The following is a 54,532-nucleotide window of genomic DNA, read 5'->3' as shown; positions in this document are numbered from 1 at the left end:
TGTTACCAGGATGAAAACCTGGCGTCCTAACCCCTAGACGAACGGACCATTTTTTTGTTTCAATGCGGATGCAAAAATACAACTATTTTTGAATGCCGCAAGAGTTCCACAAAAAAATTTTAAAAATTAATATGCCTTCGCAAAAAGCACTCTTTGCTCTGACGGTTTCCCTGTAAGCACACAGCTTCCCGACTCTTTTTCGGAATTAAATGGTATACAGCGAATTGTGGCTTTGGTAAGCCCTTTTATCTTGTTTTCTGTCTCTGCAGTTCCATCCCAATGGGCAGAAACAAACCCTCCTTTTTCTTTTAAAACTTTTTTAAATTCATCAAAAGAATCCACCTCGGTGATATGTTCATTTCTAAAATTGAAAGCTTTTTCAAATAAAGTATCCTGCATTTCAACCATAAGGTGCTTTACCTTCTCCACTACTTCTGTTTGGTTTACAAACTCTTTAGTGAGGGTATCTCTTCTTGCAAGTTCAACACTTCCCTTTTCCAAATCTTTAGGACCAATAGCCAATCTCACCGGCACGCCCTGTAACTCGTACTGCGCAAACTTCCAGCCAGGTTTTTGAGTATCTCTATCATCGTATTTAACCGAAATGCCGGCTTCTTTAAGATCGTCTGCCAGTTTATTGGCTACTTTAGAAATTTCTTCCAGCTGTTCTTCTCCTTTATATATAGGAACAATTACTACCTGGATAGGCGCTAAATTTGGCGGAAGCACCAAACCGTTATCGTCGCTATGCGTCATAATAAGCGCTCCCATTAAACGCGTGGAAACGCCCCAGGAAGTTGCCCAAACATTTTCTAATTTTCCTTCTTTAGAAGTAAAATTAACATCAAAAGCTTTTGCAAAGTTTTGACCTAAAAAGTGAGAAGTTCCTGCTTGTAGCGCTTTTCCGTCCTGCATCATTGCTTCAATACAATATGTTTCTACAGCGCCGGCAAAGCGCTCACTTTCGGTTTTGCTTCCTTTTATTACCGGCATTGCCATAAATTTTTCAGCAAATTCGGCATAAATATTATTCATTAATTCGGTTTCCTCCAATGCTTCCTGTTTGGTGGCGTGAGCGGTATGCCCTTCCTGCCAGAGAAATTCTGAAGTTCTCAAAAACAAACGGGTTCGCATTTCCCAACGCACCACATTGGCCCATTGGTTAATTTTTATAGGAAGGTCTCTGTAAGATTGAATCCAGTTTTTATAAGTATTCCAGATAATAGCTTCAGAAGTTGGTCTCACTACAAGTTCTTCTTCCAGTTTAGCTTCAGGATCTACTATTAATTTAGATTTATCGTTAGGATCTGTCTTAAGCCGGTAATGAGTAACTACAGCACATTCTTTCGCAAATCCTTCGGCATTTTTTTCTTCAGCTTCAAAAAGATGCTTGGGAACAAAAAGCGGAAAATAAGCATTTTGGTGGCCGGTATCCTTGAACATTTTATCAAGCTGGGCCTGCATTTTTTCCCAAATGGCAAATCCGTAGGGTTTTATAACCATACAACCCCGTACTGCGGAATTTTCAGCTAAATCGGCTTTTACCACCAATTCATTATACCATTTTGAATAATCTTCGCTTCTTTTGGTTAACTTTTTACTCATTCTCTGTATTTGGCATAAATCTTGTATTTTATTAAACACAAGCTAAATGCAGTTTTAGTTAGCGCAAAACTAACTATTTTTGTAATGTTCAACAATAAAATACCAAGCTAATGATACGCAATTACAACTTACACAAAAAAGCAATTCTATTTGTTGCTCCTATGTTCTTGCTATTGTTAGCATCTTGCGGTTCTTACCAGTATTCTGGTTATGAGGATGGGATCTACGGTGATTCTAACCAACAGCAATCAACTTCTGAAGAGCCATCCCAATATGCTAATAATAATCAGGATCAGGGAAATTCATATTATAAAAACCTTTTTTCAGAAAAATCAGAATTTTATGGCCAAATGGCCGATGAAATCGTTTTTACCGATGTAGAATCTTATTCTTCTGCTGATGGTAATGGAGACGAAATATATTACGAAGACCAACAATCTTACAATAGTGGTCGCGCTCCCTGGGGTGAAGATCCAGATCAATACACCATAAACATTTACAATACCGGTTTCCACGGTGGATTTTACAATCCCTGGAGATGGAATCGTTTTGGATATGGTTACGGTTTTGGAGGTTACTGGAATGATCCGTTTTTCTGGGATCCATTTTATGGCCCAGGTTATTGGGGTGCCGGTTTTGGTCCCTGGGGCGGAGGATTTGGCCCATGGGGTGGCGGTTTTGCATACGGCTCACGATGGGGCTGGGGTAACCACTTTGGCTTCGGATTTGGATATGGAGGCTTTGGAGGATTTTATAACCCATATATGGGAAGAGGATATTTAAACAACCCATATTATGGCTATCGTAACAATTACAGAGACGTAGCTTATAATAGCGGAAGAAGAGCCAGCTATTCAGATTATGGTACAAATTCAAGAGATAATGTTTCCCGTATTAGAACTAACGAATCTTCTTATTCCAGAAGCATTCGAAATATAAGAAGCAATGATAATGCTTCAAGAAGCAGAAGTTATACCAGAAGCAATTCAGACAATTCTAACGTTTATTCCCGATCTAGCAGAAGAAGCGAACCATCTAGAATCAACACTTCTTCTTCAAGAACAAATTCGGCTATAAACAGGTCTAATAGAAGTTCAAGATCTAACTCTACTTATAATAGATCTTCTAACAGTTCTTCAAGAAGTAGCGGGACTGTTCGTAGTAGCTCTAGTAGTTCCAGAAGTTCTGGAACAAGAAGTTCAGGCGGAAGTAGTCGTTCTTCTTCATCCAGAGGTGGCGGCAGAGGATAATCAACTTCTGGCGTGAAAGTATTTTAAAAAATTTGAATCAACCTTACAGTTTCCCGCTGTAAGGTTTTTTCTGAAATCAATAAACATTCTCCGGTCTAAAACCCGGTAAACGTAAAAGGAATTAAAAATAGTTTATGAAAAAGATATTTATAATATTGGGCATTCTTTTAGCAGGAAGCGTCCAGGCTCAAAACATTACCGATGCTTATAGATACAGTTCTGAAGAACTGAATGGAACCGCCAGGTTCCAGGCCCTTAGTGGTGCTTTTGGAGCACTTGGGGGAGACTTATCTGCCATTACAGTAAACCCGGCCAGTTCTGCCGTTTTCCTTAATTCTTTTGGAACTATGACTTTGTCTCACCGTTCTACCAATAAAAATGTAGATTATTTTGGATCCGGTACTACAAATGAAAATTCAGATTTTAACTTTAATCAGGCCGGTGGTGTACTTGTTTTTGATACAAGAAGTGATAGTCCCTGGAGAAAATTTAGCTTAGGTTTAAATTATAGCCAGACCAATAATTTTGACGATGCTTTTTTGGCTACCGGAACAAGCCAGACTTCTATAGACCAGTATTTTCTAAATTATGCTAACGGCATACCATTAGATTTACTACAAACCCGCGAAGACGAAAGTATCTCTGATCTTTATTCCTATTTAGGAGAAAACGAAGGTTATGCTGCACAGCAGGCATTTTTAGGCTACCAGGGCTACGTTATAGACCAGGCAGAAGATTCCCCAGATAATACCGAGTATAATTCCTTTATAAGCCCCGGGAATTTTAACCAGGAATATCGTTCTGTGGCTACAGGTTTAAACGGAAAATTTTCTTTTAACTTCGGGACACAGTTTAGAGATTTCTTATACTTGGGTGCTAACCTAAATACCCATTTTTTAAACTACGACCGTACTACAAGATTTAGAGAAAACAACAGTAATTCAGGTAGTGCTACCAATCAGGTGATTTTTAATAACAACTTAAGCACAACCGGGGACGGATTTTCTTTTCAGTTAGGTGCGATTGCCAAAGTAAGTGATAGATTTAGGGTTGGCGCATCATACCACTCTCCTACCTGGTTTAATATCGTGGAAGAGGCTACCCAGTATCTTGAAACAAATAACGAAGCGAATGAGCGTGTGGTGGTAGACCCCAACGTTTTAAACCTCTACCCTGATTACAATCTTAAAACTCCCGGTAAAATTACCGGTAGCCTTGCTGTATTATTCGGTACCAAAGGATTAATTAGTTTTGATTATTCCTACAAAGATTATTCAGCCACTGAATTTAGACCTACAGATGATCCCGAATTCGATTTTCAGAATGGGCTTATTTCAGAAGAACTTCAGGCGGCTTCTACTTTTAGATTGGGTGGAGAATATAGAATCAATAACTGGAGCTTAAGAGGTGGTTATCGTTTTGAGCAAAGTCCCTACGCTAACGAATCTACTGTAGGCGATTTAACCGGCTACTCAGGTGGTATAGGTTACGATTTTGGAAGTATGAAATTAGACCTTGCCTACACCAACGCAAATTACGAGGAAAATGCAAGACTTTATGAAACCGGTTTAACCAATACGGCAAATATAGACAGAGACCTCTCCAAAGTGATTTTATCGCTTAGCTTCGGCTTATAGGAAAACGATCTTTTGTTTTTAACTTAAAACGCCCTTTTTGGGCGTTTTTTAATTTAAATTCTACACTAAATCCCCTTATATCACTATTTTTCAGTAACTTATACAACCTATTTATTGAAGCCTCATCTATCATAGCTGCATTACTAACATTTAAATACACAGTTATGAAATCAATTTTTTACTGGATGATGCTAATTCCTTTTTTGGTATTCTCCCAAAATCAGTCAGATAATAATGAGGAATACCTCATTGTTGGATCCACTATTTTTTCAGCAAAAAGCGATAAAATAAAAGAGTTTTCTGAAGGTATGAAAAATCACAATGAGCAGTTTCATGCAGAAGGAGCTATGGGAGTACGAATTTTTACAATCATGAATGGCCAAAATGCGTATGATTATATGGCGGTAATTGGGCCAATGCCGTGGAGTGCTTTTGATGAAGCCAGCCCTACCCAGGAAGCACATGATGAAGACTGGACCAATAATGTGATCCCTTATTTAGAGAGCGAAGAGGAAGTGACTTTTTGGAGATTCCATAATAATTTATCTCATTTTCCTTCTAATTTTGAAATGAGCAAACTTAGAGTAAGCGTTTGGGACATAGCAAGAGGAAAATATGAAGATATGATTTCTAAGCTAGAAATGGTAACAGGAGTTTTAAAGGAAAAATCACCTGAAACGCCTTTCGCAATTTACACCAATGAATTTTCGTCTACCAACTCTGGCCAGGATCTTTCTGTAGTATATTTCTTCGATGATTTTGCTTGGCTGGGAAAAGATCAAAAGCTTAAAGAGAAATTTGAGGAGGTTCACGGGGCAGGTTCTTTTAATTCTTTTACACAAGAATGGATGAATATTACCAATGGCGCTTCTCAGGAACTTTGGGTTTATAACCAAAACCTAAGTGGGATTGGCTCGCAGGTAACCACTTCTACTGAAGATTAAAATTTAAAAAATGAGTTATAAAAAAGTCAGCATAGGAAAATTTTCTATGCCGACTTTAATTTGCATAAACTTCCTCTTCAGTATGCATCTATTGAAAATTTAATTTAATTCCTTAAAAACTCAAAATTTCATATCTTGTAAAAAATTAACAGTTTATCATGTTTGAGTTTGACCAGGAAACCTGGATTTACTTCGCGCTTATTGCGGCTTTTCTCGTTTATTTTATTTGGAATTCCCGTAGAGCAAAAAAGAACCGAAAGGCTCGTAAGAACAGAAATTTTAGAAGGCGCTATATGGAACGCCGAAGAGAGGAAAAATCTGAAACTAATATATAACTTCTTAGCCTCATTAATTGCCGCCTTAATTCTTCATTTTGTACTTTTGAAAAGTAAATTCCTTTACCAGGGAAGGCAAAGTCTTAAGTAAAATAATTTAGGCCCGAGACTAAAAATTTAAATTAAAGAGCCTGGAATTCAAGTAAGAATTTTTGAGTATTTTAATTTCAATTATCCATTAAGAAACAAAACATTTATATGAAGATTTATACAAAAACCGGTGATAAAGGTACTACTGCCCTTTTTGGAGGCACCAGGGTTCCTAAACACCATATTCGCATAGAAAGTTACGGCACTGTAGACGAACTTAACTCTCATATTGGACTTGTTCGCGACCAGGATACCGGCGAACACACCAAACAGGTTTTAAGCAGAATTCAGGACAGGCTTTTTACTATTGGCTCAACGCTAGCTACAGATCCTGAAAAACAAAAATTAAAAAACGGAAAAGAGCGATTAAATATTCCTAAAATTTCGGCAGAAGATATTGAAATGCTTGAAAAAGAAATGGATAAAATGAATGAGGAACTTCCTCCTATGACTCATTTTGTGCTTCCGGGAGGCCACCAAAGCGTGTCATTCTGTCACATAGCGCGGTGTGTATGCCGGCGTGCAGAGCGACTTGCCACCGCTTTACACGAAATTGCAGCTTTTGACGATAAGGTTTTACAATATCTAAATAGACTATCTGACTATCTATTTGTACTGGCACGGATGTTGTCTAAAAAATTAGAAGCCGAAGAGGTAAAATGGATTCCCGAAAAATCTTAGTTCTTATTTTAAGGCTTCAGCAAGAATTATTCAGTAAAATCTATAATTTTAGCGTATGTTCTTAACGGTATTGATTAAATAATAGATTTTTTTCTTGGCTATTACCACAAAAAATTTATTTTTGCAAAAATAATAAACCTGAGCAACCCATGTATTGGACTTTAGAATTAGCATCTTATTTAAGTGATGCACCCTGGCCTGCAACTAAAGACGAATTAATTGATTACGCCATTAGAACAGGTGCTCCACTAGAAGTAGTAGAAAACCTACAGGCGATTGAAGATGAAGGAGATTCGTATGATTCTATTGAGGAAATTTGGCCCGATTATCCCACTGATGAAGATTATCTTTGGAATGAGGATGAATATTAAATAATAACACGCAAAAAATAGAAAAAAGTCTCCAAAGTGAGGCTTTTTTTTTGCGTACATTTGAACCCCGTATTAAACAAAAACTATTATGAGTTTTTTAAATTCTGTATTAAAAGTATTTGTTGGCGATAAATCTAAAAAAGACGTCAAAGAAATACAACCTATAGTCAATAAGATAAAGGCGCTGGAAGGTGAGTTTGAAGCCCTTTCTATAGACGAACTTAGGGCTAAAACAGCAAGCTTTAAGGCGAAGATCGCTGAAGCTCTAAAAGATATAAATAAACAAATTGAAGAGCTGGAAGCCGAGGCCGATGCTAGTGACGATATTACCCGAAAGGAAGATATTTATGCTGAAATTGATGCGCTGAAAGCTAAATCTTATGAGATCTCTGAAGGAGTTCTTAACGATATTCTACCCGAAGCCTTTGCAACGGTAAAAGAAACCGCAAAACGCTTTTTTCATAACGAACAACTTAAAGTTACCGCCTCAGAATTTGATCGTGAGATTTCTGCCGAAAAAGACTATGTAAATCTTGAAGGCGATCACGCAATCTGGAACAATTCCTGGGATGCTGCCGGAAAACCGGTAACCTGGGATATGATTCATTACGATGTACAGCTAATAGGTGGTGTGGCCATGCACCAGGGGAAAATTGCCGAGATGCAAACCGGTGAAGGTAAAACCCTTGTGGCAACCTTACCAATGTATCTTAACGCTCTTACTGGAAACGGAGTGCACCTTGTAACGGTAAACGACTACCTGGCAAAAAGGGATAGTGCCTGGATGGCGCCACTTTTTGAATTTCACGGTTTAAGTGTAGATTGTATAGATTACCACAGGCCAAATTCAGCCTCCAGAAGAAAAGCTTATAATGCCGATATTACTTACGGAACCAACAATGAATTTGGTTTCGATTATTTGCGTGATAATATGTCTCACGCTCCAAACGATCTCGTACAACGGCCGCATAACTTTGCCATTGTAGATGAGGTAGATTCGGTTTTAATTGATGATGCGCGTACGCCGCTTATTATTTCCGGGCCAATCCCAAAAGGTGATGTTCACGAGTTTAACGAACTCAAACCTGCAATTTCTAATATTGTAGAACTTCAGCGTAAACACCTTACTAAGGTTCTTGCTGAAGCTAAAAAACTTATCAAAGAAGGAAACACCAAAGACGGTGCATTCTTGTTATTAAGAGTTTATAGAGGCCTACCCAAGAATAAAGCACTTATTAAATTCCTTAGTGAAGAAGGTATAAAACAGTTGTTGCAGAAGACCGAAAATCATTACATGCAGGACAACAACCGTGAAATGCCAAAGGTAGATGCAGACCTTTATTTCACTATTGAAGAAAAAAGCAACCAGATAGACCTTACCGATAAAGGTATTGAGTTTCTTTCTGCCGATGGAGATTCCGATTTCTTTGTTATGCCCGAAATGGGAATGGAAATCGCCAAGATTGAAAAAGAAGGACTTTCTAAAGAAGAAGAAGCCGAGAAAAAAGAAGAACTTTTTAGAGATTACAGCGTAAAAAGTGAACGTATTCACACCTTACGACAACTGCTAAAAGCCTATACCCTATTTGAAAAAGATGACGAATATGTGGTAATAGACAACAAAGTGAAAATCGTAGACGAGCAAACCGGGCGTATCATGGATGGGCGCCGCTATAGCGATGGTTTACACCAGGCAATTGAGGCCAAGGAAAATGTGAAAATTGAAGATGCCACCCAAACTTTTGCTACGGTAACGCTTCAGAATTACTTTAGAATGTACAGCAAGTTATCTGGTATGACAGGTACAGCTGTAACAGAAGCTGGAGAATTCTGGGAGATCTATAAATTAGATGTGGTAGAAATTCCTACCAACCGTCCTATTGCCAGAAAGGATAAGGACGATATGGTTTACAAAACCAAAAGAGAGAAATATAACGCGGTAATAGACGATGTTACCCAGCTTTCTAATGCAGGAAGACCCGTTCTTATTGGTACAACTTCTGTAGAAATTTCAGAATTACTTTCAAGAATGCTGAAATTGAGAAATGTTCCGCACAACGTGCTTAACGCAAAACTGCATAAACGAGAAGCCGATATTGTTGCTGAAGCAGGTAAATCTGGTATTGTAACTATCGCCACTAACATGGCAGGTCGTGGTACCGATATTAAACTTAGTAAAGAAGTTAAAGAAGCCGGTGGTTTAGCCATTGTAGGTACAGAGCGCCACGATTCACGGCGTGTAGACCGCCAGTTAAGAGGTCGTGCCGGCCGTCAGGGAGATCCGGGAAGTTCACAGTTCTATGTTTCTCTGGAAGATAATCTAATGCGTCTATTTGGTTCTGAAAGGATCGCGAAATTAATGGATAAAATGGGTCTGGAAGAAGGTGAAGTAATTCAGCATTCCATGATCTCAAAATCTATTGAGCGTGCGCAGAAAAAAGTAGAGGAAAATAACTTCGGAATTAGAAAGCGTTTACTTGAGTATGATGACGTAATGAATGCTCAGCGGGAAGTTATCTATAAACGTCGTTACCATGCTTTATTTGGAGATCGTCTGCGAGTAGATATCGCGAATATGATTTTTGATACTTCTGAAGCGATTACCGAAAATAATAAAGTTGCCCAGGATTATAAGAATTTTGAATTTGAACTGATTAGGTATTTCTCTATGAGTGCCCCGGTTTCAGAAGAAGAATTCGAGAAAATGGGCGTACAAAAAATTGCCGGAATTGTCTATAAAGAAGCCTACCAGCATTACCAGGAAAAGATGAAGCACAGCGCTTCCAGGGCTTTCCCGGTAATTAAGCAGGTTTACGAAGACGAAAGCAACAATTTTGAAAGAATTTCTGTGCCATTTTCAGACGGGCAAAAAACGCTTCAGGTAGTTACTAATCTTGAGAAAGCTTACGAAACCGAAGGTGTTCAGTTAGTTAAAGATTTTGAGAAAAATATAAGTCTTGCTATAATTGATGATGCCTGGAAAACCCACCTTCGCAAGATGGATGAGTTAAAACAGAGCGTTCAATTAGCGGTTCACGAGCAAAAAGATCCTTTATTGATCTATAAATTTGAAGCTTTTGAATTGTTTAAATCTATGCTGGATCACGTAAATCGGGATGTAATTTCTTTCCTTTTCAAGGGTGAAATTCCAGAAGGAAATGTTTCAAATATCCAGGAAGCAAGACAACGCAAAAAAGAAAAAGTAGAAACTCAAAAGGATGAAATTCCTAATATAGACGAAAGAGCTGCTCAAAGTCGCGCCGCTGGAAACACCCAACAGCAACGCCGCCCACAGGTGACCGAAACCATTACCAGAGACCAACCAAAGATTGGCCGTAATGATAAAGTGACTATAAAAAATGTAATGAGTGGTGAGAATAAAACTCTTAAATACAAACAGGCTATTCCGCTTATTGAAAAAGGAGATTGGGTTGTTGTGAATCAGTAATTTAATTTCAAATTATACAAAAGGGCTGTTTAAACCTCCTAAATAGAGGAACTTTTAAACAGCCCTTTCTTTTTTTGAGTACATTAGCTTTTCATTCAACCAATCATCAAAAAAATGAAAAACTACCAAATAGAAATAAAGTGGGGCGTAATTTTCTTCGCTGCATCTTTACTTTGGATGTATTTTGAGAAACTCATGGGCTGGCACGATGTGCTAATTGCCAAACACGCTATTTACACCAACTTTTTTGGCTTAATTGCAATAGCAATTTACTTCTTTGCCATTCACCATAAAAGAAAGAATTTTTTCCGCGGAAAAATGAGCTGGAGACAGGGATTCGTTTCGGGAGTAATTTTAAGTATTGTTATTGCCTTACTCTCTCCTATTGGCCAACTAATTACACACTATCTTATTTCTCCCGAATACTTTGAAAACGCTATAGAAAGCAGCGTAGAAAGAAATGCTATGAAGCAGGAAGATGCTGAAGCTTATTTTAACTTAAGCTCATATATAGTCCAATCTATAGCCGGTGCATTAATGATGGGTGTAGTAACCTCAGCTATTGTTGCATTGGTTTTAAGAAAAAAATAATCAGGAGTTTTTCAATTTCAGCAAATAATTGGGATCTGGGCAGTTTTGCAGATAAAAATCTAATTCCCGGCGGGAAGTAACCCCGGGGAAATCACCAATTTTTTCAACTAAATCTTCAATTATCTGAAAATGTAAATGTGGTGCGTAATCGCCATTTTCTTCGGGTGTTCCCAATTCAGCAATTTTTTCGCCTTTTTTCACAAAACTCCCCGGAACAAGACCGTTTAATGAACATTTACTTAAATGACCATACAGAGAATAGAACTTCTTTTCTTCAAATTTGTGTTCTAAAATTATGGTTGGGCCGTAATCTCCGAAACTGGAATTATCGTTAAAACTATGAATTCTTCCATCTAAAACCGCTAAAACATCGGTATATGCATCAGCCCAAAAATCAAGGCCTAAGTGTATATTCCTGTTAGAATCTTCATCTTCAGAAGTGGTAAAAAGTTCACTTCTCTTATAAAGTTTTCGTACTTCAGAATAGCCTCCAAAAGCCACTTTTTTTCCGAAGGCATTTAAATATTCGGCTATATAATTAGAAAAAGCCCGGGAAGAAGAAATATCTACTTTCCCGAGCTCTACATTGTTTTCAGATAAATCTATAATTATATAATCTTCTTCTTTTAAATTCACATCCAGAACCTGGGTAAACCCCGGTGTTAACTGCGAAAGAAATTCAGAAAAATTTGTGGTTCCCATAAGCGATCTTTAAAACGATTTGCCGTTTAAGAATCGCTAAAATTACACCTTGAAATTTAATTTAACAAGACATCGCTAAAATTAGCTTTAATGCTAATATTCCCTCCAGAATCTTTAGTTTTATGAAATCCCGTGAGTTTTTTATTATCGTAAGATTCGCTACTTGTTACCTTTAAAGAACCAGGATGTTTAATATCGCTCTGGGTGCCACTATATATAAAATTAAAAGCTGATGAAGGCAAGCCAAGTTCCAGATCACTATTCTCTAAATTAATATCTAGATTTTTAAAATTAGCTCCTACTCTTGCGATATTCAACTCCCCAAAATTTCCAGATAAAATGCCGGTATCTTCCAGCTCCTCAATATTTACATTACTGGAATTGGAACTTAATTTGATGCTTTTCACCTTCTTAATTTTAAAGTTTTTTACATACCTGGCATCCATTATTCCATAAGTCCAATAGTTGATGTTCACCGGCGTGTAAGCTGCCTCTACATTGGTATTTTTACCACTTATCCTATCGGCGGTTAGTTTACTGTGAGAAAGATCGGCGTGAAGATTATTTGTTGTTCCCGAAAGGTTCACATCCCCGTGGCGTACCTCAAGATTAAGCTTTGCATTTTTAGGCATTTTTACCTTAATGGTCTTTTTGGCCTTAGAATTACTTAAACCTATCACTTTTGGTTTTCCATTTTCTGCCTCACCAAAACGGGCTTCCATTTGCGCTCCAAAAGATTCGCCCCAGGCTTCCATATCTTTACCAAAACTTTCGGCCCATTTTTCCATAGACTTTTCAAGCTCTTCACTGTTTATTTCCATCTTCATTTCAAAATTCTTCTCCCATTTCTCGGCATTTTTTTCAAACTGAGAAGCCCATTTTTCCATATCTTTTTCAAAATCTTCTCCAAAATTCGCTTCTATTTGTTTTTCAAATTTTGCAATGTATTTGTCACCGTCTTTTTTATAAGCTTCATAGTCAAATTTGATATTGCCCATTTTTTCACTGAATTCTGGCGGAAGCGGTGCTCCCATACTTTCGCCCATACTTTGCATCAAAGGCGTCACCAAATTATTCATTAATGGCTCCAGCATCTGCGGTAGGCTGGCCAGAGGTTTTTCCAAACCGCTAAGATCTATATCTCCGCTCCACTGAATTCCTCCGCCTGAAGAAATATTTACTTCTGAAGCATTTCCGAAAGTATTGAGTTTCCAGGCCGCAAGAATATCTTTTATTTCACTTTTTTCAATTTCACCCGTTTCCAGAGAGGCTTCAATTCGCACTTCATTTTTATCCCAGTAATCTACAATAATATTGGTGTGACTGGCATCAATTTTCACTTCTACATCGCTGGAAGTTTTATAAGTTTTATCCAGCTTTTTTGTTTGCGCGCTCAATGTTACCGGAAGGCAGAGCAGCAGCGCAACTATTAAATTATACCTCGTAGTTTTCATATTCGTTGTCTTTTGATTGTTTAATTTCTTTTAATTTGCTTTTTAGCTTGTAGAGTAAATCCAGTCTTAGCTGAAGATTCGCTATCATCGCTTCCAGGGTTTGCTCGTTTGGCCCGGCTTCTTTAATTTCTGTATTTAAGCGTTGGTATTCCTTATCCAGTTCAGCCATTTGGTTCATAAAAGAATCTATAAGGGCTTTATTTGCGGGTGTAATATTGATTTTGGAAAGTTCAATATTAAGACTGGCCATATAATAATCTTCAATCTTCTTGAATTCTGGCGAAACTTCACTTAGCTGAAAATTATTTTCAGTTGTTCCCGGCTTATTTTCATTTTCTTCTGAATTTTCCTGATTTGGAGTATCAGCTACCGATGGCTCATTCGTAAAATTATCTCCCCCTGAATTCAGAAAAAAGAATCCCACGCCCAGCGCAACAATTAAAACCGCTGCGATCTTTAGAAAAAAGAACGTATTATTCTTCTTTTCTACGGGAAATTCTTTCTCAAGGCGACCTTCAAATCGCTTTTGGTGCCCTTTGGGTAAAGTGTTGGGTTTGGGCTCCTTCTCATTCCTGAACATTTCTCTAATATCCTGTGCCATTTTTTATAGTCTTTAATTCTTCTTGCAATTTTTTCTTACCTCTGTGCACTAAAGTCCGCGAGGCTACCGGACTAATATTTAAAATCTCTGATATTTCTTCGTGGTCATAGCCTTCCATTAAAAACAGCATCAGAGGGTATTTATATTTTTCGGGAAGTTTTTCCATACTTTGCTTTATTTCTTTCATTCCAATCCCATCGTCTACCTGCCAATTATCGTCTTCTTCGGCTGTGCTCAATACCTGTTCATTAATAGCGACTAATTCCAGCTTTTTCGCTTTTAATTTATCTATACACTTATTAATTACAATACGCTTAAGCCAGGCGCCAAAAGTAACTTCCCCCGTAAATTGTTGCAGTTTTGCAAAGGCTTTTATAAAAGCTTCCTGCATTGCGTCTTCGGCCTCATAAGGGTCTTTCAAAAAACGTAAGGCCACATAATGCATTCCCTGGCAATACTGATTGTAGAGCTTCAGCTGGGCCCTGCGATCTTTGTTTTTACAGGCTTCTATTAATTGATGCTGTATCATTTTCTTTGATTGGTTGTACTTTAAAGACGAAACTATTTTTGTAATGTTGCAAGCTTCTGTTATTTTGTAGCTGAAAATACGTTTTTTCCTTTTTAAAGTCTGAAAAATTAGTTTGCACGCTTTTTGAACTGTAGTATTTCAAAATAAATTAATAATGAAAAAACCGGTAAAAACGTTTTTAAAGATTGGCGGAATTATTATTGTATTGGCCGCTGTACTGGTATTTATAATGCGCTACAGTACTAAAGCTCATAGTCCCGAAGCCACCGTAAATTATACACAGGGCGATTTAAAAATAGAAGTCTTTTATAACCGCCCTTATAAAAAAGAACGGGTAATTTTTGGTGAACTGGTACCTTATAATGAAGTATGGCGTACCGGTGCCAACGAAGCCACGACTTTTGAAACCAATAAAGATATAATGGTAGATGGCTCACTTTTAGAAGCCGGGAAATATACCCTATGGACCATCCCCATGGAAGATTCCTGGAAGGTGATTTTTAATAAAAATATGTACCCCTGGGGAATTGATATGGAGGAAAAAGCTTATCGTGATCCTGAGTTTGATGCCCTGGTACTAGAAGTTCCTACCAAAGATTTAAAAAAAACTATTGAGCAATTTACCATTGCCTTTAATGAAGAAAATGAATTTATAAATTTAAACCTGGCCTGGGCCGAAACCTTGGTGAGTGTTCCTATAAAACCTGGAAAAGCCTAAAAAATTAAACCTCACAGGGTCAGAAAATCCTGTGAGGTTTATAATTTAAGTCACCCTGAACTTGTTTCAGGGTCTAATTTCTTAAAGTCTTAGATGCTGAAACAAGTTCAGCATGACGATAACGAAATTTTAAAAATTTCACCTTAATCTTCGTCTACTAAAAGATTAAGCGTCACATCTATATTGTCTCTTGTGGCTCGAGAATAAGGGCAAATCTCGTGGGCTTCATTAACAATTTTTTCACCAGTTTCAACATCTACACCTGGTAAATAGCAATCTAATACTACAGATAGTTGTAAATTTTCTTCCTCATCAGTCAGACCTAATTTTACTACTGCGCTCACACTAACATTTTCATCTATATCTATACCGTGATTCTTAGCAGCGAGTTGCAATGCACCTCCAAAACAAGCAGAATACCCCGCTCCAAATAATTGCTCCGGATTGGTATAATTTCCGCCTTCACCGCCCATAGATTTTGGCATACTTAATTTTACATCCAATATTCCATCATCACTTTTGGCGTGGCCTTTTCTTGCTCCTTTTGTAGTTACCGTTGTTTTATACAAATTTTTCATCGTTATTTAAGTTATATTAATTAGGCCTGAATATACCAAGCATAAACAAGGCTCCCAAAGATCGAATTCATAAATTTGTCATAAATAAGTATAGTTTGAGCAAGAAGAACCAAGAATCGGCATTAAGTGAATCTGGCAGTAAGCCGGCCTCGGCGAATGTGAATCCAAAATCAGCTCAAAAGATTAGAGCGTCCCGAAAAAATAAATTTGAGGAAGAAGATTTGCTTCAGCAACTTCTAAATGAAAATAAGACTGCTTTAGGCCGTGCAATTACTTTGGTAGAAAGTAATCAATTTTCACATAGAAAAAAGGCGCAACAGTTATTGGAAGGCGCCCTGCCCTATTCTCAAAAATCTATTCGAATTGGAATTACAGGCGTGCCCGGCGTTGGCAAAAGTACTTTTATAGAAAGTTTTGGCTCCTATTTAATTCAGCAGGGAAAAAAAGTAGCGGTACTGGCGGTAGACCCCAGTAGTAGTGTTTCGCACGGGAGTATTTTAGGTGATAAAACCAGGATGGAAAACCTTGTAAAAGAAGAAAATGCTTTTATACGGCCATCGGCTTCGGGTTCTTCTCTTGGTGGTGTAGCTAAAAAAACCCGCGAAAGTATTATTCTATGTGAAGCTGCAGGCTTTGATGTTGTGCTAATTGAAACCGTTGGGGTTGGCCAAAGCGAAACCACGGTGCACAGTATGACCGATTTCTTTTTATTGCTGAAACTAGTTGGAGCCGGAGACGAACTACAAGGCATAAAACGAGGAATTATAGAGATGGCCGATGCGATTGTGATTAATAAAGCTGACGGAGACAATATAAAAGCTGCAAGGGAGGCAAAACTGGAGTTTAACCGTGCGCTGCAACTTTACCCAAGCAAAGAAAGCGGCTGGAAACCGAAAGTTGCTCTTAGCAGCGCTTTAAAGCAAACGGGAATTGATAGTGTTTGGGAACTTATTAAAGAATTTGAAAAGCTAGGAAAAGAAAATGGTTTTTTCCTGAAAAACAGAAAAGAGCAGAATAAATTCTGGCTTCTACAAACTATAAATGAACACCTAAAAAACCGCTTTTACCAAAATCCTGTGATGAAAGAGGAGTTAGAAATTCAATTAAAAGCTATAGAAAATAATAAGATAACCGCGTTCGCCGCAGCCGATTTATTAATTGAAAAGTTTGAAAATCTGGATTAATTCTTTTTGAAAATTTTCTGCTGTGCCCATTCGTGAAGTTTATAGAAAATAAAGCCTAATAGCCCACCAATCAACATTCCTACAAGTATATCTCCCGGATAATGCACTCCAAGATAAACCCGACTATAAGCTACCAAAAAAGCCCAGGCAACTAACCAGAATATCATTTTAGGAAAGACTTTTCTAAATAATAATCCAAGAAAAATAGCAACGCCCATCGAGTTAGAAGCGTGTGCTGAAAAGAAACCATAAGATCCGCAACGAACTGCCACAAAACGGGCATATTCCATAATACCTTCCTGCCGGCAGGGCCTTAAACGTTCAAAAGCGTCTTTAAAAACATTTCCTAATTGATCTGTAGCGGTAATTAATAAAGTTATAAATACCACCGTGACCAGGCTTGATTTAAAACCGAATTTCCTAAAAATTAGGAATAAAAGTAAAGCGTATAACGGGATAGCTGTCCATTTATCGGTAATGAGCAGCCAAAGCCAATCCCAGGTTTCATTACCCAGGTTATTTAGCCAAAGAAATAATTTATGATCTAACTCTATTAATTTCTCCATTAATCGTCCTCGTATCTTGCAATTTCCCTATCGTAAAATTCTGAAGCTTCTTTAATAAGGTTTTCGGTTTCATTTTCAAGTTCTTCTTCATCGTGCTGGTCAAATTCTTCCAGCCATTCTACTTCATCGTTCTCGAGATTAATGATAAATCGTGGGAATTCGGTATGTATTACGAAGATAGCAGTGGGATAGTCAGTATTATCACCGAGAAGAAATTTAGGGAAATCCATAATTATATTTTTGATTGAACAAGAATAGACTCTTGCAAAATAAGTTTTTTTGTTAAATAGTTAAATCGAATGTACAACATTAATGCCGAAACAGAGAGCCCGGCAAGGAGCCCAAGCCAGATTCCCATGCTTCCAAGATTTTCGGCTTTGCCAAAATACCAGGAAACAGGAAAGCCAATAATCCAGTAAGAAATAAAACAAATTACCGTAGGAATTTTCACATCCTGAAGCCCTCTTAAAGCCCCAAGAATAACCACCTGCAAACCATCACTAAGCTGAAATAACGCAGCTACCACTAACAATTGTGCAGCAAGTAAAATCACCTCGGCATTATCTATATAAAATGTAGGCAGCCAATCTTTAAGCAGAATAAAGCCTAAAGCAAATACTGCTTCTATTAAAAATACCAGCAGAAATGTTGAAAATGCAATTCTGCGTAAATCTTTAAAATTAGCAAGACCTTTTTGATTTCCTACTCTAATAGTAGCTGTAACTCCAAGTCCAACCGCGATCATAAAAGTCATTGAAGCGAGATTCAAAGCAATTTGATTTGCCGCTTGTGGATTAGTACCCAACAAACCGGCAAGGAAGACGGTAGCGGTAAAAATCCCAACTTCAAACAGCATTTGCAGGGCCGTTGGAAAACCGAGGTTTAATAATCTTTTAAAAACATCGGAGTTTAGAGATTCCTTTTTTCCCCATTTAAAGTATTCGGCAAATTTCTTTTTTCGTCTCAAAATTTCCCAAACAAACCATAACATAAAGAAACGGGAGATTAATGTACCTATTGCTGCACCTTCCAGCTCCAACCTTGGAAATATCCAGATTCCGTAGATTAAGAGGTAATTAAAAATCACGTTTACCACGTTAGCAATTAAAGTGGCATACATGGCATATTTTGTTTGCGAGAGTCCGTCAGCGAATTGCTTAAATGCCTGGAAAATCATTAACGGAATCATTGAAAACGCCACAATATTAAGATAGGGAATGGCAAGTTCTACCACCTCTGGCGGTTGATCTAAATAGTATAATACAGGTTTCGCTACGAGTAAAGTGAGAAAAAGAAGAATCCCATTAATAGTACATAAAATTACCCCGTGGTGAAAATAGCTTCTGCCCTTGTTTATATCCTGCGCGCCATCGGCTTCAGCAATTAAAGGTGTAATGGCAAAAGAAAAACCAATTCCTAAAGAGAGGGCTATAAAAACCAGCGAATTTCCCAGGGAAACCGCCGCTAGTGGTGCCGGCCCTAATTGGCCAATCATTAAATTATCTACCAGCCCAACTAATACATGGCCTAATTGCCCGAGCATTACGGGAAAGGCAATATTTAAATTTTTGCTGAATTCTTGTGTGTAGGCGCTTAGCTGCAAAACATAATTTTAGGCGGCAAAGATAGTAGGATTTTGCTGCTCTAAAATTTAAATTGCGATAAAGAATAATTAAATTTTAAATCTAAAGTTTCTGATCTTTTTCCAGATTAATGCGCTTTATTCCATACTTATCTACTAAATAGATCAATGAGGTCATGGTAGCAGCTCCAAGTTCCAGCTCGCGTTTGTTTACATGCTCAAAAGTATCAGTTGCCGCGTGATGATGATCAAAATATCTTTGTGAATCTGGTCTTAACCCCGCAAGCACAATATCTCCCTTTTTCAAAGGACCAATATCGGCTCCACTTCCACCTTTTTCAAAATAATGAATTAGATAAGGTTCAAAAAGTGGTTTCCAACTTTCAATTTGCGCAAATTGAGCATCATCGGCTTCAAAAGAAAATCCGCGAGGAGTGAATCCTCCGGCATCACTTTCTAAAGCAAAAATGTGATTTTCGTTTTTACTATGTGCAACATCGGCATACTTATTCCCGCCGCGTAAACCGTTTTCTTCATTCATAAAAAGCACCACTCTAATGGTTCTTTTAGGTTTATAGCCGGTTTCCTTAAATAAGCGCAAAACCTCCATAGATTGAACTACACCCGCACCATCATCGTGAGAACCATCTCCCAAATCCCAGGAATCCAGGTGACCGCCAACTACCATAATTTCTTCTGGAAATTCGCTACCTGTTATTTCCCCAATTACATTGTAAGATTGTACTTCCCCGTGATTTTCTGAACTCAATTTAAAATAAAATTCCAGATCTTTTTTCAACTTTAAGATTCCCGAAAGATATTCGGCATCTTTAGTACTAATCGCCGCAGCTGGAATTCGTTTACTATTTGGTAAATCGCCATAGCTCATTGAACCCGTATGTGGGTTTTCATCTATTTTATGACTTAAAGAACGTACAATTACCCCAGCAGCACCGTATTTAGCAGCAGCTTTTGCCCCCGAATAACGCTGATCTACACACCCGCCGTATGCCTCAAAATTTTGAATAAGTTCAGGATTCATTGCGCGATTATAAAAAACAATTTTGCCCTTTATTTCATTTCTATAATTTTCTAAATCTTCAATTCCCTGCACTTCTATCACATTTGCTTTTAATCCGCCGGTAGCAGTGGCAACAGAGCCCCCAAGAGCTGTTATATTTACTTCTGTAGTCATTCCCGGGCCGGTTTGTATATAAGCGTGTTCACGAGCTCCACGCGTCCATTTTGGAACCATAACCGGTTGTAGCCAAACCTTATCAAGACCAAGTTCTTCTAACTGTGTTTTAGTATATTCTACCGCTTTTTGCGCATTTAACGAACCCGATAACCTACCTCCAATTTTGTTAGAAAGATGGTCCAGCCAATTGTAGGCTTTACCATTTACCAGCGCAGCAGAATATATCTCCCTAATTTTAAGAGAATCTTCTTTAGTTTCAGGAGCCTGTGCATTAAGATTTAGTGTAAGAAAAAGGCCAAAAAAGGCGAAAATGTATAATTTCATCGGGAAAATAGGATTTAAATTTTCATGTTTTGACTGCTAAAATAAATATTCCTTTGGAAGCTTCTGTTTTAATTCTTTATAGTTTCTATAAAATTTAGGAAACAATTTCTAGCTACCTGTGTGATAACAAAGAATATGCCTTAAAAGTATTTGAATTTGCAGAATTTTAATCGACTTACTTTAAACCTAAAAAAAGATAAATTTTATATCTTCGCCGCTAAATTATAGCAGTTTGAACAAAGCAGAAAAAGAAGAGATAATTACCAAAGTTACCAGCCTTTTAAAGGAAATCCCGTCCTCTATGGATATTGTAAAAAAGGGAGGTAACCGTCACAAACGTTTTGAATATCTCGCCACACATATGGTAGAGAAGGCGATTGAAAAAGACGCTCTTATTATTTCTGAAAACCGAATGGGAATTGCTATTTTATTTAAAACCAGCAAAAAAGACGATAACTTCCTGAAAGATATTTGGAGCCAAATAGGTTTGGTTTTAAATGTTACCGGAATAAAAAACGCTTATCGCATTGTAAAAAACCAGAATTATATTAAAAAGCAACGCCCACAAACCGGGGAATATCTTTACTGCTGGTTCTGGGGTATTTTGGCTGAATCTCGCGGTGCAGATACCCAGGTTGGTAAAGAAATGAAAGACGAATTTTACCGCCAGGCAATAGAATATCAAATTCCACTATATGCTGAAACCAGAATGCGTAAAAACGCACTGGTGTATCAGCGATTTGGATTTGAATTATTCCACGAATGGCAGCACCCAAGCGGAGATACCATGTATTTTTTAAGATATAATCCGCCGCCGAAAAAAATCGATTAAATTTTTCTAAAATTTGCTGCCGAAGAGTTTTACGTCTTCTTCTGTAATTTTATCGCCTCCTAAAATAATGAGCCGTTCTACAACATTACGAAGTTCACGTATGTTTCCGCGCCAGTCATATTCTTTAAGAGTTTTTAAGGCATCTTCGGTAAATTCTTTTTTACCCGAACCGTGTTCCGCAGAAATCTTTTCGCTAAAATAATCTATAAGTAAAGGAATATCTTCCCGGCGTTCGTTTAGCGACGGTACTTCTATTAAAATTACCGCAAGCCTGTGATATAAATCTTCCCTAAACTTTTTGTCTTCTATTTCTTTTTTTAAGTCTTTATTGGTTGCTGCAACAACCCGAACATCTACTTTAATGTCTTTACCGCTACCCACGCGAGAGATTTTATTTTCCTGAAGCGCTCGTAAAACTTTGGCTTGCGCCGAAAGACTCATATCACCAATTTCATCAAGAAAAATTGTACCTCCATTGGCAACTTCAAACTTACCGGCACGATCTTTATTCGCTGAAGTAAACGCCCCTTTTACGTGACCAAAAAGTTCACTTTCTATTAATTCTGAAGGGATTGCAGCACAATTCACCTCTACCATTGGCCCTTTAGAACGTTCACTTTTTTGATGTATCCAGTGAGCCACCAATTCTTTCCCTGTACCATTTTGCCCGGTAATTAGCACCCGGGCATCTGTAGGAGCTACTTTTTCAATAAGTTCTTTAATACGCTCAATCCCTTCTGATTGGCCTACCATTTCAAAATTCTTGCTAACTTTTTTCTTAAGCCGTGTATTCTCTACAACAAGCTCTTTGCGGTCTAGCGCATTGCGAACGGTATTAAGCAGTCTATTAAGATCTGGTGGTTTTGCGATATAATCAAAAGCGCCTACTTTCATCGTATTCACGGCGGTATCCAAATCTCCGTGACCAGAAATCATTACCACGGGAATTTCAGGCTTTATTTTCATGATGGCCTCCAGGACTTCTACTCCATCCATTTTGGGCATTTTAATATCACAAAGTACAAGATCAAAATCTTCGTCTTTTATTTTTTCAATTCCTTCCAGGCCATCTACTGCTTCTTCAACTTCATAACTATCATTTTCTTCGGTAAGGATTTTAACTAAAACCCTTCTAATTGCTGCTTCATCTTCTATTAATAAAATACGTGCCATATTATAAAATACTAAATTTTAAGCCGCCACGGGCGTAGAATGTATTGTTTTCGTCTATTGTGTACAGGTCTTCCCTGTCTTTATCTCTTAATCTAATATCATTCATAACCGTATAACCGGCATAGGTATAAAATGCTATATTATCTGTGATATTATACTGGTATCCCAAACCGCTTAAAACTATGGTCATAGACATACTTTCTGCAAGCCGGTTTGCTCCAGGATTTGTTTGCGGATAAGGATTAAAGTTTTGCTGAATATTGGCAAAAAAACCATCTAAAGTTACAAAGCCCTGAACTTCATGTTTGTCGTTAAAATAATATTTGAGGTTGGTTTTCGGAATTCCGAGCCCATAAGACCATTTTTCATCAAAACGCTTGTAATAATTTATTACAGGCAATGGAAACGGAAACCCGGTTGTGGTAGAATAACTAAGTCCTAAAATAAGTCGCCAGGGTTCTATGTAACGCTCATCTTCTTTAATTTTTATAAAATAAACCGACCCGGTATAAATAAAATCGTCCTTAACCAACTCGCTGGTAGCGAAGTTAGAAGCAATTTTCACCCCGGTCTCAGCGCCAAAACGCCATAACTCGTTCATTTTAAAGGTGTAGCCTATTTTACCGGTAAACGATTGAAACCTATCCAGGTTATTAGTAGTAAAAGCTTCGCTATTTTTATATTTAAAATTTACGTTTCTATATTCTACTCCCGGAATTAAATAGGCTCCTTTTCCATTTAATTTAATAGGTAAATTAACAAAGGTCCTAAATCTACGAAATGAATTATCTGAATCTGACTGCGGAAAATAGGTATATTCTATTCGGGCTAAATCTGTAGTTTGGGACGTTGCCGGAAAAGTTACAGCTCCTAACAACAGGAAAGCCATAATTTTAAAGGTCTTCATCATTTTTAGATAAATTTTGGGTTAGGTTTTGGGTAGGATAAAAATGCACATCTCGCTGTGGAAACGGAATTGTGATGTTATTTTTCCTAAATTCTTCATCTATTTTAAATCTAAGCTCACTTTTAATTTTTGGGTCTACAAAGCTATCGGTTACATAAAAATGGAGTGAAAACACTAAAGAAGATGCCCCAAAATCGTCAAATAGAACAAATGCTTCAGGGCTTTTCACAATACTTTCGTTTTCACTGGCACATTTCAACAAAATATCTTTTACTTTTTGGGTGTCACTCCCGTAGGCCACACCAACCTGAACGCCTTCCCGCGTAGTTGCATGGTTTTGGGTATAATTATAAATTACATCGCTAATAAATTTATGATTGGGAATAATCATCACCTTATCATCCCTGGTAAGGGCACGGGTGGTTCTTAGTTTAATTTCAAAAACACGGCCAACCCTGCCTTCCATTTCAATAACATCTCCAACTAAGAGCGATTTATCTATAATTATAAAAACCCCTCCAATAATATCCTGAAAGAGCTCTTGTAAAGCTAAACCTATACCAACAAAAAGTGCAGCCGAAGCTGTTAAAAGTATGGTAATATTTATTCCTGCAGTGCTTAAGGTGATTAAGATTACCACTAAATAGACAAAATATTTTATAAACTTAAAAACGCTTATAAACTTCTGTTTGTCTCCCTTGGCCAGTTTACTTGTAATAAAAGATCTAATTAACCTAAGAACAACACTGGTCACAATAAATGCGATAACTACCAGTAAAATAAGCCCTACAGTTATTTCTATTGGCGTACCACTAACCTCATATTTGAAAAGGATAAGATTCCAAAAGTCCACCAGACTACCCCAGATATCTTCTTCCACCACTTCTAAGATCGCCTCTGATGTTTCTGATTTTTGCTGTTCCTGCATTCCCTAATATTTGAGCCATTTGAATAGTTCTTTGTAACTGGCTTTTTTACCATACATAAGAATTCCTACCCTATAAATTTTAGCTGCTATCCAAATTACTATAAAATTGGTAATAATTAAAAGTGCTACAGAAATTGCGAGTTCCCACCACGGCACTCCAAAGGGTATACGCATTAACATAACTATTGGAGAAGTAAGGGGCACCATTGAAAAAATAGTAGAAACTGTACCATGCGGATTTTCTATTACCGAAAAGAAACCCACATAAATGCCTAACATTAAAGGTAGAATTACCGGAAACATAAATTGTTGGGTATCGGTTTCACTATCTACCGCCGCACCAATAGCCGCGTAAATAGAACTGTAAAGGAAATAGCCTCCAATAAAATAAATGAGGAAAAATATAATTAAACTTAGAATTGGCAAATTAAGTACATCCATTACCAACTGGGTAATTTCGGGTTGTGCAATTTGCTCTACGGTTTTTAATTGAGATTTTTGAACGGTAAAAATATCTATACCTAACACGTAAAAAGAAGTCATTGCTAAAACTCCAGCTAATAATACCCAAATGGTGAATTGCGTAATTCCGGCCAAAGAGGTACCTAAAACTTTTCCCATCATAAGTTGAATGGGTTTTACTGAAGAAACAATAATTTCAATAATTCTATTTGTTTTTTCCTCAATAACACTGCGCATTACCATATTACCATAAATGATAATAAACATCATTAATAAATAACCCGCAGCGCCACCAAAAAACATTTTTATATAATTAGACATTTTGGAAGTACGCTCTCCAGAGAAATTCTGGATTTCTATCCTTACCTCGGTTTTAGCTTCGTTTAATTGGTTTACATCAATACCTCGCTCAATAAGTTCTTCGCGTGTAAGCCTGTCGGCAATGGTTTTTTCTATAGCCTGGATAGTTCCTAAACCGGGAGATTCTTTTCCAAAAAACTGAACGCCTTGCAGATCTCTATTAATATTTTCAGGAATATATATAAGCCCGTAATAATCCTGTTCATTAACCATTTGTTTTGCTTCTTTAAAGCTCTTTCCAGAAAGGTCTAAATATTGAACCTGTTCCTGATCTTTAAATTCTGAAGCAAACATTTCAGTCTCATCATACAAACCAATAATACGTTGTTCGCTGCTATTCAGCATACTTAAATAAGCGATAAGTGCGAACATCCCAACCAGAATTAGCGGACTTAAAAAAGTCATGATAATAAAGGTTTTATTCCTTACCCGCGCCAAATATTCCCGCTGAATAATAAGCTTTAAATTACGCATGTTGAGTTACGGTTTTTATAAAAATATCGTTTACTGATGGAATAACTTCTACAAAATGATTTATCCTGGCTTTAGCAAGAAGATAATTTAATAACTGGTTAGGGGTTTCACCTTCTTTAAGCTGAATGGTTAATTTAAGATCGTCGTTTATACTTTTAAAATTAGTATTACCAACTACGAATTTTTCTTTTAATTCTGCTAAAAGAGCGGTATCATTTTCTGTTTCCAAACCTACTTCATAGGTGTTAGATTTATATTCCCGTTTTATTTCTGAAACTTTTCCGTCTAATAATTTATTGGACAAATGAATTAAAGCCATATAATCACATAATTCTTCTACACTTTCCATTCGGTGGGTAGAAAAAAGTATAGTTGCTCCTTCTTCTTTAAGCTGAAGGATTTCGTTCTTAATTAAACCAGCATTTACAGGATCAAAACCACTAAATGGCTCATCAAAAATTAACAGCTTAGGCCTGTGTAAAACGGTGATAATAAACTGGATTTTTTGCGCCATCCCTTTAGAAAGTTCCTGGATCTTTTTATCCCACCATCCTTCAATTTGTAATTTCTTAAACCAGTATTCCAGGCGTTCTTTGGCTTCAGCTTTAGAAAGTCCTTTTAATCGAGCCAGGTAAAGTGCCTGCTCCCCAACTTTCATAGATTTATAAAGTCCGCGTTCTTCCGGCAGGTAACCAATATGCGCAATATCATTGGGCTGTAAAGGTTTGCCGTCTAGATAAACCTGGCCCTTATCTGGCATGGTAATTTGGTTAATTATACGTAGCAAAGTGGTTTTTCCTGCACCATTAGGGCCTAAAAGACCAAAAATACTACCACGCGGAATGGCTATTGAGACATTATTTAGTGCAGTAAAATTGCCAAATTGTTTGTAGATATTTTCTGCTACTAAAAGATTTTCCATATAAAAGTGTTGGTAAAAAAAATAAAATAGCTCGAGAGATAATTCACCGGGCATTCATAGCAAACAGCTGTTTAATTTTCCGGGCAATTATGGCTAATGTTAATCTTCATTATCGAGTAAATATATTGAAATCACCCGAGAGATGTTTTGGATTAAGAAGAAATTATAACTTTCCAGATTGCTCTAAAAAACAAAACCCACCCTTAATAAATTAAGGATGGGAAAAAAATTGCTATGAAAAAGAAAAATTATCACTAAAAGACTTAGTGATAATCAAATATATAAATTTTTTCTTAAAACCGGGGTTCTAAGAAAACATATCTTTAACTTTTTCAAAGAATGACTTATCACTTTTCTCCGGATTCGGCTGGAAGTTCTCGTCTTCAGCCATTTTCTCAAAGAAATCGCGTTGTTCTTTATTTAAATTTTTCGGGGTCCAAACATTTACATGGACCAATAAATCCCCTTTGCCGTAGCCGTTAAGATTTCCAATTCCTTTTCCTCTAAGTCTAAGAATTTTTCCAGATTGTACTCCTTCTTCAACCTTTATTCTCACTTTTCCGGTTACGGTATCTATTTCTCTTGAAGAACCTAAAACAGCTTCAGACAAACTAATGTACAAATCGTAATGCAGGTTATCTCCTTCACGCTGCAGGCTATGGTGCTCTTTTTCTTCAATAGCTACCAACAAATCTCCTGGAACTCCATTTCCCGGAGCATCGTTTCCTTTTCCGGCAACTTTTAACTGCATTCCGTCTTCAACCCCAGATGGGATTTTAATAGAAACAGTTTCTTCTTTTTGTACCAATCCGTGCGCATCAGCCTCTGGCGGTCTATGGTCTATAATCTGTCCCGAACCGCTACAAGCTGTACAAGGCGATGCAGTTTGCATTCTTCCTAATATAGTATTGGTTACACGAGTTACCTGGCCTGTACCTTTACAGGTGGTACATGTTTTATAAGTGGTACCGGGAGCCTGGACTTTTCTTTTTACCTTAATCTTTTTCTCGGCACCATTAGCAATTTCTTCTAAAGTAAGACTCACCCTAATTCTAAGGTTGCTTCCTTTAGCACGTCTTTGGCCACCGCCAAAACCGCCACCAAAACCAGAGAAGCCTCCGCCACCGCTGAAGCCACCTCCAAAGATGTCTCCAAACTGGCTGAATATATCGTCCATATCCATTCCGCCGAAGCCTCCGCCTCCGCCGCCACCTTCAAATGCCTGGTGGCCAAACCTGTCGTAACGGGCTCGTTTATCTTCATTGCTAAGTACTTCGTAAGCTTCAGCCGATTTTTTAAACTTTTCTTCAGCCTCAGCATCTCCCGGATTCTTATCTGGGTGATACTTAATGGCCATTTTTCGGTATGCTTTCTTTATTTCGGCGGTTGAAGCATTTTTACTAATGCCTAATATGTCGTAATAATCTTCTTTCATGGTCTCGTTTTGCGAATTCTAAAAAAGCTTTTATTTGCCGGTTACAACCTTTGGATACCTAATAATACGATCTCCCAATTTGTAACCTCGCTCTACTACATCAACTATCTTGCCTTTAAGCTTGTCTTTAGGTGCTGGTATTTGGGTAATAGCTTCGTGAATTTCAGAATCAAAGGCATCGCCTTCTTTTACATTCATTGCCTCAAGCCCTTTACTGTTAAGCGTTTCCTTAAATTTATTGTGAATAAGTTCTACGCCCTGTACTAAATTTTTATCACCAGATTTTCCAATTTCTTTTAAAGCCCTGTCAAAATCATCTAAAACTGGCAACATGGCGGTCATTACCTCCTGGTTGGCAGTTTTAAAAAGCTCTAAACGCTCTTTAGAAGTTCTTCTTTTGTAATTTTCAAACTCTGCAAAAAGACGTAAAAATTTATCTTTTTCTTTCTGAAGATCTTCTTTTAGCTTTTCTTCCTCAGTAAATTCGGGCGAGTCGTCATTGTTATCCTCGTTTTCCTTTTCACCTTCTACCTCGTCTATAGCTTCATCTATAGCATCTTCAATTTGATCTTTAACAGGTTGGTCCTGTTGCTCTTCTCTTATATCTTCTTTCTTGTTGCTCATTTTTATGCATTTTAATACAGCCTCAACGGGTCAAAATCATTGCCAATTATGATTCGGTGTCAAAATGTCACTACCCAATAATTCTTAAAATTATTTAGTAAATATTTAGCATTAGGGTGTATGAAGTTTATGTAATTTTGCAGACTAAAATAAAACTAAATTTTAACACAAATGAGAAAATCAATTTTAAGCACTTTTGTAATTGCAGCTATTTTAACTGCGGTTGTAGGATGTAAAAACGATAAAAATAAAGCAGAAACTTCTGAAGCTAAAGATGCAGCTACTGCTCAAGCTGAAGCTATGGAATTTTCAGTAGATACTTCGGCTTCTACTATTGAGTGGAAAGGTAGCAAACCTACAGGTGAGCATACTGGTACTATTAAACTTGCTGAAGGTACTTTTAGTGCTAATGACAGCATTATTGAAAGCGGAAATTTCGTTATTAATATGCAGTCTATTAATGTAACCGATCTTGAGGGAGACGATAAAAAAGATCTTGAAGCTCATTTAATGGGAACTGTAGAAGGTAAAGAAGGAGATTTCTTTAACGCTACAAAATATCCTGAAGCTACTTTTGAAGTAACGGAAATTACTGAAGAAAACGGACAGAAAATGTTATCTGGTAACCTTACAATAAAAGAGGAAACAAAAAATGTTACTTTCCCGGTTAGCATTAACCAATCTGATGATAGTATTGAAATCACCAGTGAAGAATTCACTATAGACAGAACAAACTGGAATGTGAATTTTGGTTCTAAATCTGTTTTTGATGGACTTGGAGACAACTTTGTAAGTGACGATATTACTTTAAAAGTTAACCTTAAAGCTAATAAAGCTTAAGAAGATTCAAGATTTGAATACAAAAAAAAGGCTGCCAAATTTGGCAGCCTTTTTTAATGTTTAAAAACTTCAGTAACCCTAAATTAAATCTTCCAGGGCTTTAGAGAGGTTTACATACTTAAAAATATAACCTTCCTGTTCTATTTTATCACTACTCACCAATTGACTGGACAAAACCAGGCGGGACATTTCTCCCAGTACTAATTTAAGTGCTACTTTAGGAACATTAGGCAGCCAAACCGGTTTTCCCATTTGCGAGGCCACTTCGTTAACCAGTTCTTTATTAGTAACAGGATTTGGTGCTACAGCATTATAAACGCCGGTAAGCTCTTTTTCTAGAGCGAACATAAATATTCCACTAATATCGTCTATATGAATCCAGGATTGCCACTGTTTCCCGTTTCCCAATGGAGAGCCTACATTAAAATTTACGGGTTCTTTTAATTTTTGGAGCATTCCGCCGTTTTTAGCAAGAACAAGTCCTATTCTAATTTTAGCTACTTCAATGCCCAGGTCTTTAAAGTTATCTACAGCTTCTTCCCATTTTACCACCACTTCTCCTACAAAAGAATCATCTACACCCTGGTCTTCTTCAGTATATAATTTCTCTAGAGAACTTGGGTAAATACCTATGGCACTGGCTGAAAGCAGGTTTTTTACCTCGTGCTCATTTTCCTGTAAACAAGTGTAAAGTAAATTTGCCGTTTCGGTACGGCTCTTTAAAATTTTCTTCTTTTGTTCTGGCGTCCATCGTTCTGCAATACTGGCACCTACAAGATTTATTATAGTATCAACGCCTTCTATGGCCTTACTGTCTATTTCATTCTCGTTAGGGTTCCAATAAAAACCCTTATAGTCTGTTTTGTTTTCCAGCTTGTCTTTACTGGTAGAGAGGTAATGAACTTCTATTCCTTTTTCCCGACACAACCGACTAATTTTAGATCCAATTAAGCCGGTAGCTCCTGTGATTAATACTCGCATTTTTCTTTACAAGATAGCAACAAGTATAAACCTCAACTAAAGTTTATCACCTATTTAACAGCAAAATAGCCTACTTTTTTAATGCTCTTAACATTTCTCGTTTACCTGGAGGCCCGGGAAGCCTTTCAACTATAAAACCTGCAGTTTGCATAGCTCTTCTTACACTGCCTTTTGCCGAATAAGTAACTAAAACCGAGTTACTTTTCATCGCAGCAAACATTCTGGCAAAAATATCTTCTGTCCACAATTCGGGTTGAACCCTGGCACCAAAGGCATCAAAAAACACTAAATTATATTTGTTAATATCTTCAATTTCTTCAAAGCGCTTCTGTTGTTTTTCAAGCTGAAAATTTTCTGAAATATCTACTTTATTATTCCACGGAATTTCGTGCATGCGTTGAAAAGTTTCTATTTGATTTTCTGCGGAAAGCATTTCGGCATAATTCAGGGCTTTTATTTCAGAAGTTGAAACGGGATAAGCTTCTACCCCAGTGTAGTCTATCTTTAGCTGAAGCTTTTGAGCTTCCAAAAAAGTAATAAACGCATTTAGGCCGGTACCAAAACCAATTTCCAAAATAGCGGGATTTTTTTCCTTATTTAGTCCAACCCAGTATTCCAGGCCCATTTTTATAAAAACGTGCCGGGCTTCCTGTATTGCACCGTGTTTGGAGTGGTATTGCTCATCCCATTCGCTTAAATGAATAGTAACCGAGCCATCGCCGGTTTTTATAATCTTTCTTTCCACATTATTCCTTTAAAAGTACTCCATTCGCAATAAACGCCCTGGAAACCTCAGGGGAAGTAATTGCTGCTATTTCTGCTTCAGATTTCCCTTCATCCTCGGCATAATGTTTTTGATCTTCAATAGACATTTGGTTTATAAAAGCTTTTCCTTCTACAATCACATCGGTATTTTCGCTGTCTTTGGGTACAAAAAATCCATAATCTTTAAAAGTTACTCTTACATCTTCCCCTTCAGGAAGTTCTAAAATCATCCAGCAACCTTTCTTTTTACAAACATTATTGATTTTTGAAGTAAATTTTAAATCTAAAGTATCACCGGGTTTTAGGGAATTGAATTTATTAAGAGCTTCGCTGGCAGAAATAGCACTTTCTGAGTTTATTTCGGCTCCAAAAGAATTATAGGAAGTAGTATTCTTTTCAGCTACAACTTCTGTCTCTTTATTAGATTTTTCATTTTTACAGCCTATAAATATTAAGGATAAAGCCAATATAGCGGCGAATTTTTTCATTTTCCTATTTTTAGTTAAAACCTTGCAGGTAAACAAATTTACCAAAACTTTAGATTTTGATTCTGTTTTAATTTAGGTAAATTTGTTAACTAAATTAATGATAATGAAATACGATACTAACCAGCTTGAAATTAATAAAGTCCAAAAATCTAAGATTGAAGAGGTAAATTTTGAAAACCTGGTTTTTGGCGAAATTTTCACCGATCATATGTTTGTATGTGATTATGAAAATGGCCAGTGGCAAACCCCTAAAATTACACCTTATGGGCCAATACAACTGGATCCATCGGCTAAAGTATTTCATTATGGGCAAGCAGTTTTTGAAGGAATGAAAGCCTACAAAGACGATGAAGACCAAATTTGGCTTTTTAGACCTGAAGAAAATTATAAAAGAATAAATAAATCCAGCGCCAGATTGGCAATTCCTGAATTTCCAAAAGAATATTTCTTCCAAGGATTGGAAGAATTACTAAAATTGGATAAGGATTGGATAAAGAAAGGTTTTGGGAACTCGCTGTACATTCGTCCGTTTGTAATTGCTACCGAGGAATGCGTTTCTGCCAATCCTGCAACAAAATATAAATTTATGATTATTTGTTCTCCCGCCCAGGCTTATTATAGCGGCGAAGTAAGAGTTCAGTTTTCAGAAAAATACAGCCGTGCTGCCGATGGTGGTGTTGGAGCTGCCAAAGCTGCCGGGAATTATGCCGCGCAGTTTTACCCTACCAATCTTGCTAAAGAAGCCGGGTTTCAGCAAATAATTTGGACCGATGCTAATACGCATGATTACCTTGAGGAAGCTGGAACAATGAATATTTTCTTTAGAATTGGAGATAAACTTATTACTGCTCCTACCAGCGATAGAATTTTAGATGGAGTTACAAGAAAATGCGTGATAGATCTCGCAAAAGATATGAATATTGAGGTTGAAATTAGAAGAGTTCCAGTTTCAGAAATCGTTGAAGCCGCAAGGAAAGGTGAGCTAAAAGAGATCTTTGGTTCAGGGACCGCGACAGTTATTAACCCTATTGCCGGTTTTGGATATAAAGACGAAAAATTTGAACTGCCAAAAATGGAAGATTCCTACGGAAAATCTTTTAAAGACCGCCTAATGAAAATTCAATATAACCAGGCTGAAGATAAGCACGGTTGGAGATACCAGGTGAAGTAATTTTTCCTGATTTTTATAAATTAAACCTCACAGATTTAAAAACTGTGAGGTTTTTTTTGTTTTAACCTGAACTTATTTCAGGTTCTAATTTTGAACTATTCCTGATTAAAATTATTCCGATGGGAAACGTACCGGCAGCGTAAACTTTCTATCTAATTCAGGTTTTCCTGATGCATTTGCCTTTTCAAAGATTAAATAGCCTTTTTCATCCTCCGGAAAATTGCCAAAAGACAGTTCGGTAGAGAACGGCACAAAATCGTTAGTCATCCATTCACCTTTCGCTTTTATAGAAGTTTCTGCCAGGGTAATATAATTTTTATCAACTAATCTAACAGGCGCTTCGGCTTCAAAAAACCAGGTTCCGCGTGCTTCACCAGAAATTTGTATGGGAGAATTAATAAGCGTATTTACCGCAGGTTTTTCAACTTTTATAAGATCTGAAAGTTCTTTACGCTCTTCAGCATTCTTCCTAAAAAAATAAAGAGAGCTCATTATTTTATCCAGTTGCATCTTACTTTTTTCATTAATTTCTCCTGAAAACCTCACTTCATCTTCACCCATTGGATCGCATTCTTGCATAGGCTTTGATTCTCCCCCGGTTGAAATGCAGGTAGCATTAAAATTTTCAATTTGATAATGCACAAAAATACCTCCGTATTCATCCCACTTTTCCGGAGACTGGTAAAACTTTAAATAATAAGCCCAGGCCTCACCGTTTTCTAAAAGGTAAACCCGCGAATCGTTTTTATTAAAGTTAAAAGATAAATCCAGGACCGATTCCCAATTATTAAAAGATTTTTGTTTACCTGAAGGCCCATCTACGCCAAAACCTTTAGGTAATAATGCGATATACGCTATTTCGGGTTCTTCGTGAATAGCGAGCGGTTTACTAATATCAACTTTTTTTGAATAAACATTTACTACAGAGCTGTTTGCCGGTAATTCGTCTTCTAAAACTTCAAAATTTGAAGGATATTCCAGGGCAAAATTCCAGGTACTATCAACATATTTTTGAACTTCATTATTGATTTTTTTAGTATTCTGTTCTTCTTGGTCTTTAGAAGTTTCAGCACTCCCGGGATTATTTTTACAACCAAAAGCTGCAAGTACCAGCAACATAGAGAGTAACGAAATTTTCATACTATTTTATTTTTAAATTAGTCAACAGTTTTAATTTATAAATTCAACCTTTTAGCACTTTCACTATATTGGGTTTACAATAGTTAGAACCTTTAATAACTTTGCCTTTTTCATTATAAAGTGGATTTCCATCTTCACCAAGTTTACTCATATTACTACGCTGAATTTCATTAAAAATGGCTTCAATTTTATGTTCCAGGCCGTGCTCAATAATGGTTCCGCATAAAACGTACAGCATATCACCAAGAGCATCGGCAACTTCGGTTAAATCACCTTTACTTGCAGCTTCAAGATATTCTTCGTTCTCTTCCTTCATTAATTCATAGCGCAAACGATTCTTTGTGGCTCCCAATGATGCCTGCGGATTTTCTGCAATTCCCAGCCTAAAAGTTTTATGAAATTCCTTTACCGCAGCAAGTGTCTTTTTCATCTGTTTATAATTTAAAATCGATTAGAGGTTAAGCCTAAAACCTTAACTTTGCATAAAATTAAATAAAATGTTTAGCACCGGCCAACTCATTTTCGCGGGTTTATTTGTGTTTGTTTTTATAATAATAATTGCATTTAGTTATAAAAAAGACACCGTATTACATAGAAAGCAATATAAAGGAAGTTTATGGGTGCTTGTAGCATTTCTTGCTTTTATAGGACTTCTATTTATTTTAAAGGGCTTCTTAAATCCGTAGTTTACTTCTTATAAAGTGAATTACTAATTATGTTAAATTAAGTATCTTCGCTTATAAACCCACCAATATGAAAATTTTAAAATATCTATTCTTCCTACTGCTTATTGTAATAATTGCAGGTTCTATTTATATCGCTACAAAAGATGGTGATTACCAGGTTGAAGAAACCAGGGTAATTACAGCACCGGTAGAAATGGTTTTCCAGGAAGTAAATGAATTTCAAAATTGGGAGAACTGGGAACCCTGGTCGGCTGAAGCAGATGATATGATTATTGAATACGGCGCAAAAACCAGCGGCGATAGCGCTTCTTATTCCTGGAAAAGTGAAAATGCGGGCGATGGGGAAATTAAGACTATTTCAGCAAAACCTTATTCAGAAATTGAGCAGGAAATAATTTTTAAAACTCCATTTGGCGAATCTATCAGTGATGTTTACTGGGAATTCAACGAGATAGAAAACGGCACTCAAGTTACCTGGGGAATGAAAGGCAAACAAAGTTTTATGGAGAAACTGGCCTTTACTTTCCAGGATAAATCTATTACTGAAATGATGCGGCCAAAATTCCAGACCGGGCTAAATAATATGGAAAGTGTAGTGCTAAATAAGATGGATAAATACACTATTAATGTAGACGGAGTTATTCAGCACGGGGGCGGTTACTATATGTACACCACCACTGCCAGCAAAATTAGCCAGGTAGATGAAAAAATGGCGTCTATGTTTTCTGAAGTTTCTACTTATATGGATGAAAACGGAATAGAAAAAAGCGGCAATCCGTTTGTTCTTTATAACGAATGGAATGAAAATTCTGGAAACGTAATTTTTTCCGCAGGAATTTTCACTCCCAGCGAAGTAATTACTCCGGCTGCAAGCGAAATTTTAACCGGATTTTTACCAAACCAGAAAGTTTTAAAAACTACCCTAAAAGGAGATTATAAGAATTTAAAGGAAGCCTGGGATAATGCATATAATTATATTGAAGCAAACGATCTTGAAATGGCAGAAGACACAAAGAATTTTGAAGTGCATTTAACATCGCCAGAGAACGTGGCAAATCCTGCTAAATGGATTACACACTTATATATTCCGGTTAAATAAACAAGTATGCTTAAACAACTATTACTGATTTTCTTAGGTGGCGGACTTGGCAGTGCGTTGCGCTACCTCATCAGTAAAAGTTTGAATTTTGAAACTGCATTTATTCCTTTTGGCACTTTTACGGTAAATATCCTGGGAAGTTTACTTTGGGGATTAATCCTGGGAATCGCTGCTAAATCTGATTTTTTCTCGTCTAATATTGTTTTATTTCTTGCCGTGGGTTTTTGTGGCGGCTTTACTACCTTTTCAAGTTTCGCTTTTGAAAATCAGGCACTTTTACGTTCCGGAGATTATCTAAATTTCTTCTTTTACACCTTCGGAAGCATAATTCTGGGAATTTTGGCTGTCTTTTTAGGTCTTTTCCTCTCAAAATTGACCTAGGCCCTGGTCAAAAAATTAGAAACAAATCAAAACACATATGTAATTTAAATTAACCCCTAATTTTTTAGGGGTTGTTTTTATTTATTTCACATTAATTTAGCATACACCCCTATTTTTTAATAGGTGTTATGATATTTTTATACATTTACATCATCAAAATCAAGTTTTTATGAAAAAAATAGAAGCCATTATTAGAAAATCTACGTTTGATGAAGTTAAGAAAGCACTTCATGAAACCGAAGTCAATTTTTTTAGCTATTGGGATGTTACCGGGGTAGGTAATGAAAAACAAGGTCACGTTTATCGGGGAGTATCTTACAGCACTAGCGATATTCAGAGACGAAAAATTTCACTGGTAGTATCAGATGAAAATGTTCATAGTACTGTAGAAACAATTCTAAAAGCTGCGCATACAGGCTCTGTAGGAGATGGGAAAATATTTGTGTCTCCCGTAGAAGAAGCCTATCGCATAAGAACAAAAGAGAAAGGCACCGATTCTCTTTCTTAAACTAATCAACTCATTATAAAAATAACTTTTATGGAATTACTTACTACTAATAATGTTTGGATGATGGTGTGTACCGCGCTGGTATTTTTTATGCACCTGGGCTTTTCACTGCTTGAAGTTGGACTTACAAGGCAAAAAAATGCCATTAATATCCTTTTTAAAAACGTATTTATAATTTGTGCCGGGCTACTTACTTATGCCATTATCGGTTTTAATCTTATGTACCCAGGCTCTTTTATCGCCGGATTTATTCCAGATTATTTCTTCGACCTTTTTGGGTTAAGCGCGCCGGTGGCAGATGGTGCTTTAGACTTAGCCTATAACGAAGGTTACACTTACTGGACAGATTTTCTCTTCCAGGGAATGTTTGCTGCAACTGCGGCTACAATAGTTTCTGGTGCAGTTGCAGAACGAATTAAACTGGGAAGTTTTATGCTGTTTTCTGTGATCTATATTACCATTGTTTACCCTATTGTTGGTTCCTGGAAATGGGGCGGCGGTTTCTTAGACGGACTCGGTTTTTACGATTTTGCCGGTTCTACCCTGGTTCATTCTGTAGGAGGATGGGCAGCTTTAATAGCTATTTATTTACTGGGTGCGCGTTTAGGGAAATTTGGTAAAGATGGCCAATCTCACGCCATCCCTGGCCATAATATTCCTTTAGCTACTGCAGGAGTATTTATTCTTTGGTTAGGCTGGTTTGGTTTTAATGGTGGTTCAGTACTTTCAGCCGATCCTTCTTTAACTTCTATTACCCTTGTAACAACTTGTCTTGCTGCGGCAGCCGGTGGAATTTCTGCCTTCGTGGTTTCTACAATTGCTTATAAGAACTACGATCTTACCATGTTCCTAAACGGAATTTTGGGTGGACTTGTTGGTATTACTGCAGGAGCAGACCTTATGTCGCCATTAGACGCTGTACTTATTGGCCTTGTTGCCGGTGGAGTTATTGTCTTAGGTGTTGCCCTGGTTGAAAAACTTAAATTAGATGATCCTGTGGGTGCCGTGGCTGTTCACCTTGCCTGTGGTATTTGGGGAACTCTTGCGGTAGGAATCTTTGGAAGTATGGCTGGTCTAAATCAATTACTCATACAGCTGGCGGGCGTAGGAATAATTGGTGCTTTCTGCTGCATTACAGCTTTCGGGATTCTTTCAATTATTAAAGCCACAATGGGCTTAAGGATGGAAGAAAAAGAAGAAACTGAAGGCCTGGATGCTCACGAGCACGGGATGGATGCTTATGCCGAATTTGGGACAGTGCAAGAAAGATAATTTTTTAAAAAAAAGGAGCGCTTGGCGGAGCGCTCCCTATAAAAGTAAACCTCTCATAAAGCTTTGCTCAACACATTTCAACTTATTAAACAAGACTATTAATTATGAAAAAATTTACTATTACAAATATCCAAAAAATATTCCTTTTAGGCGTATTCTTCGGACTAGGTTCTGACCTTCAGGCTCAGGAAACTGAAACAACTGAAGTTGAAAGCTTTATGTCAAACTTCAGTATAAGCGGTTCTGTAGACAGCTATTTTAGAACCAATTTTAATGGATTAAATAAGTACGAATATAATGATGCGGGGGATCCAATTGCAGGTCCACAGGCACCCGCTTCTTCTTTTGCCAACGATCCCGGCTTTGCCATTGGGATGGCCAATGTTATTTTAGGCTATGAAGGGGAGAAAGTTGGGTTTGTAGCCGATTTGGTTTTTGGACCTCGGGGAGAAGATGCGGTGTTTGCTTCTGCCGCACCCAGTAATATCGTAAACCAATTATATGTTTACTGGAACGTTTCAGACGCAGTTACTTTAACTATGGGAAATTTCAATACTTTTCTGGGTTATGAGGTAATCTCTCCAGCGGCCAACTTCAATTATTCTACTTCGTATATGTTTTCTTACGGACCATTTTCTCACACCGGGATAAGAGCTGATTTCACCATTGATGATAACTGGAGCGCAATGCTGGCTGTAATGAATCCCACAGATTGGACCGAATTTAATCCTTACGGAAAATATTCTTTCGGCGGCCAACTTGGCTATTCAACCGGGGAAGGTAGTGCTTTTTTGAACCTAATTTATGGGGAACAAATGCCCCTCTCAGATGAAGCTACTTTTCAAATAGATTTAACTACCGGATGGGATTTTAGCGATGCCTTTTATTTGGGATTAAACACCACTTATAATACTACTGATGGAGAAGGGTTTTATGGTGCAGCTGTTTATCCACAAATCCAGACTTCAGAGAATTTTGCTATTGGTTTAAGAGCAGAATATTTTAAAGAATTAGAAGACGGTGGGCCGGTTTATGGTGCAGATGCCGAAGCATTGGACTTCACCCTTACCGGAAGTTATACTCTTGGAAGCCTTACCCTTAAACCTGAATTACGTTTAGATAAAGTATCTAATACAGCATCACCGGTGTTTTTAAATTCAGATTTAGAAGGAACCGATAATCTTTCATCTTTTGTGCTAGCTGCGATTTATGCTTTTTAAAACAAATATTTGATTTTTTGATACCTGTTGAAATAGTTGTTTCAAAATGATTATCAGGTGGGAAATTAACAACAAATAAATTACAATTATTAGCATAGAAAGGATTATGCAGTAAAAGATCAACAAATTGGAATCACCCTCCGGTATCCTTAAGTCTGAATACCGTCCGCCGGAGTTGGTGGTTTCGTAGTTACTAAATTATACGTTTCAACACTCGTGAGCATCAGCAGTTTTTTCCTGAATTAACCTTCAGCTTTATAATATTTTGCTTCTCCCAGGTATTCCCTGATTTTGTCGTTATAAGTTTCACTTAATTTAAGGTCTAAAATACCCTCAATCTCATATAAAGCTTCCATATCGTCAAATCCGGTTTTTAATAAATCTTCAAGATATAAAAGGGCGGTTTCGTGATCGCCATCGTGACCCGCAATTTTAATGATGTTTAAATAAGCCTCAGGATCTTCCTTATCAAATATAGTTCTAAGTACACTAACAAACACTTTAGAACGCGGTGTGGCCTGGGAATTCACATACCCATCGTAATAATTTTTGCTAAGATTATCTAGAAAACCTTGCAGCCTGCTAGCCATTTTTTGTTTAGGTCCGCTAAACTTTTCTTCGTTTTTCTTTAAATCTTCTACCTGGGCAGCCCACCAGCCCACATTTTCGAAATTTGAAGTCACCACATCGGTTTCCATATAATAAATATATTCTTCCTGTTTAGCTTCTTCAGATGCTGCTACATTTCGGTAATCCCTTCTCTGCTCTTTAAAGGCTTTATTCCTTCTTATATTTCTTATTTGATCGCGCAAATCTACGTCTATATCAAAATCTTCATACTTATCTTCTATTTGCTTAAGTTTTTCGAAAGCCTGGTAATAATTCCTGGTACGCCTTAAAACTTCGGCATATTCTACTTCAGCATCAAAAAGTGATTTTACTAAATTTAAATCTTTAGTCCTTTTACCTTCTTTCATCGCATTCAGGGTAAAGCCGGCTACCGCATTCCTAATTACATCCACATCTGGCCACTCTACATCTTCTTCACAGGTATAATAATTTATTTCCGTTGGAAAGTTTTTACTGTCCAGGTAGTTTTCAATTTCCTCTAAAACGAACATAGAATTATTACTATCGCAAGCCAACGCACTAAACATAAATTTATTATTGATATTTAAATATTCGGTATTTATCCAGGCATTTTCTACCGCCAATACTCCTGAAACGTTATTGTAAAGAAAAGGCAGTGCCGTAGCCAGTTGGCCGCCGGCTGAAAGACCCGCCACGTAAACCTGTTTGCGATCTATAGACAGCATCCCGTCTACCTGGTTAATAAAGGGAGCTACTTTGTCCAGGTTATTTTTTAAAGAATCTTGTTTTAAATTTAAATTAGAAGAGGCAATTATATAAGACTGTTCTTCGGCTACTGTTCTAAAAAGCTGGGTGGTTGCTCTTCCCCGGCCTTCGTGATCAAAAACAAAGATTACCGGCCATTGTTCCTTTTGATTAAAATTTTGTGGCAGATAAATTGTAAAACTACTCGCCGTGGTATCGGCAGTTGGTATAGAATCTACAATTTTACCAAGAGGAAGTTCTATTTCTTGCGCATTGCCATATTGAAAAATAAAAGTAAAAAGCAATATTAAAATTGGTATCCTTTTCATCATAATCTTAAATAATTAATATAAATATAAGCATAGATATCAAAGATCGTGCATAAAAAAGCCCTCATCATAGATGAAGGCTAAATAATTATATAGGTGAGATAGATTCTATTTTTTTATTCGTTGTAATCTCATTTGGTCTTTTCTAAAAAACAAACGCGCAACTAAAGAGACTACTAATAAGTCTGCAAAGATTAAAAACAACACCCTCACTACTTCAATACCGGCAAAATTTAATCCGGAAAATCCTATCGCACCGGTTAATGCCGCTACGATTAGATATAATGTACTATACTTTCTCATAATGTAATTTCCTTTTTTTTTGTAAAAATAGCTATAGTATAGTCGTCATGGTATTAACAAAATTACAATTTGCTATACTTTAACTAAAACAAAATTTGAATTAAGAATTTCGTTAAAAACAGGTGAAAAAGTAAAAGGATTTAACGAATTTCTGCATTTTAAATATTAAAAATTAGCGAGTCTAAAATTTGAAGAAAGGAAAGTATTAAAAATTAAGTTTATTTTATTTTACTCTTATTTATAGCTGCAAAATCTACTACCTGGGAAAGCACAATATGGGTTTTGGTTTCTCCATAAGTAATAAGTTTATCAATAAATTCTTCCAGATGAACCTGATCCCGAAGAACAACTTCCATAATTATATTTTCATTACCTGTAATGCGATAACAATTATTAACTTCTTTAAATTCTTTTACTTTTTCTAAAAATGGTTTTAATCTACCCATAAAAGCCCTAAGCGTAATAATTGCTTTTAACTGGTAACCTGCCCTATGATAGGAAATTTGGGTTTTATAGCCTTTTATAATCCCGGCATCTTCCATTTTTTTTACCCGCTCAGCTACTGCCGGGGAGCTTAAACCTACTTCCCTACCAATTTCGGCAAAAGAATATCTGGCATTTTCCTGCAATCGTGTTAAGATTGCCCAGTTAAGTTCATCTACATGCATATTAAAGTTTTTAAATATAAATACCTTAATTTTAAAGGTAAAACCTCTAATTGAAATTAAAACACAAAGATAGACTATTTAATTTCTCATTAATTTTATGCTGAAATTAAATAAAAATGGCTCAGGCTTTCCCTAATAATACATATCACATGCCGGTTTACCGGAAAGCGCTGGAAATCTTTAAACTTTCCAGGGCAATGGCGGTGCATTTTACCCAGGATAAGCACGTTGTGGAAATGGGATTTTCAGCCTGCCCTAAAGACCGTTATGCAGGAGACCTTGTATCTGAATCGCTTCAACTTGCTCCCGGTATAGCTTCAGTGGCTACAGCAAAAAGTTCTGGTTCCCGTTTAGAACGAATTAGAAATATTAGGAAAGCGAGTAAAAGTCTACAATTACTCTGTAAAAATCTAGAATTTTCAGGAGCTAAAGAACATGAATTTCTAAATTTACTTAAGAAAGAAATTCATATTTTCGATAAGATGATTGCAGACTGGATTCAACAAATTAGAAAGGTGTAAGCTTCAAATTTAGAAGAAAGCGATTTTAATCCCTTCAATAAGCATATTGGTTCCTATAATTGCTATTATTAGTCCCATTATTTTTTCAATCACAATAATCTTATTTTGTCCAATAAACCGCACCAGGTAATCACTGGAAATAAATGCCAGGTGGTTTAAAACCATAATTAATCCAAACATTGCTACAATAATCGCCATATCTACATAACTAGCGGTGGTAGTATAGTTCATGGCGGTTACAATAGTTCCCGGCCCGGCAAGAATTGGAATTGCCAGTGGAGAAATTGAGATCCCTTCGTTGAAATCAATTTCGGTTTGGTTATCAATACTTGATTGCTGCGCCCTAATCATTTCAAAACCTACAAAAAACACAAGGATTCCCCCGGTAATTTTAAAGGCAGGAATTGTGAGACCAAAAAGTTGAAAAATGTATTTTCCCAACAGAATAAATCCTGTAACAATTACGAATGCGGTGAAAGTCGCTTTTTTAGAAATAAAACGCTTTCTTTTTCCATCGGCCTGTTTGGTAAGGCTAAGAAATATAGGAATATTCCCCACGGGATTATTAATCGCGAAGAATGCGGTAAACGCACCTATGGCATATAACCAGATATTTTCCATAGATTTAAATTTTTGGCACTTACGAAGTTACAGGTTAAATTTTAGAAGCTGCAAAACTAATCTGAATTTTAGCGCTGCCCAATAAAAAAGATAAAAATTTTAAAGCACCTTAAAACCTTGCAATTAAAATATCACTTTTTTAGAAGATTGAAGGAATAACCGGGTTGGTTCATGGAATGATATTATTGAAATCCTGAGATAAAATTATTCATAAATTAAAAATCCCAATGAGGCTTTCGCCCATTGGGATGATTTATCAATAAATCTATAATATTAAAGCCGTGATCGCCAGGCTCATCACTTCATTTAAAAAAACATTTCGAAAGTAATTCAGTTCTTTAGATCCCGATATCGCTGCGCTCATCGGGATAAGCGATTCGCACACATTCCCAAAGCTTTTCGCTTTGAGAATGTGGCTCTCTGCTTACATATTTCTTCTATACTGCCCGCCTACCTCAAACATAGCCTGGGTTATTTGGCCCAAAGAGCAAACTTTGGTGGCTTCCATTAATTCTTTAAAAATGTTTTCATTTTTAATAGAGGCCTCTTTAATTTTCTCTAAAGCTGCTTCAGCTGAATCTTCTTTTGCTTTGTGCAGCGTACGCAAAGTTTTTAACTGATGCTGCTTCTCCTCTTCCGTAGCTCTAATCACTTCACCCGGAGTCACCGTTGGCGAACCGGTAGAACTTAAAAAGGTATTTACCCCAATAATAGGATAATCGCCATTATGCTTTAAAGTTTCATAATGCAAGCTTTCCTCCTGGATTTTTCCACGTTGATACATGGTTTCCATTGCGCCAAGAACCCCACCTCTTTCTGTAATTCTATCGAATTCAGTTAAAACGGCTTCCTCCACAAGATCGGTTAGTTCTTCGATAATAAAAGAACCCTGAATTGGATTCTCGTTTTTCGCAAGTCCTAGTTCTTTATTGATAATTAACTGAATAGCCATCGCTCTTCTTACCGAAGCCTCGGTAGGCGTTGTGATCGCTTCATCATAGGCATTGGTATGTAGCGAATTACAGTTGTCATAAATCGCATAAAGTGCCTGAAGCGTAGTTCTAATATCGTTAAAGTCTATTTCCTGGGCGTGTAAAGACCTACCTGAAGTTTGAATATGATATTTCAGCATTTGCGCCCTTGGGTTTGCACCGTATTTGTGCTTCAAAGCTTTAGACCAAATTTTACGTGCGACCCTTCCAATAACCGCGTATTCAGGATCTATTCCGTTAGAAAAGAAGAACGAAAGATTTGGACCAAATTTGTTAATATCCATTCCCCTGCTTAAGTAATATTCCACGTAAGTGAAACCATTGGCCAGGGTAAAAGCTAACTGTGTAATTGGATTTGCACCGGCTTCAGCAATATGATATCCGGAAATTGAAACCGAATAAAAGTTCCTTACTTTTTCTTTAATAAAATGTTCCTGCACATCCCCCATTAAACGCAAAGCGAATTCCGTAGAAAAGATACAGGTATTTTGCGCCTGGTCTTCTTTTAAAATATCAGCTTGTACGGTTCCACGAACCACGCTAATAGTTTTCTCTTTTATGTCCTCGTAAACCTCTGCCGGCAGAACCTGGTCTCCGGTAAGTCCTAAAAGCATTAATCCAAGCCCATCGTTTCCTTCGGGTAGCTCACCGCGATAAACGGGACGATCTAGATCACGATCATCATAAAGCTCTTTATATTTTGCTTCAACTTTATCCTCCAGGCCGTTTTCTTTAATGTATTTCTCACATTGCTGATCTATGGCTGCATTCATAAAGAAACCAAGCAACATTGGCGCCGGTCCATTTATTGTCATACTTACCGATGTCATAGCATCTGCGAGATCAAAGCCGGAATAGAGCTTTTTAGCATCATCCAAACAGCAAATAGAAACCCCGGAATTTCCAATTTTTCCATAAATATCGGGACGTTCATCTGGATCGTTTCCGTAAAGCGTTACCGAATCAAAAGCGGTAGAAAGCCTTTTTGCGGGTAAGCCCATACTAACGTAATGAAATCGGCGGTTGGTACGTTCTGGCCCACCTTCCCCGGCAAACATTCTTGTAGGATCTTCGCCCTGTCTCTTAAACGGATAAAGCCCAGCGGTATATGGAAATTCTCCCGGAACATTTTCCTGAAGGCACCATTTTAAAATATCGCCCCAGGCTTTATATTTTGGAAGTGAAACTTTTGGAATTTGTGTATGGGAAAGCGACTCGGTATGTGTATCTATTTTTATCTCTTTATCGCGAACTTTAAAGGAATAAACAGGTTCTACATATTTATTAACCTTCTCCTGCCAGCTCTGTATCACTTCCCAGTTATAGGGATCTAAATCCATTTTTACACGATCAAATTCTGCAAAAAGAAGTTTTAGAAAATCCTTTTGAGAATCTTCGGCAAACTCATTTATTTCTTCCTGGTTAATGCCGTGCTTTTCTAAATATTTAGATTGATTGTTTGTCATTTCCAAACCAGAAACCGACTCGATAGTTTTAAAAACTCCGTAAAGTTTTTGTGCTACCTCAGCCTGGTTTGCGGCTTTCTCGTCGTAACTTCTATTATTTTCTGCAATTTCTGAAAGATAACGTGTTCGTTTCGGTGGAATTACGAAGATCTTTTCACTCATTTCTGCTGAAATCTCAAAGGTAGAATTCAGATCGGCTTTGGTTTTTTCAGCAATCTTATCCATAATTTGACGATATAGGGTGTTCATCCCCGGATCGTTAAACTGAGATGCGATGGTTCCAAAAACCGGAAGTTTTTCAGCGTCTTCATGCCATAATTGGTGATTTCGCTGGTATTGTTTTTTCACGTCACGCAAGGCATCCTGTGCACCACGTTTATCAAATTTATTGATCGCCACTAAATCAGCAAAATCAAGCATATCAATTTTCTCTAACTGCGTTGCTGCACCAAATTCTGGCGTCATCACATATAGAGCAACGTCAGAATGATCCATAATTTCAGTATCACTCTGTCCAATTCCGGAAGTCTCAAGGATAATTAAGTCAAATTCAGCAGCTTTTAGAACTTCAACGGCTTCAGCCACGTGTTTTGAAAGCGCCAGGTTAGATTGGCGGGTAGCTAGGGAACGCATATAAACGTGTTTATTGTTTATGGCATTCATCCTAATTCTATCTCCCAGCAAAGCGCCGCCGGTCTTCCTTTTAGAAGGATCTACTGAGATAATCCCGATATTTTTCTTTGGAAAATCACCTAAAAATCGGCGTACTAATTCGTCTACCAAACTAGATTTTCCGGAACCACCGGTTCCGGTAATTCCAAGAACAGGAATTTCGCTTTTATCTGTGTCTTCTCTTAAAGGTTCAAAATGCTTCAGAAAAGAATCGTGTTTATTTTCAGCAAGGGAAATTAGCCTTGAAATAGTATTTACATTCTTATTTTTTAAATCTTCAGCAACAGATTTTTCTTCAACCAAATCGCGAGTTTCAGTATCTACCCGCTTCACCATATCATTGATCATTCCCTGGAGTCCCAATTCACGACCATCATCTGGCGAGTAAATTCGGGTTATCCCGTAATCCATCAATTCCTTAATTTCTTCAGGAAGAATTACTCCGCCACCACCGCCAAAAATAGCGATATGACCGGCGTTTTTCTCCTTAAGCAAGTCGTGCATATATTTAAAATACTCGGTGTGACCTCCCTGATAGGAAGTCATTGCGATAGCCTGGGCATCTTCCTGGATAGCGCAATTCACCACCTCGTCTACACTACGGTCGTGACCAAGGTGAATTACCTCAACTCCCGTAGATTGGATGATTCGGCGCATAATGTTTATAGCCGCATCATGCCCATCAAAAAGCGAAGCTGCGGTAACGATTCTTATTTTATTTTTAGGCGTATATGGTTTTTGTTGTTCCATTTGTAATGATATCGTGTTTTTGGTACTGCAATTTACGAAAATTGTAATTCTCAAGAGCCTTCTGTGATATTAATATAATTCTAAAATCAGGCCTAATGAAACAGCCCAAAATGCTTAATTTTATCTTTTAAAATCCTGCTATGTCAAAAATTACGCTTCTTATACATTGCCCTGACACTTCAGGAATTATTGCTCACGTTACCTCCTTTTTTTATAAAAAGCAGGGCAATATTATTTATATAGATCAATATGTAGATGTAGAAAATACTGTTTTCTTTATGCGTCTGGAATGTGAGTTTAATGCGGAAACCAATATTAGCGCCACCAAAGAAGAATTTAAGGAAACTGTTGCTGAAAAATATAATATGTCCTGGGAAATGTATTCAGACAATACACTACCCAGAATGGCCGTTTTTGTTTCTAAATACGACCATTGCCTGTATGATATTTTAAGCAGATATAAATCAAACGAACTAAAAGTATTTATACCATTAATTATTAGCAATCATAAAGACCTTGAGCAGGTAGCCCAAAATTTTGGAATTCCGTTTCATCATATTCCTGTAACTGCCAAGACAAAAGAAAAAGCTGCTGAAATCCAGCTTGAATTGCTTCAAAAAGAAAAAGTAGATTTTATTGTCCTGGCCAGGTATATGCAGATAATACCAAAGTCTTTAATAGCAAGTTTTCCCAATCGAATCATTAATATTCACCACTCATTCCTGCCTGCATTTGCCGGAGCCAAACCATATCACCTGGCCTACAAACGAGGTGTAAAAATAATTGGAGCTACCAGTCATTACGTAACTGAAGAGCTAGACGCTGGCCCTATAATTGAACAGGATATTACACGCATTTCACATAGCCATTCAATTAAAGACCTTATTTTAAAAGGAAGAGACCTGGAAAAAATTGTCTTAGCCAAAGGAGTAAAATATCATATTGAAAGAAAAACCCTGGTTTTCAATAACAAAACTATAGTTTTTATTTAACAGCTGTTTTCTCGGCCAATCGGTTTCTTTGCAAAAATGGTACATTTGCAAAAAAGCATTCTATGAAAAAGATTACTCTCATTTTAAGCATATTTATTTTCTCCTCCTGTGCTGAATTACAAACTATAGCCGAAAATTACCCGCAAGCAGGCGTTAGCAATACCGAAATAGCTTCAGGTTTGCGCCAGGCTTTAGACATGGGAATTGAAAAGCAAGTCACAAAACTTACGGAGGAAAATGGGTTTTACAACAATAAACTGGTAAGAATTACTTTGCCGGCAGAACTGCAAAAGGTAGACAAAACCCTTCGTGATATTGGGCTGGACGCTTTAGCAGATCAAGGCTTAAAAGTATTAAACAGGGCTGCTGAAGAAGCAGTTAAAGAAGCCACTCCAATTTTTGTAAATGCCGTTAAAGAAATCACGTTTAATGATGCGCGAAATATACTATTAGGCCAGGATAACGCCGCTACAATGTATCTTACCGGTAAAACCGAAAAGCCTCTTTACAGCAAATTCAATCCTGTTGTAACCAATTCCCTGGAGAAAGTAGGTGCTACTGAAGTATGGACCAATATTATAAACCGATATAACAGTTTACCGCTAACCAACAATGTTAATCCAGACCTGGCCGATTATGTAACCAATGAAGCTTTAAATGGTGTTTATACAATGATCGCGGTTGAAGAAAAAGAAATAAGAGAAAAGGTTTCTGCAAGGACTACAAATCTTTTACAACGAGTATTCGCACTGCAAGACAACCAGTATTAAAAGGGCATCTCTAATATTTTAACATTTAAAGCCTGAAAGAAAGATTTTTTACATGAACATTAACGCCGACTTAGCAATCCTTTGCGGTGTTGGCTCCTATCTTTGCATCAAAGACGAAAACAAAATTATGTTCAAAATCTTTGAAACAAAATCTACAGAAGAATGCCTGTGTGATAAGTATACTCACCTTATGCACAAAGCTTACAAGTTGGCGCTTACCGATAAAGAGGAAAGTGACCGGTTGAACGCTCGTGCAAAATCTATTCTAAGGGAACTTCGAAGAATGAATTATGATAAAATAGATTATTAACTTCTAAGCGTTTTAAAATAATCTATTGCTCCTACCAAACTTGACCCGTACCAGCTAAAATATTCCCCATCTACCAGTTGAATTTCAATATTTAATTCTGAAAAATATTCTTTATGCTTTTCCTCGAACGGAAATGGTTCAGAGGAAAGCAATAATAAATCAGGGTTTTTAGCCTTTAATTCTTCAAGAGTGGTTTCTGGATACCTTGATTCCCTGAACACATTTTCAAACTTATTCAGTTTTAAAAGTTCATCTATAAAAGTGTCTTTTCCAGCAACCATTAAAGGTTTTTTCCAAATAAAATATGCTACTTTTTTTACCGGTTTATCCTGAAGTTTTTCCTGGAGAACCTCAATTTTTTCCCTAACGGAATTTACCATTGTTCCCACTAAAGCTTCTTTCTGAAAGATCTCACCGTATTGATGCATCAATGTAAAAGCATCTTCAATTTTTACAATATCTGAAACGTGTACGGGAGCAATTTCTTCCAACTCCTCTACCATTTCTTTGGTATTCTCCTCTTTATTACAGAGAATAATATCTGGCTCTAAAGCTTTGATTTTTTCAATCTTAACCTGCTTGGTACCGCCTACGATGGTTTTGGTTTTCCGAAGATATTTTGGATGAACGCAGAATTTAGTAATGCCTACCAGCTTATCCTCCAAACCTAAGTCTACCAGAAGTTCGGATTGACTTGGCACTAAAGAAATGATTCTTTTTGGAACGTTGGGAAGGGAAATCTTTCTTTGTAATTGATCCTTATCTTCCATGTTAGAATTTTAAAGTTTACTCAACTCTTCAGCCATTTGCTGCTGAAGTACTTCAGCTTTGGCTCCTGCTATTTCAGCGAAATTTGAAGATTCTGAAGCATAAATAATCTTTCGGGAAGAATTTACTAAAAGACCAACATTTTTCGTCATTCCGTATTTGCAAACATCTTCAAGTTTTCCGCCCTGGGCACCAACACCAGGTACTAACAAGAAATTTTCAGGAATAATCTCCCTTATTTCTTTTAGAAATTCAGCTTTAGTCGCTCCCACAACGTACATCAAATTCTCAGAATTTTTCCAGGTTTTTGAGGTTTTCAGGACTTTTTTATAAAGTTCTTCGCCATCAATTTGCTGAGTTTGAAAATCGAAAGCACCTTCATTAGAAGTTAAAGCCAGTAAAATTGCCTGCCGATTATCAAATTCCAGAAACGGCTCTACTGAATCCTTACCCATATAGGGCGCTACCGTTACCGAATCAAAACCGAGATCCTGGAGAAAAGTTTTAGCATACATTCTGGAAGTATTACCAATATCGCCACGTTTGGCATCAGCAATGGTATATATTTCGGGATATTCGTGGTGAAGGTAATTGATTGTTTTTTCTAAAGCCTGCCAGCCTTCAACTCCATTAGCTTCATAAAAAGCGATATTAGGCTTATAAGCCACGCAAAATTTATGAGTTGCGTCTATTATGGCTTTATTGAATTCAAAGATAGGATCGTCTTCAGACAATAAATAGGTGGGAATCCTATCTATATCCACATCAAGTCCCACACATAAAAACGATTGCTTTTTAAAGATCTGTTCAGTTAATTCTTGTGGGGACATAGGTTAGTTTTTTGTAATTAATATGATTCAAAATAAAAAGAAAATTCCGCTTTCGCGGAAAGTAATTCTTAAAATAAAACTCGAGGCTATTGAAAACATATAAAAATCGTCATTCTGAATTCATTTCAGAATCTAATTAGTTAATATCTCAAACAAGTTAGAAGCTGAAACAAGTTCAGCTTGACGATAATAGGCACCTCCGAAATTGTTAAAATATATCTGAATTTTCCTTAAGCTTCTCTGTATTTTCTACAAATCGCAATTCGTCCAGTATTTTCTGGATATCCCCATTAATGATATTTGAAAGATCATAAAGAGTAAGGTTTATACGGTGATCTGTAACCCTTCCCTGGGAATAGTTATAGGTTCTAATTTTCGCACTACGGTCACCACTGGAAACCATAGAGTTTCTTTTGGCAGCATCGGCTTCCTGCTTTTTAGCAAGTTCCATCTCGTATAAACGGGAACGTAATACTCTAAAAGCTTTCTCCTTATTCTTATGCTGTGATTTTTGATCCTGGCACTGTGCAACCAATCCTGTAGGCTCGTGAGTTAATCTCACGGCAGAATAAGTAGTGTTTACCGATTGCCCACCGGGACCGGAAGAACAGAAATAATCTATTCTTACTTCTTTTGGATCTATTTCTACATCAAATTCTTCAGCTTCAGGTAGTACCATTACGGTAGCTGCAGAGGTATGCACACGCCCCTGTGTTTCGGTTTGTGGCACACGTTGTACACGGTGTACACCGGCTTCAAACTTCATTGTACCATAAACATCTTCACCAGAAACTTCAAAAATCATTTCTTTAAATCCGCCGCTGGTACCTTCGCTATAATCTACAATATTATGCTTCCAGCCTTTGCTTTCTACATATTTGGTATACATTCTATAAAGATCTCCGGCAAAAATACTAGCCTCATCACCACCGGTACCGGCCCTAATTTCTATTACCACGTTCTTGGCGTCGTCTGGATCTTTAGGAACCAGCATCATCCTAATCTTTTCTTCCAGCTTTGGCACTTCCTTTTCGGCTTCTTCCAACTGCATTTTGGCCATTTCGGTCATTTCCGCATCGCTGCCATCGGCAATAATTTCTTTGGCTTCTTCAATATTATTGGTGAGTTCCAAATATCTTTCGCGCTCATCCATTAAAGCCCTAAGATCTTTATATTCTTTATTTAATTCTATGTATCGCTTTTGATCTGAAATCACATCGGGCTGAATAATAAGATCATTCACCTCATCAAAACGCTGCTTTACTATATTAAGCTTCTCAATCATATAATCACACTGATTTTAGGAAAACAAATTTACGATAAATTGGGCGAATTATAAGATTGAAAAAAGAATTGTAAATTGAAACGATCTTACAACTTTTATGATAAGCAAAACCAGGGCAATATTTTATTTTTACCGACAATTTATTTTGGGGTCTATTTTATTGAATTTCTTTTTCCTGTTTTTCGGAAACCCTGTAGTATTTATCGTATTATTCAAACTTTTTATTGGGGGCCTTATATTCTATTTATATAAAACTACTTACAAACACCAGCTTTACTTTTACCAAAACCTTTCCCTTAGCAGTATAAAGCTATTTATATTAAGCTTACTTATAGATTTTATTTTCATCATAATCTCTGCCGGAATTTATTCTCTGATAATATGATCTTCGAAATTGATAATGTTGAACTCTATTTCGCCGAAAAGCAAATTCTTAACGGAGTTTACTTAAAGGCTGAAACAGGAAAAGTTACCGGAATACTTGGTGCAAATGGCTGCGGGAAGAGTAGTTTGCTCAACATTTTCTTCGGAAGTCTTCAGCCCAGGCACAAATTGATTAGAATTGATAAAAAACCTTACCTGAAGCCACTTTTTAAATACGGAATGGTAAACTATTTACCGCAACAAAATTTTATTCCGCCCAAAATGAAAATTGAAACCTGCTTTCAACTTTTTAAAGTAGATCTAAAGGAATTTTTAAAGATTTTCCCTGAATTTAAGGCCACAAAAAACAATAAAATGCGAGAGCTTTCAGGTGGACAACAACGTGTAGTAGAAATTTATATTTGCCTAAATAGCAGAGCTAAACTTATTCTTCTAGACGAACCATTTTCGCATCTTTCGCCATTGTATGTAGAGAAAATTAAACATTTACTTCAAAAATTAAAGAAAGAAAAAGCCATAATTATTACCGACCATATGTATCGGCATATTTTGGATTCCAGCGATGAGATTTATCTTCTAAAAAATGGCAGTACACAGCTTATTAAAGAGGAAAAAGCTTTGGAAGATTATCAATATTTAAGAGTTGGTACGTTTTAGATTTATAGCCTAAAAAAACAGAAAATTTTAATTTAAGCTTTCTTCAACTTAAAGATTATACTTCAGCATCCACCCCCTCAATGTAGTTGAATTCTAAAGGTTTCATCCAGAAAAGAATAATTAAACCAAGGCTAAAAATATGAAGAAATCTATCGGGGTAATAAAATACGGGCATATCTAAATAGAAGGCAATAAAGAAATTCACATCAGAGAGGGCCAGGAAAAGTGCAGCCAGCAAAAAATAGGAACTTTTTTTGTTGCTGTACCTATTATTATAAGTAATTGCTGTTCCAACCAACATCATCGTTAGAATGGTAAAGCCCAAATAGGCCGGATCAAAATAATCGTACAAATGAACTTCTGGGACCATATCTAAGAGTTCAAACAATAAATAAATATTGATACCTACCACGGCCAAACCCAGAAACAGTTCAAAAAACCTAAATTTTATAGCCCTAATTTTAGGAAAAACAATTAAAATCAACGCAAAGAAAATCGAAGATCTGGAAATAAAAGTTATAAAATTAAAGATTTGATTTTCGTAAAAAAGGAGCGCTATATCGCAAATCCAAAAGGAAAATAATACGCAATGAATTTTAGATTTAAAAGCCTGGAAAGACAAACTCCATAAAATAAAATACGAAGATGTTGCGACCCTTACCCACCTGCTGGCTTCTTCAGTAAAAAAATAGAGACTAAGTAAATTGAGTATAACCCAAACAACGGTTGAGGCAAAAACAAATTTGGAGTTATATATATTCAATTTATTCGCCAATAGGGTATATTTTTAGAGGTAAGTAAAGAAACCTTAAAAACTTAGCTTGAAATTCTATGCAATCTATACTTTTCAAAAAATCACTACTATCAATAAACTAGAAGAAGGTTTTAATACTCAAATTTTCCAAACTCACTGTTAATAGTAAGTTTCTTTTTATCTGCAGCTTCCACCCTACCAACAATTTGGGCATCTACATTAAAAGATTTAGAAATAGCGATAATCTCTTCGGCAATTTCAGGATTTACATAAAGCTCCATACGGTGGCCCATATTAAAAACCTGGTACATTTCTTTCCAGTCGGTTTTGCTTTCTTGCTGAATGAGTTTGAAAAGTGGTGGCACCTCAAACATATTGTCTTTAACAATATGCAAATTATCTATAAAGTGAAGAATTTTGGTTTGGGCACCTCCACTGCAATGCACCATCCCATTAATTTCTTTATTGCTGAATTTAGAAAGTATCTTCTTAATAATTGGTGCGTAAGTTCGGGTGGGAGAAAGCACTAATTTCCCAGCGTCTAAAGGTGAATTTTCAACCTTATCGGTTAAAGATTTAGTCCCGGAATAGATCAAATCTTCAGGAATATCGTTATCAAAACTTTCAGGATATTTTTCGGCTAAAACCTTAGAAAAAACGTCGTGGCGTGCAGAAGTAAGTCCGTTACTACCCATTCCGCCGTTATACTCTTTTTCGTAAGAAGCCTGGCCGGAAGAAGATAAACCAACAATTACATTTCCGGGTTTAATATTGGCATTATCAATTACGTCAGATTTTTTCATCCTGGCGGTTACGGTAGAATCTACAATAATAGTTCTTACAAGATCGCCAACATCGGCAGTTTCGCCACCGGTAGAATGAATCTCAACGCCGAAGTCTTTTAACTCGGTAATCAATTCTTCGGTTCCATTAATTATTGCTGAAATTACCTCACCCGGAATTTTATTTTTATTTCGCCCAATTGTGGAAGACAACATAATATTATCTACAGCGCCCACACAAAGCAGATCGTCTATATTCATAATTAGTGCATCTTGCGCAATGCCTT

General features: G+C 36.9%; 55 protein-coding genes. 23 read left to right on the top strand and 32 right to left on the bottom strand.

Features of this window, described 5'->3' with window-relative positions; all coding sequences use genetic code 11:
• Positions 1 to 126: 126 nt before the first annotated feature.
• On the bottom strand, positions 127 to 1,605 hold the full coding sequence (gene proS / locus AACZ30_RS02100) for a proline--tRNA ligase (RefSeq protein ID WP_339647473.1): 1,479 nt from the start codon (positions 1,603 to 1,605) through the stop codon (positions 127 to 129).
• Between the two features lie 110 nt (positions 1,606 to 1,715).
• On the opposite strand from proS, the gene AACZ30_RS02095 reads away from it, so the two are divergent.
• The 8 genes from AACZ30_RS02095 (at position 1,716) to AACZ30_RS02060 (ending at position 10,952) form a co-directional block, all read left to right on the top strand.
• The gene (locus AACZ30_RS02095; protein ID WP_339647471.1) at positions 1,716 to 2,855 is read left to right on the top strand and encodes a hypothetical protein; all 1,140 of its coding nucleotides are present in this window, start codon (positions 1,716 to 1,718) and stop codon (positions 2,853 to 2,855) included.
• Between the two features lie 134 nt (positions 2,856 to 2,989).
• On the top strand, positions 2,990 to 4,492 hold the full coding sequence (locus AACZ30_RS02090; RefSeq protein WP_339647469.1) for an outer membrane protein transport protein: 1,503 nt from the start codon (positions 2,990 to 2,992) through the stop codon (positions 4,490 to 4,492).
• 164 nt (positions 4,493 to 4,656) lie between these two features.
• Positions 4,657 to 5,436 (top strand): hypothetical protein, encoded by a 780-nt coding sequence (locus AACZ30_RS02085; RefSeq protein WP_339647467.1) that lies wholly within the window; start codon positions 4,657 to 4,659, stop codon positions 5,434 to 5,436.
• 158 nt (positions 5,437 to 5,594) lie between these two features.
• Entirely contained in the window at positions 5,595 to 5,771 is a 177-nt protein-coding gene (locus tag AACZ30_RS02080; protein WP_177195632.1) for a hypothetical protein, read from the top strand.
• Positions 5,772 to 5,969: 198 nt separating this feature from the next.
• Positions 5,970 to 6,542: a cob(I)yrinic acid a,c-diamide adenosyltransferase gene (locus AACZ30_RS02075; protein WP_339647461.1), complete on the top strand. Its 573-nt coding sequence runs from the start codon at positions 5,970 to 5,972 to the stop codon at positions 6,540 to 6,542.
• 149 nt (positions 6,543 to 6,691) lie between these two features.
• The gene (locus tag AACZ30_RS02070) at positions 6,692 to 6,913 is read left to right on the top strand and encodes a DUF2795 domain-containing protein (RefSeq protein WP_008272287.1); all 222 of its coding nucleotides are present in this window, start codon (positions 6,692 to 6,694) and stop codon (positions 6,911 to 6,913) included.
• An 88-nt stretch (positions 6,914 to 7,001) separates the two neighbouring features.
• Positions 7,002 to 10,361, top strand: coding sequence for a preprotein translocase subunit SecA (gene secA / locus AACZ30_RS02065; RefSeq protein ID WP_339647459.1), 3,360 nt, complete (start codon positions 7,002 to 7,004; stop codon positions 10,359 to 10,361).
• 114 nt (positions 10,362 to 10,475) lie between these two features.
• Positions 10,476 to 10,952 (top strand): DUF4199 domain-containing protein, encoded by a 477-nt coding sequence (locus AACZ30_RS02060; RefSeq protein ID WP_339647457.1) that lies wholly within the window; start codon positions 10,476 to 10,478, stop codon positions 10,950 to 10,952.
• Here AACZ30_RS02060 and AACZ30_RS02055 read toward each other — a convergent pair whose 3' ends face one another.
• Genes AACZ30_RS02055 through AACZ30_RS02040 form a run of 4 tightly spaced genes read right to left on the bottom strand, consistent with a single transcriptional unit; the run spans position 10,953 to position 14,238 of the window.
• Complete coding sequence (locus AACZ30_RS02055) at positions 10,953 to 11,654, bottom strand: peptidoglycan DD-metalloendopeptidase family protein (protein WP_339647455.1); 702 nt, start codon at positions 11,652 to 11,654, stop codon at positions 10,953 to 10,955.
• Positions 11,655 to 11,710: 56 nt separating this feature from the next.
• The gene (locus tag AACZ30_RS02050; protein WP_339647453.1) at positions 11,711 to 13,108 is read right to left on the bottom strand and encodes a hypothetical protein; all 1,398 of its coding nucleotides are present in this window, start codon (positions 13,106 to 13,108) and stop codon (positions 11,711 to 11,713) included.
• Entirely contained in the window at positions 13,089 to 13,709 is a 621-nt protein-coding gene (locus tag AACZ30_RS02045; protein WP_339647451.1) for a hypothetical protein, read from the bottom strand. The genes AACZ30_RS02050 and AACZ30_RS02045 overlap by 20 nt, the downstream gene beginning before the upstream one ends.
• The gene (locus AACZ30_RS02040) at positions 13,693 to 14,238 is read right to left on the bottom strand and encodes an RNA polymerase sigma factor (RefSeq protein ID WP_339647449.1); all 546 of its coding nucleotides are present in this window, start codon (positions 14,236 to 14,238) and stop codon (positions 13,693 to 13,695) included. Before AACZ30_RS02040 ends, AACZ30_RS02045 begins: the two co-directional genes overlap by 17 nt.
• 154 nt (positions 14,239 to 14,392) lie before the next feature.
• Between AACZ30_RS02040 and AACZ30_RS02035 the strand changes: the two genes are divergently transcribed.
• On the top strand, positions 14,393 to 14,956 hold the full coding sequence (locus AACZ30_RS02035; RefSeq protein WP_339647447.1) for a DUF2911 domain-containing protein: 564 nt from the start codon (positions 14,393 to 14,395) through the stop codon (positions 14,954 to 14,956).
• Between the two features lie 143 nt (positions 14,957 to 15,099).
• Here the strand turns inward: AACZ30_RS02035 and AACZ30_RS02030 are convergent, their stop codons facing one another.
• On the bottom strand, positions 15,100 to 15,534 hold the full coding sequence (locus AACZ30_RS02030; protein WP_075326177.1) for an organic hydroperoxide resistance protein: 435 nt from the start codon (positions 15,532 to 15,534) through the stop codon (positions 15,100 to 15,102).
• 95 nt (positions 15,535 to 15,629) lie between these two features.
• Here AACZ30_RS02030 and meaB point away from each other — a divergent pair, with 95 nt between their 5' ends.
• Positions 15,630 to 16,718: a methylmalonyl Co-A mutase-associated GTPase MeaB gene (gene meaB, locus AACZ30_RS02025; RefSeq protein ID WP_339647444.1), complete on the top strand. Its 1,089-nt coding sequence runs from the start codon at positions 15,630 to 15,632 to the stop codon at positions 16,716 to 16,718.
• On the opposite strand, the gene AACZ30_RS02020 is transcribed toward meaB, so the two are convergent.
• From AACZ30_RS02020 to AACZ30_RS02005, 4 genes are all read right to left on the bottom strand, one after another.
• Entirely contained in the window at positions 16,715 to 17,284 is a 570-nt protein-coding gene (locus AACZ30_RS02020; protein ID WP_339647443.1) for a phosphatase PAP2 family protein, read from the bottom strand. The genes meaB and AACZ30_RS02020 overlap by 4 nt on opposite strands.
• Positions 17,284 to 17,514 (bottom strand): hypothetical protein, encoded by a 231-nt coding sequence (locus AACZ30_RS02015; protein ID WP_075326174.1) that lies wholly within the window; start codon positions 17,512 to 17,514, stop codon positions 17,284 to 17,286. Before AACZ30_RS02015 ends, AACZ30_RS02020 begins: the two co-directional genes overlap by 1 nt.
• Before the next feature lie 2 nt (positions 17,515 to 17,516).
• Positions 17,517 to 18,887, bottom strand: a complete 1,371-nt coding sequence (locus AACZ30_RS02010; RefSeq protein WP_208224877.1) for an MATE family efflux transporter — start codon at positions 18,885 to 18,887, stop codon at positions 17,517 to 17,519.
• Positions 18,888 to 18,969: 82 nt separating this feature from the next.
• On the bottom strand, positions 18,970 to 20,388 hold the full coding sequence (locus AACZ30_RS02005) for a M20/M25/M40 family metallo-hydrolase (protein WP_339647440.1): 1,419 nt from the start codon (positions 20,386 to 20,388) through the stop codon (positions 18,970 to 18,972).
• A 232-nt stretch (positions 20,389 to 20,620) separates the two neighbouring features.
• On the opposite strand from AACZ30_RS02005, the gene AACZ30_RS02000 reads away from it, so the two are divergent.
• A complete protein-coding gene (locus AACZ30_RS02000; RefSeq protein ID WP_075326171.1) occupies positions 20,621 to 21,220 on the top strand; it encodes a hypothetical protein in 600 nt (199 codons plus the stop codon).
• Positions 21,221 to 21,226: 6 nt separating this feature from the next.
• On the opposite strand, the gene AACZ30_RS01995 is transcribed toward AACZ30_RS02000, so the two are convergent.
• From AACZ30_RS01995 to AACZ30_RS01965, 7 genes are all read right to left on the bottom strand, one after another.
• Complete coding sequence (locus AACZ30_RS01995; protein ID WP_339647438.1) at positions 21,227 to 22,393, bottom strand: sigma-54 dependent transcriptional regulator; 1,167 nt, start codon at positions 22,391 to 22,393, stop codon at positions 21,227 to 21,229.
• Between the two features lies 1 nt (position 22,394).
• Complete coding sequence (locus AACZ30_RS01990) at positions 22,395 to 23,303, bottom strand: DUF6268 family outer membrane beta-barrel protein (protein ID WP_339647436.1); 909 nt, start codon at positions 23,301 to 23,303, stop codon at positions 22,395 to 22,397.
• Positions 23,287 to 24,228, bottom strand: coding sequence for a mechanosensitive ion channel domain-containing protein (locus tag AACZ30_RS01985; RefSeq protein WP_339647434.1), 942 nt, complete (start codon positions 24,226 to 24,228; stop codon positions 23,287 to 23,289). Before AACZ30_RS01985 ends, AACZ30_RS01990 begins: the two co-directional genes overlap by 17 nt.
• Before the next feature lie 3 nt (positions 24,229 to 24,231).
• A complete protein-coding gene (locus tag AACZ30_RS01980) occupies positions 24,232 to 25,524 on the bottom strand; it encodes an ABC transporter permease (RefSeq protein ID WP_339647432.1) in 1,293 nt (430 codons plus the stop codon).
• Entirely contained in the window at positions 25,517 to 26,446 is a 930-nt protein-coding gene (locus tag AACZ30_RS01975; protein ID WP_339647430.1) for an ATP-binding cassette domain-containing protein, read from the bottom strand. Before AACZ30_RS01975 ends, AACZ30_RS01980 begins: the two co-directional genes overlap by 8 nt.
• 307 nt (positions 26,447 to 26,753) lie before the next feature.
• Positions 26,754 to 27,881, bottom strand: coding sequence for a molecular chaperone DnaJ (dnaJ, locus tag AACZ30_RS01970; protein ID WP_075326166.1), 1,128 nt, complete (start codon positions 27,879 to 27,881; stop codon positions 26,754 to 26,756).
• Positions 27,882 to 27,911: 30 nt separating this feature from the next.
• Complete coding sequence (locus AACZ30_RS01965; RefSeq protein WP_075326165.1) at positions 27,912 to 28,505, bottom strand: nucleotide exchange factor GrpE; 594 nt, start codon at positions 28,503 to 28,505, stop codon at positions 27,912 to 27,914.
• A 171-nt stretch (positions 28,506 to 28,676) separates the two neighbouring features.
• Here AACZ30_RS01965 and AACZ30_RS01960 point away from each other — a divergent pair, with 171 nt between their 5' ends.
• Complete coding sequence (locus tag AACZ30_RS01960) at positions 28,677 to 29,345, top strand: YceI family protein (RefSeq protein WP_339647428.1); 669 nt, start codon at positions 28,677 to 28,679, stop codon at positions 29,343 to 29,345.
• A 78-nt stretch (positions 29,346 to 29,423) separates the two neighbouring features.
• On the opposite strand, the gene AACZ30_RS01955 is transcribed toward AACZ30_RS01960, so the two are convergent.
• From AACZ30_RS01955 to AACZ30_RS01945, 3 genes are all read right to left on the bottom strand, one after another.
• Positions 29,424 to 30,326: a TIGR01777 family oxidoreductase gene (locus AACZ30_RS01955; RefSeq protein ID WP_208224870.1), complete on the bottom strand. Its 903-nt coding sequence runs from the start codon at positions 30,324 to 30,326 to the stop codon at positions 29,424 to 29,426.
• Between the two features lie 70 nt (positions 30,327 to 30,396).
• On the bottom strand, positions 30,397 to 31,071 hold the full coding sequence (mnmD, locus tag AACZ30_RS01950; protein ID WP_339647426.1) for a tRNA (5-methylaminomethyl-2-thiouridine)(34)-methyltransferase MnmD: 675 nt from the start codon (positions 31,069 to 31,071) through the stop codon (positions 30,397 to 30,399).
• Between the two features lies 1 nt (position 31,072).
• Complete coding sequence (locus tag AACZ30_RS01945) at positions 31,073 to 31,579, bottom strand: DUF4920 domain-containing protein (protein ID WP_208224868.1); 507 nt, start codon at positions 31,577 to 31,579, stop codon at positions 31,073 to 31,075.
• Between the two features lie 103 nt (positions 31,580 to 31,682).
• Here AACZ30_RS01945 and AACZ30_RS01940 point away from each other — a divergent pair, with 103 nt between their 5' ends.
• Entirely contained in the window at positions 31,683 to 32,750 is a 1,068-nt protein-coding gene (locus AACZ30_RS01940) for a branched-chain amino acid aminotransferase (protein ID WP_208224867.1), read from the top strand.
• A gap of 111 nt (positions 32,751 to 32,861) precedes the next feature.
• Here AACZ30_RS01940 and AACZ30_RS01935 read toward each other — a convergent pair whose 3' ends face one another.
• Both AACZ30_RS01935 and AACZ30_RS01930 read right to left on the bottom strand, forming a co-directional pair.
• A complete protein-coding gene (locus tag AACZ30_RS01935) occupies positions 32,862 to 33,890 on the bottom strand; it encodes a Gmad2 immunoglobulin-like domain-containing protein (protein WP_339647422.1) in 1,029 nt (342 codons plus the stop codon).
• 43 nt (positions 33,891 to 33,933) lie between these two features.
• Entirely contained in the window at positions 33,934 to 34,320 is a 387-nt protein-coding gene (locus tag AACZ30_RS01930) for a nucleoside triphosphate pyrophosphohydrolase family protein (RefSeq protein WP_093306412.1), read from the bottom strand.
• A 323-nt stretch (positions 34,321 to 34,643) separates the two neighbouring features.
• On the opposite strand from AACZ30_RS01930, the gene AACZ30_RS01925 reads away from it, so the two are divergent.
• The 5 genes from AACZ30_RS01925 (at position 34,644) to AACZ30_RS01905 (ending at position 39,056) form a co-directional block, all read left to right on the top strand.
• A complete protein-coding gene (locus tag AACZ30_RS01925) occupies positions 34,644 to 35,675 on the top strand; it encodes an SRPBCC family protein (RefSeq protein WP_093306415.1) in 1,032 nt (343 codons plus the stop codon).
• A gap of 6 nt (positions 35,676 to 35,681) precedes the next feature.
• Positions 35,682 to 36,056, top strand: a complete 375-nt coding sequence (crcB, locus tag AACZ30_RS01920; RefSeq protein ID WP_339647419.1) for a fluoride efflux transporter CrcB — start codon at positions 35,682 to 35,684, stop codon at positions 36,054 to 36,056.
• Positions 36,057 to 36,225: 169 nt separating this feature from the next.
• Positions 36,226 to 36,564: a P-II family nitrogen regulator gene (locus tag AACZ30_RS01915; protein ID WP_075326155.1), complete on the top strand. Its 339-nt coding sequence runs from the start codon at positions 36,226 to 36,228 to the stop codon at positions 36,562 to 36,564.
• A 30-nt stretch (positions 36,565 to 36,594) separates the two neighbouring features.
• Positions 36,595 to 37,836 (top strand): ammonium transporter, encoded by a 1,242-nt coding sequence (gene amt / locus AACZ30_RS01910; protein WP_208224862.1) that lies wholly within the window; start codon positions 36,595 to 36,597, stop codon positions 37,834 to 37,836.
• Between the two features lie 104 nt (positions 37,837 to 37,940).
• Complete coding sequence (locus AACZ30_RS01905) at positions 37,941 to 39,056, top strand: porin (RefSeq protein ID WP_339647417.1); 1,116 nt, start codon at positions 37,941 to 37,943, stop codon at positions 39,054 to 39,056.
• Positions 39,057 to 39,298: 242 nt separating this feature from the next.
• On the opposite strand, the gene AACZ30_RS01900 is transcribed toward AACZ30_RS01905, so the two are convergent.
• The 3 genes from AACZ30_RS01900 to AACZ30_RS01890 form a co-directional block, all read right to left on the bottom strand.
• Positions 39,299 to 40,723 (bottom strand): hypothetical protein, encoded by a 1,425-nt coding sequence (locus AACZ30_RS01900; protein ID WP_339647416.1) that lies wholly within the window; start codon positions 40,721 to 40,723, stop codon positions 39,299 to 39,301.
• A gap of 105 nt (positions 40,724 to 40,828) precedes the next feature.
• On the bottom strand, positions 40,829 to 41,023 hold the full coding sequence (locus AACZ30_RS01895) for a DUF1328 domain-containing protein (RefSeq protein ID WP_075326151.1): 195 nt from the start codon (positions 41,021 to 41,023) through the stop codon (positions 40,829 to 40,831).
• A 218-nt stretch (positions 41,024 to 41,241) separates the two neighbouring features.
• Positions 41,242 to 41,691 (bottom strand): Lrp/AsnC family transcriptional regulator, encoded by a 450-nt coding sequence (locus AACZ30_RS01890; RefSeq protein WP_339647415.1) that lies wholly within the window; start codon positions 41,689 to 41,691, stop codon positions 41,242 to 41,244.
• A 116-nt stretch (positions 41,692 to 41,807) separates the two neighbouring features.
• Here AACZ30_RS01890 and AACZ30_RS01885 point away from each other — a divergent pair, with 116 nt between their 5' ends.
• On the top strand, positions 41,808 to 42,212 hold the full coding sequence (locus tag AACZ30_RS01885) for a hypothetical protein (protein WP_075326150.1): 405 nt from the start codon (positions 41,808 to 41,810) through the stop codon (positions 42,210 to 42,212).
• Between the two features lie 9 nt (positions 42,213 to 42,221).
• On the opposite strand, the gene AACZ30_RS01880 is transcribed toward AACZ30_RS01885, so the two are convergent.
• Positions 42,222 to 42,833, bottom strand: coding sequence for a MarC family protein (locus AACZ30_RS01880; protein ID WP_075326149.1), 612 nt, complete (start codon positions 42,831 to 42,833; stop codon positions 42,222 to 42,224).
• A gap of 424 nt (positions 42,834 to 43,257) precedes the next feature.
• A complete protein-coding gene (locus tag AACZ30_RS01875; protein ID WP_339647411.1) occupies positions 43,258 to 46,713 on the bottom strand; it encodes a methylmalonyl-CoA mutase family protein in 3,456 nt (1,151 codons plus the stop codon).
• Between the two features lie 140 nt (positions 46,714 to 46,853).
• Between AACZ30_RS01875 and purU the strand changes: the two genes are divergently transcribed.
• The 3 genes from purU to AACZ30_RS01860 all read left to right on the top strand — a co-directional run bounded on the left by purU (position 46,854) and on the right by AACZ30_RS01860 (position 48,785).
• On the top strand, positions 46,854 to 47,705 hold the full coding sequence (gene purU / locus AACZ30_RS01870; protein WP_339647408.1) for a formyltetrahydrofolate deformylase: 852 nt from the start codon (positions 46,854 to 46,856) through the stop codon (positions 47,703 to 47,705).
• Between the two features lie 62 nt (positions 47,706 to 47,767).
• Positions 47,768 to 48,475, top strand: coding sequence for a DUF4197 domain-containing protein (locus AACZ30_RS01865; protein ID WP_339647405.1), 708 nt, complete (start codon positions 47,768 to 47,770; stop codon positions 48,473 to 48,475).
• Between the two features lie 127 nt (positions 48,476 to 48,602).
• A complete protein-coding gene (locus tag AACZ30_RS01860; protein WP_075326145.1) occupies positions 48,603 to 48,785 on the top strand; it encodes a Lacal_2735 family protein in 183 nt (60 codons plus the stop codon).
• Here the strand turns inward: AACZ30_RS01860 and AACZ30_RS01855 are convergent.
• The 3 genes from AACZ30_RS01855 to prfA all read right to left on the bottom strand — a co-directional run bounded on the left by AACZ30_RS01855 (position 48,782) and on the right by prfA (position 51,668).
• Complete coding sequence (locus AACZ30_RS01855) at positions 48,782 to 49,555, bottom strand: helical backbone metal receptor (protein ID WP_339647396.1); 774 nt, start codon at positions 49,553 to 49,555, stop codon at positions 48,782 to 48,784. The genes AACZ30_RS01860 and AACZ30_RS01855 overlap by 4 nt on opposite strands.
• A gap of 9 nt (positions 49,556 to 49,564) precedes the next feature.
• On the bottom strand, positions 49,565 to 50,383 hold the full coding sequence (gene pyrF, locus AACZ30_RS01850) for an orotidine-5'-phosphate decarboxylase (protein ID WP_339647393.1): 819 nt from the start codon (positions 50,381 to 50,383) through the stop codon (positions 49,565 to 49,567).
• 208 nt (positions 50,384 to 50,591) lie between these two features.
• A complete protein-coding gene (gene prfA, locus AACZ30_RS01845; RefSeq protein WP_208224853.1) occupies positions 50,592 to 51,668 on the bottom strand; it encodes a peptide chain release factor 1 in 1,077 nt (358 codons plus the stop codon).
• Positions 51,669 to 52,049: 381 nt separating this feature from the next.
• Here prfA and AACZ30_RS01840 point away from each other — a divergent pair, with 381 nt between their 5' ends.
• Positions 52,050 to 52,709 carry an ATP-binding cassette domain-containing protein gene (locus AACZ30_RS01840; RefSeq protein WP_339647389.1) on the top strand — a complete coding sequence of 220 codons (660 nt, stop codon included), beginning with the start codon at positions 52,050 to 52,052 and terminating at the stop codon, positions 52,707 to 52,709.
• A 55-nt stretch (positions 52,710 to 52,764) separates the two neighbouring features.
• Here AACZ30_RS01840 and AACZ30_RS01835 read toward each other — a convergent pair whose 3' ends face one another.
• Both AACZ30_RS01835 and AACZ30_RS01830 read right to left on the bottom strand, forming a co-directional pair.
• A complete protein-coding gene (locus tag AACZ30_RS01835) occupies positions 52,765 to 53,097 on the bottom strand; it encodes a hypothetical protein (protein WP_208224851.1) in 333 nt (110 codons plus the stop codon).
• A 497-nt stretch (positions 53,098 to 53,594) separates the two neighbouring features.
• On the bottom strand, positions 53,595 to 54,532 hold a 938-nt coding region (locus AACZ30_RS01830; RefSeq protein ID WP_339647382.1), incomplete at its 5' end, for an AIR synthase-related protein.

It is taken from the genome of uncultured Salegentibacter sp., from assembly GCF_963972535.1.
Taxonomy (GTDB): domain Bacteria; phylum Bacteroidota; class Bacteroidia; order Flavobacteriales; family Flavobacteriaceae; genus Salegentibacter.
This window is presented reverse-complemented; position numbering and strand designations above follow the sequence as displayed.

Coding starts and splice junctions, on each gene's coding strand:
- AACZ30_RS02075 (WP_339647461.1), top strand. CDS start 5,970: ATGAAGATTTATACAAAAACCGGTGATAAAGGTACTACTGCCCTTTTT.
- AACZ30_RS01935 (WP_339647422.1), bottom strand. CDS start 33,890: ATGAAAATTTCGTTACTCTCTATGTTGCTGGTACTTGCAGCTTTTGGT.
- AACZ30_RS01960 (WP_339647428.1), top strand. CDS start 28,677: ATGAGAAAATCAATTTTAAGCACTTTTGTAATTGCAGCTATTTTAACT.
- AACZ30_RS02030 (WP_075326177.1), bottom strand. CDS start 15,534: ATGAAAAATTTGTATAAAACAACGGTAACTACAAAAGGAGCAAGAAAA.
- AACZ30_RS01895 (WP_075326151.1), bottom strand. CDS start 41,023: ATGAGAAAGTATAGTACATTATATCTAATCGTAGCGGCATTAACCGGT.
- AACZ30_RS01885 (WP_075326150.1), top strand. CDS start 41,808: ATGGCTCAGGCTTTCCCTAATAATACATATCACATGCCGGTTTACCGG.
- AACZ30_RS01880 (WP_075326149.1), bottom strand. CDS start 42,833: ATGGAAAATATCTGGTTATATGCCATAGGTGCGTTTACCGCATTCTTC.
- AACZ30_RS02015 (WP_075326174.1), bottom strand. CDS start 17,514: ATGGATTTCCCTAAATTTCTTCTCGGTGATAATACTGACTATCCCACT.
- AACZ30_RS01905 (WP_339647417.1), top strand. CDS start 37,941: ATGAAAAAATTTACTATTACAAATATCCAAAAAATATTCCTTTTAGGC.
- AACZ30_RS02050 (WP_339647453.1), bottom strand. CDS start 13,108: ATGAAAACTACGAGGTATAATTTAATAGTTGCGCTGCTGCTCTGCCTT.
- AACZ30_RS01965 (WP_075326165.1), bottom strand. CDS start 28,505: ATGAGCAACAAGAAAGAAGATATAAGAGAAGAGCAACAGGACCAACCT.
- AACZ30_RS02085 (WP_339647467.1), top strand. CDS start 4,657: ATGAAATCAATTTTTTACTGGATGATGCTAATTCCTTTTTTGGTATTC.
- AACZ30_RS02060 (WP_339647457.1), top strand. CDS start 10,476: ATGAAAAACTACCAAATAGAAATAAAGTGGGGCGTAATTTTCTTCGCT.
- AACZ30_RS01875 (WP_339647411.1), bottom strand. CDS start 46,713: ATGGAACAACAAAAACCATATACGCCTAAAAATAAAATAAGAATCGTT.
- AACZ30_RS01955 (WP_208224870.1), bottom strand. CDS start 30,326: ATGCGAGTATTAATCACAGGAGCTACCGGCTTAATTGGATCTAAAATT.
- AACZ30_RS01945 (WP_208224868.1), bottom strand. CDS start 31,579: ATGAAAAAATTCGCCGCTATATTGGCTTTATCCTTAATATTTATAGGC.
- secA (WP_339647459.1), top strand. CDS start 7,002: ATGAGTTTTTTAAATTCTGTATTAAAAGTATTTGTTGGCGATAAATCT.
- AACZ30_RS02090 (WP_339647469.1), top strand. CDS start 2,990: ATGAAAAAGATATTTATAATATTGGGCATTCTTTTAGCAGGAAGCGTC.
- AACZ30_RS02005 (WP_339647440.1), bottom strand. CDS start 20,388: ATGAAATTATACATTTTCGCCTTTTTTGGCCTTTTTCTTACACTAAAT.
- AACZ30_RS01860 (WP_075326145.1), top strand. CDS start 48,603: ATGTTCAAAATCTTTGAAACAAAATCTACAGAAGAATGCCTGTGTGAT.
- crcB (WP_339647419.1), top strand. CDS start 35,682: ATGCTTAAACAACTATTACTGATTTTCTTAGGTGGCGGACTTGGCAGT.
- AACZ30_RS01930 (WP_093306412.1), bottom strand. CDS start 34,320: ATGAAAAAGACACTTGCTGCGGTAAAGGAATTTCATAAAACTTTTAGG.
- AACZ30_RS01990 (WP_339647436.1), bottom strand. CDS start 23,303: ATGATGAAGACCTTTAAAATTATGGCTTTCCTGTTGTTAGGAGCTGTA.
- AACZ30_RS01900 (WP_339647416.1), bottom strand. CDS start 40,723: ATGATGAAAAGGATACCAATTTTAATATTGCTTTTTACTTTTATTTTT.
- AACZ30_RS01925 (WP_093306415.1), top strand. CDS start 34,644: ATGAAAATTTTAAAATATCTATTCTTCCTACTGCTTATTGTAATAATT.
- proS (WP_339647473.1), bottom strand. CDS start 1,605: ATGAGTAAAAAGTTAACCAAAAGAAGCGAAGATTATTCAAAATGGTAT.
- AACZ30_RS02095 (WP_339647471.1), top strand. CDS start 1,716: ATGATACGCAATTACAACTTACACAAAAAAGCAATTCTATTTGTTGCT.
- AACZ30_RS01985 (WP_339647434.1), bottom strand. CDS start 24,228: ATGCAGGAACAGCAAAAATCAGAAACATCAGAGGCGATCTTAGAAGTG.
- AACZ30_RS01855 (WP_339647396.1), bottom strand. CDS start 49,555: ATGGAAGATAAGGATCAATTACAAAGAAAGATTTCCCTTCCCAACGTT.
- AACZ30_RS01975 (WP_339647430.1), bottom strand. CDS start 26,446: ATGGAAAATCTTTTAGTAGCAGAAAATATCTACAAACAATTTGGCAAT.
- AACZ30_RS01890 (WP_339647415.1), bottom strand. CDS start 41,691: ATGCATGTAGATGAACTTAACTGGGCAATCTTAACACGATTGCAGGAA.
- AACZ30_RS02055 (WP_339647455.1), bottom strand. CDS start 11,654: ATGGGAACCACAAATTTTTCTGAATTTCTTTCGCAGTTAACACCGGGG.
- AACZ30_RS01915 (WP_075326155.1), top strand. CDS start 36,226: ATGAAAAAAATAGAAGCCATTATTAGAAAATCTACGTTTGATGAAGTT.
- AACZ30_RS02080 (WP_177195632.1), top strand. CDS start 5,595: ATGTTTGAGTTTGACCAGGAAACCTGGATTTACTTCGCGCTTATTGCG.
- dnaJ (WP_075326166.1), bottom strand. CDS start 27,881: ATGAAAGAAGATTATTACGACATATTAGGCATTAGTAAAAATGCTTCA.
- AACZ30_RS02020 (WP_339647443.1), bottom strand. CDS start 17,284: ATGGAGAAATTAATAGAGTTAGATCATAAATTATTTCTTTGGCTAAAT.
- AACZ30_RS01940 (WP_208224867.1), top strand. CDS start 31,683: ATGAAATACGATACTAACCAGCTTGAAATTAATAAAGTCCAAAAATCT.
- AACZ30_RS01865 (WP_339647405.1), top strand. CDS start 47,768: ATGAAAAAGATTACTCTCATTTTAAGCATATTTATTTTCTCCTCCTGT.
- AACZ30_RS02045 (WP_339647451.1), bottom strand. CDS start 13,709: ATGGCACAGGATATTAGAGAAATGTTCAGGAATGAGAAGGAGCCCAAA.
- AACZ30_RS01980 (WP_339647432.1), bottom strand. CDS start 25,524: ATGCGTAATTTAAAGCTTATTATTCAGCGGGAATATTTGGCGCGGGTA.
- prfA (WP_208224853.1), bottom strand. CDS start 51,668: ATGATTGAGAAGCTTAATATAGTAAAGCAGCGTTTTGATGAGGTGAAT.
- amt (WP_208224862.1), top strand. CDS start 36,595: ATGGAATTACTTACTACTAATAATGTTTGGATGATGGTGTGTACCGCG.
- AACZ30_RS02035 (WP_339647447.1), top strand. CDS start 14,393: ATGAAAAAACCGGTAAAAACGTTTTTAAAGATTGGCGGAATTATTATT.
- purU (WP_339647408.1), top strand. CDS start 46,854: ATGTCAAAAATTACGCTTCTTATACATTGCCCTGACACTTCAGGAATT.
- AACZ30_RS02040 (WP_339647449.1), bottom strand. CDS start 14,238: ATGATACAGCATCAATTAATAGAAGCCTGTAAAAACAAAGATCGCAGG.
- pyrF (WP_339647393.1), bottom strand. CDS start 50,383: ATGTCCCCACAAGAATTAACTGAACAGATCTTTAAAAAGCAATCGTTT.
- AACZ30_RS01840 (WP_339647389.1), top strand. CDS start 52,050: ATGATCTTCGAAATTGATAATGTTGAACTCTATTTCGCCGAAAAGCAA.
- AACZ30_RS02070 (WP_008272287.1), top strand. CDS start 6,692: ATGTATTGGACTTTAGAATTAGCATCTTATTTAAGTGATGCACCCTGG.
- AACZ30_RS01995 (WP_339647438.1), bottom strand. CDS start 22,393: ATGGCACGTATTTTATTAATAGAAGATGAAGCAGCAATTAGAAGGGTT.